Annotated in this window: 51 protein-coding genes (1 of these 51 cut by a window edge); 28 read left to right on the forward strand and 23 right to left on the reverse strand. The window is 68.0% G+C overall.

Annotated features, from left to right (window positions below):
* Positions 1-166 precede the first annotated feature (166 nt).
* Positions 167-676: a hypothetical protein gene (locus G3I17_RS09720; protein WP_164595632.1), complete on the reverse strand. Its 510-nt coding sequence runs from the start codon at positions 674-676 to the stop codon at positions 167-169.
* Between the two features lie 296 nt (positions 677-972).
* On the opposite strand from G3I17_RS09720, the gene G3I17_RS09725 reads away from it, so the two are divergent.
* Positions 973-1,644, forward strand: coding sequence for a DUF1707 domain-containing protein (locus G3I17_RS09725; RefSeq protein ID WP_164595633.1), 672 nt, complete (start codon positions 973-975; stop codon positions 1,642-1,644).
* Here the strand turns inward: G3I17_RS09725 and G3I17_RS09730 are convergent.
* On the reverse strand, positions 1,641-3,326 hold the full coding sequence (locus G3I17_RS09730) for a phospholipid carrier-dependent glycosyltransferase (RefSeq protein WP_164595634.1): 1,686 nt from the start codon (positions 3,324-3,326) through the stop codon (positions 1,641-1,643). The genes G3I17_RS09725 and G3I17_RS09730 overlap by 4 nt on opposite strands.
* 147 nt (positions 3,327-3,473) lie before the next feature.
* On the opposite strand from G3I17_RS09730, the gene rsmI reads away from it, so the two are divergent.
* From rsmI to G3I17_RS09750, 4 genes are all read left to right on the forward strand, one after another.
* Positions 3,474-4,334 carry a 16S rRNA (cytidine(1402)-2'-O)-methyltransferase gene (rsmI, locus tag G3I17_RS09735; RefSeq protein WP_203590029.1) on the forward strand — a complete coding sequence of 287 codons (861 nt, stop codon included), beginning with the start codon at positions 3,474-3,476 and terminating at the stop codon, positions 4,332-4,334.
* Between the two features lie 22 nt (positions 4,335-4,356).
* Positions 4,357-5,928 carry a methionine--tRNA ligase gene (gene metG / locus G3I17_RS09740; RefSeq protein ID WP_164595636.1) on the forward strand — a complete coding sequence of 524 codons (1,572 nt, stop codon included), beginning with the start codon at positions 4,357-4,359 and terminating at the stop codon, positions 5,926-5,928.
* Positions 5,929-6,011: 83 nt separating this feature from the next.
* Positions 6,012-7,442, forward strand: coding sequence for an ATP-binding protein (locus G3I17_RS09745; RefSeq protein WP_164595637.1), 1,431 nt, complete (start codon positions 6,012-6,014; stop codon positions 7,440-7,442).
* A 77-nt stretch (positions 7,443-7,519) separates the two neighbouring features.
* Entirely contained in the window at positions 7,520-7,894 is a 375-nt protein-coding gene (locus tag G3I17_RS09750; RefSeq protein ID WP_164595638.1) for a hypothetical protein, read from the forward strand.
* A 47-nt stretch (positions 7,895-7,941) separates the two neighbouring features.
* Here G3I17_RS09750 and G3I17_RS09755 read toward each other — a convergent pair whose 3' ends face one another.
* Complete coding sequence (locus G3I17_RS09755) at positions 7,942-8,364, reverse strand: hypothetical protein (RefSeq protein ID WP_164595639.1); 423 nt, start codon at positions 8,362-8,364, stop codon at positions 7,942-7,944.
* 768 nt (positions 8,365-9,132) lie between these two features.
* Between G3I17_RS09755 and G3I17_RS09760 the strand changes: the two genes are divergently transcribed.
* From G3I17_RS09760 to G3I17_RS09810, 11 genes are all read left to right on the forward strand, one after another.
* On the forward strand, positions 9,133-12,927 hold the full coding sequence (locus G3I17_RS09760) for a WD40 repeat domain-containing protein (protein WP_203589985.1): 3,795 nt from the start codon (positions 9,133-9,135) through the stop codon (positions 12,925-12,927).
* 147 nt (positions 12,928-13,074) lie between these two features.
* Entirely contained in the window at positions 13,075-13,986 is a 912-nt protein-coding gene (locus G3I17_RS09765) for an NADP-dependent oxidoreductase (protein WP_164595641.1), read from the forward strand.
* An 85-nt stretch (positions 13,987-14,071) separates the two neighbouring features.
* The gene (locus tag G3I17_RS09770) at positions 14,072-14,497 is read left to right on the forward strand and encodes an SRPBCC domain-containing protein (RefSeq protein ID WP_164595642.1); all 426 of its coding nucleotides are present in this window, start codon (positions 14,072-14,074) and stop codon (positions 14,495-14,497) included.
* Positions 14,498-14,545: 48 nt separating this feature from the next.
* Positions 14,546-16,807, forward strand: coding sequence for a hypothetical protein (locus G3I17_RS09775; RefSeq protein WP_164595643.1), 2,262 nt, complete (start codon positions 14,546-14,548; stop codon positions 16,805-16,807).
* 202 nt (positions 16,808-17,009) lie between these two features.
* Positions 17,010-17,813 carry a TatD family hydrolase gene (locus G3I17_RS09780; protein WP_239062402.1) on the forward strand — a complete coding sequence of 268 codons (804 nt, stop codon included), beginning with the start codon at positions 17,010-17,012 and terminating at the stop codon, positions 17,811-17,813.
* Positions 17,807-18,709, forward strand: a complete 903-nt coding sequence (locus G3I17_RS09785) for an ornithine cyclodeaminase family protein (RefSeq protein WP_164595645.1) — start codon at positions 17,807-17,809, stop codon at positions 18,707-18,709. Before G3I17_RS09780 ends, G3I17_RS09785 begins: the two co-directional genes overlap by 7 nt.
* A gap of 13 nt (positions 18,710-18,722) precedes the next feature.
* Positions 18,723-19,337: a nitroreductase family protein gene (locus tag G3I17_RS09790; protein WP_164595646.1), complete on the forward strand. Its 615-nt coding sequence runs from the start codon at positions 18,723-18,725 to the stop codon at positions 19,335-19,337.
* Between the two features lie 219 nt (positions 19,338-19,556).
* Positions 19,557-20,675, forward strand: coding sequence for a resuscitation-promoting factor (locus tag G3I17_RS42050; RefSeq protein ID WP_164595647.1), 1,119 nt, complete (start codon positions 19,557-19,559; stop codon positions 20,673-20,675).
* 87 nt (positions 20,676-20,762) lie between these two features.
* Positions 20,763-21,581: a 16S rRNA (adenine(1518)-N(6)/adenine(1519)-N(6))-dimethyltransferase RsmA gene (gene rsmA / locus G3I17_RS09800; protein WP_343238254.1), complete on the forward strand. Its 819-nt coding sequence runs from the start codon at positions 20,763-20,765 to the stop codon at positions 21,579-21,581.
* Between the two features lie 9 nt (positions 21,582-21,590).
* Positions 21,591-22,517 (forward strand): 4-(cytidine 5'-diphospho)-2-C-methyl-D-erythritol kinase, encoded by a 927-nt coding sequence (locus G3I17_RS09805; protein ID WP_164595649.1) that lies wholly within the window; start codon positions 21,591-21,593, stop codon positions 22,515-22,517.
* Positions 22,518-22,554: 37 nt separating this feature from the next.
* Complete coding sequence (locus tag G3I17_RS09810) at positions 22,555-23,499, forward strand: pyridoxal-phosphate dependent enzyme (RefSeq protein ID WP_164595650.1); 945 nt, start codon at positions 22,555-22,557, stop codon at positions 23,497-23,499.
* A gap of 88 nt (positions 23,500-23,587) precedes the next feature.
* Here the strand turns inward: G3I17_RS09810 and G3I17_RS09815 are convergent, their stop codons facing one another.
* Complete coding sequence (locus G3I17_RS09815; RefSeq protein ID WP_164595651.1) at positions 23,588-25,942, reverse strand: tetratricopeptide repeat protein; 2,355 nt, start codon at positions 25,940-25,942, stop codon at positions 23,588-23,590.
* Between the two features lie 171 nt (positions 25,943-26,113).
* Between G3I17_RS09815 and G3I17_RS09820 the strand changes: the two genes are divergently transcribed.
* Positions 26,114-28,012, forward strand: a complete 1,899-nt coding sequence (locus G3I17_RS09820) for a TetM/TetW/TetO/TetS family tetracycline resistance ribosomal protection protein (RefSeq protein ID WP_164595652.1) — start codon at positions 26,114-26,116, stop codon at positions 28,010-28,012.
* Between the two features lie 46 nt (positions 28,013-28,058).
* Positions 28,059-29,879, forward strand: a complete 1,821-nt coding sequence (locus tag G3I17_RS09825; RefSeq protein WP_164595653.1) for an ABC-F family ATP-binding cassette domain-containing protein — start codon at positions 28,059-28,061, stop codon at positions 29,877-29,879.
* A 435-nt stretch (positions 29,880-30,314) separates the two neighbouring features.
* Here G3I17_RS09825 and G3I17_RS40615 read toward each other — a convergent pair whose 3' ends face one another.
* Positions 30,315-30,812 (reverse strand): MarR family transcriptional regulator, encoded by a 498-nt coding sequence (locus tag G3I17_RS40615; RefSeq protein WP_164595654.1) that lies wholly within the window; start codon positions 30,810-30,812, stop codon positions 30,315-30,317.
* A gap of 94 nt (positions 30,813-30,906) precedes the next feature.
* Between G3I17_RS40615 and G3I17_RS40620 the strand changes: the two genes are divergently transcribed.
* Both G3I17_RS40620 and G3I17_RS09840 read left to right on the forward strand, forming a co-directional pair.
* Positions 30,907-31,704, forward strand: a complete 798-nt coding sequence (locus tag G3I17_RS40620; RefSeq protein ID WP_164595655.1) for a methyltransferase domain-containing protein — start codon at positions 30,907-30,909, stop codon at positions 31,702-31,704.
* A complete protein-coding gene (locus G3I17_RS09840) occupies positions 31,704-32,051 on the forward strand; it encodes a VOC family protein (RefSeq protein WP_164595656.1) in 348 nt (115 codons plus the stop codon). Before G3I17_RS40620 ends, G3I17_RS09840 begins: the two co-directional genes overlap by 1 nt.
* 69 nt (positions 32,052-32,120) lie before the next feature.
* Here the strand turns inward: G3I17_RS09840 and G3I17_RS09845 are convergent, their stop codons facing one another.
* From G3I17_RS09845 to G3I17_RS09870, 6 genes are all read right to left on the reverse strand, one after another.
* Positions 32,121-34,580 (reverse strand): FtsX-like permease family protein, encoded by a 2,460-nt coding sequence (locus tag G3I17_RS09845; RefSeq protein ID WP_164595657.1) that lies wholly within the window; start codon positions 34,578-34,580, stop codon positions 32,121-32,123.
* 3 nt (positions 34,581-34,583) lie between these two features.
* Entirely contained in the window at positions 34,584-35,378 is a 795-nt protein-coding gene (locus G3I17_RS09850) for an ABC transporter ATP-binding protein (RefSeq protein ID WP_164595658.1), read from the reverse strand.
* Positions 35,379-35,500: 122 nt separating this feature from the next.
* A complete protein-coding gene (locus tag G3I17_RS09855) occupies positions 35,501-36,175 on the reverse strand; it encodes a response regulator transcription factor (protein ID WP_164595659.1) in 675 nt (224 codons plus the stop codon).
* Positions 36,172-37,374 (reverse strand): sensor histidine kinase, encoded by a 1,203-nt coding sequence (locus G3I17_RS09860; protein WP_164595660.1) that lies wholly within the window; start codon positions 37,372-37,374, stop codon positions 36,172-36,174. Before G3I17_RS09860 ends, G3I17_RS09855 begins: the two co-directional genes overlap by 4 nt.
* Positions 37,375-37,516: 142 nt before the next feature.
* A complete protein-coding gene (locus G3I17_RS09865; protein WP_203590032.1) occupies positions 37,517-38,119 on the reverse strand; it encodes a TetR/AcrR family transcriptional regulator in 603 nt (200 codons plus the stop codon).
* 200 nt (positions 38,120-38,319) lie between these two features.
* On the reverse strand, positions 38,320-39,309 hold the full coding sequence (locus G3I17_RS09870) for an acyl-CoA desaturase (protein ID WP_164595662.1): 990 nt from the start codon (positions 39,307-39,309) through the stop codon (positions 38,320-38,322).
* A 277-nt stretch (positions 39,310-39,586) separates the two neighbouring features.
* Between G3I17_RS09870 and G3I17_RS09875 the strand changes: the two genes are divergently transcribed.
* The gene (locus G3I17_RS09875) at positions 39,587-39,844 is read left to right on the forward strand and encodes a hypothetical protein (RefSeq protein WP_164595663.1); all 258 of its coding nucleotides are present in this window, start codon (positions 39,587-39,589) and stop codon (positions 39,842-39,844) included.
* A gap of 216 nt (positions 39,845-40,060) precedes the next feature.
* Positions 40,061-40,588, forward strand: a complete 528-nt coding sequence (locus G3I17_RS09880) for a DUF6326 family protein (protein WP_203589988.1) — start codon at positions 40,061-40,063, stop codon at positions 40,586-40,588.
* Positions 40,589-40,622: 34 nt separating this feature from the next.
* Here G3I17_RS09880 and G3I17_RS09885 read toward each other — a convergent pair whose 3' ends face one another.
* Complete coding sequence (locus tag G3I17_RS09885; RefSeq protein WP_164595664.1) at positions 40,623-41,255, reverse strand: DinB family protein; 633 nt, start codon at positions 41,253-41,255, stop codon at positions 40,623-40,625.
* 32 nt (positions 41,256-41,287) lie between these two features.
* Here G3I17_RS09885 and G3I17_RS09890 point away from each other — a divergent pair, with 32 nt between their 5' ends.
* Complete coding sequence (locus G3I17_RS09890; RefSeq protein WP_164595665.1) at positions 41,288-42,187, forward strand: aminoglycoside phosphotransferase family protein; 900 nt, start codon at positions 41,288-41,290, stop codon at positions 42,185-42,187.
* Between the two features lie 37 nt (positions 42,188-42,224).
* Here the strand turns inward: G3I17_RS09890 and G3I17_RS09895 are convergent, their stop codons facing one another.
* Entirely contained in the window at positions 42,225-42,572 is a 348-nt protein-coding gene (locus G3I17_RS09895) for a VOC family protein (RefSeq protein WP_164595666.1), read from the reverse strand.
* Positions 42,573-42,605: 33 nt separating this feature from the next.
* On the reverse strand, positions 42,606-42,860 hold the full coding sequence (locus G3I17_RS09900; RefSeq protein WP_164595667.1) for a hypothetical protein: 255 nt from the start codon (positions 42,858-42,860) through the stop codon (positions 42,606-42,608).
* Between the two features lie 76 nt (positions 42,861-42,936).
* Between G3I17_RS09900 and G3I17_RS09905 the strand changes: the two genes are divergently transcribed.
* From G3I17_RS09905 to G3I17_RS09925, 5 genes are all read left to right on the forward strand, one after another.
* The gene (locus G3I17_RS09905; protein ID WP_164595668.1) at positions 42,937-43,161 is read left to right on the forward strand and encodes a hypothetical protein; all 225 of its coding nucleotides are present in this window, start codon (positions 42,937-42,939) and stop codon (positions 43,159-43,161) included.
* Between the two features lie 125 nt (positions 43,162-43,286).
* A complete protein-coding gene (locus tag G3I17_RS09910) occupies positions 43,287-44,585 on the forward strand; it encodes a hypothetical protein (protein ID WP_203589989.1) in 1,299 nt (432 codons plus the stop codon).
* An 87-nt stretch (positions 44,586-44,672) separates the two neighbouring features.
* Positions 44,673-46,163, forward strand: coding sequence for a bifunctional UDP-N-acetylglucosamine diphosphorylase/glucosamine-1-phosphate N-acetyltransferase GlmU (glmU, locus tag G3I17_RS09915; RefSeq protein ID WP_164595669.1), 1,491 nt, complete (start codon positions 44,673-44,675; stop codon positions 46,161-46,163).
* Between the two features lie 14 nt (positions 46,164-46,177).
* Positions 46,178-47,158: a ribose-phosphate diphosphokinase gene (locus G3I17_RS09920; RefSeq protein ID WP_164595670.1), complete on the forward strand. Its 981-nt coding sequence runs from the start codon at positions 46,178-46,180 to the stop codon at positions 47,156-47,158.
* Between the two features lie 4 nt (positions 47,159-47,162).
* Positions 47,163-47,927, forward strand: a complete 765-nt coding sequence (locus G3I17_RS09925; protein WP_164595671.1) for an NAD(P)-dependent oxidoreductase — start codon at positions 47,163-47,165, stop codon at positions 47,925-47,927.
* On the opposite strand, the gene G3I17_RS09930 is transcribed toward G3I17_RS09925, so the two are convergent.
* The 9 genes from G3I17_RS09930 to G3I17_RS09970 form a co-directional block, all read right to left on the reverse strand.
* Positions 47,917-48,579, reverse strand: coding sequence for a PhzF family phenazine biosynthesis protein (locus G3I17_RS09930; protein ID WP_164595672.1), 663 nt, complete (start codon positions 48,577-48,579; stop codon positions 47,917-47,919). The genes G3I17_RS09925 and G3I17_RS09930 overlap by 11 nt on opposite strands.
* 42 nt (positions 48,580-48,621) lie before the next feature.
* The gene (locus G3I17_RS09935) at positions 48,622-49,485 is read right to left on the reverse strand and encodes a cobalamin-binding protein (RefSeq protein WP_203589990.1); all 864 of its coding nucleotides are present in this window, start codon (positions 49,483-49,485) and stop codon (positions 48,622-48,624) included.
* Positions 49,486-49,614: 129 nt separating this feature from the next.
* Positions 49,615-50,253, reverse strand: a complete 639-nt coding sequence (locus G3I17_RS09940; protein WP_164595673.1) for a choice-of-anchor M domain-containing protein — start codon at positions 50,251-50,253, stop codon at positions 49,615-49,617.
* The gene (locus tag G3I17_RS09945) at positions 50,250-50,894 is read right to left on the reverse strand and encodes a choice-of-anchor M domain-containing protein (RefSeq protein ID WP_164595674.1); all 645 of its coding nucleotides are present in this window, start codon (positions 50,892-50,894) and stop codon (positions 50,250-50,252) included. The genes G3I17_RS09940 and G3I17_RS09945 overlap by 4 nt, the downstream gene beginning before the upstream one ends.
* A complete protein-coding gene (locus G3I17_RS09950) occupies positions 50,881-51,774 on the reverse strand; it encodes an anchored repeat-type ABC transporter permease subunit (protein ID WP_164595675.1) in 894 nt (297 codons plus the stop codon). Before G3I17_RS09950 ends, G3I17_RS09945 begins: the two co-directional genes overlap by 14 nt.
* Positions 51,771-52,517, reverse strand: a complete 747-nt coding sequence (locus tag G3I17_RS09955) for an anchored repeat-type ABC transporter ATP-binding subunit (protein ID WP_164595676.1) — start codon at positions 52,515-52,517, stop codon at positions 51,771-51,773. Before G3I17_RS09955 ends, G3I17_RS09950 begins: the two co-directional genes overlap by 4 nt.
* On the reverse strand, positions 52,514-53,290 hold the full coding sequence (locus G3I17_RS09960) for a choice-of-anchor M domain-containing protein (RefSeq protein WP_239062387.1): 777 nt from the start codon (positions 53,288-53,290) through the stop codon (positions 52,514-52,516). Before G3I17_RS09960 ends, G3I17_RS09955 begins: the two co-directional genes overlap by 4 nt.
* Positions 53,291-53,316: 26 nt before the next feature.
* On the reverse strand, positions 53,317-54,846 hold the full coding sequence (locus tag G3I17_RS09965; RefSeq protein ID WP_164595678.1) for an anchored repeat ABC transporter, substrate-binding protein: 1,530 nt from the start codon (positions 54,844-54,846) through the stop codon (positions 53,317-53,319).
* A 14-nt stretch (positions 54,847-54,860) separates the two neighbouring features.
* On the reverse strand, positions 54,861-56,944 hold the 3' portion of the coding sequence (locus G3I17_RS09970; protein WP_164595679.1) for a choice-of-anchor M domain-containing protein. 100 nt of this gene lie beyond the right edge of the window; the window shows 2,084 of its 2,184 coding nt (coding positions 101-2,184); its start codon lies beyond the right edge, outside the window — the gene reads right to left on this strand; it ends in the stop codon at positions 54,861-54,863.

The following is a 56,944-nucleotide window of genomic DNA, read 5'->3' on the forward strand; positions in this document are numbered from 1 at the left end:
GTCGCCCAAGAACTCAACGCCCGACCACGCAAAACACTCGACTGGGACACCCCAGCCGAGCGCTTGCGTGATCTACTCACCACCTAGAAACCAAGGCGGTGTTGCAACGACCCCTTGAAACCGCCCAGGCTGGGGGCATCAGTTTTCCGCGCGGTTCGGTCGCGACTCAGTCCGGCGACTCGGCGCTGGGCCGATCAGCCGAGCGGTGTTCTTTGAGGAGTTCCCCGAGCCACTGCTGCAGGGCTTTCAGGTCCCTGGCTGCGGTTTGGGGGATGACCAGTTCTTTGACCCGTACGTCCTTCGGGAGGATCGGGAAGGTGCGGGTGCCGAGTCCGCTGCGGAGTGGGCCGATGAGTCCCACTTCGGACCAGCGGATGGACCTCTTGCGGCCGATGCGTAGTCCGGACTCGTCGACCGTCAACGACGGGTAGCGGGTCGCGAGCCGTGAGGTGGACCAGGCCGTCACGACAGCGGCGATCAGGACGATGAAGAGGGCGAAGAGCGGCCGGGCATCGCCCACTCCCCAGCCCCCGCTCAGCGAGATCGCCTGGGTCACGATAACGATGAGCCAGATGATCCCCAGCTCCCGCAGCACGGCCCGGGGCCGGATCGAGAACACCACCCGCCCGTCGCGCTGCAGCTCGTTCGCCCACGCGTCCGGCGAGCGATCACCCATCACCGTCACGACAAACCCCCAGTCTCCGCACCCTGTTCGCGCTAACAGTAGGTGGTACCGGGCGAGCTACTCACCGCTTGCCGCTGGTGCGCTGCTCCTTCAGGAGTTCTTCGAGCCAGCGGGTGAGGGCCGGGACGCTTTTGACGGCTCCCCGGGAGACGCAGGGTGCTGATCCTGACGGGATCCACCGAGGTCGGGGGATTCCCCGGTGGGGCCCTGGGGATTGGGGTTCTGACCCTGGGATCGGGGGTAATCGCATTCCGGCGGACCTGGTGTGGGGGATATCGTTCGGGGTTATGGACAACCTGCCCGAGCGCCAGAATCCGCAGGCTCATCTGCGGGCCTCCGATACCGATCGTGACCAGGTCGTCGAGGTGCTGCGGGACGCGTTGATGACCGGGCGGCTGACGCAGGACGAGCACTCGGAGCGGCTGGAGCAGACGCTGCAGGCAAGGACGCTCGGCGAGCTCGAACCGATCACCCAGGACCTCGCCGTACCGGGGCAGCCGTTCCAGCCGGTGGCCGCGGCGGCGCCGTCGAACAGCCCGGTACCGATCGAGGAGCCGGCCAACCCGGCCGACAGTTTCGACACGATGATCGGCATCTTCGGCGGCGGCGAACGGCAGGGCCGCTGGCGGGTGAAGCGGCGGACCAACGCGTTCTGCCTGTTCGGTGGCTACGACCTGGACATGACGGATGCCGTCTTCGAGGGCCGCGAGGTGACGATCTGGGCGTTCGCGATCTTCGGCGGGATCGACATCACCGTCCCGGACAGCGTCACGGTCCGCAACGAGGGCGTCGGCATCTTCGGCGGTTTCGCCGCCCGCGGTGGCGAGTCCCCTGACCCGAACGCCCCGGTCGTCATCGTCAAGGGCCTCGCCCTCTTCGGCGGCGTCGGCGGCCAGGTCAGCTCCAAGCGGCACAAGAAGCGCTTCCGTCACCAAGGCGGCCACGGGCAGCTGCACTAGATCCAGGACTTGAACCACATTCGGTTGAGCCAGTCCGGATGCGGTAGCACCTTGTCGGTCAGGATCGGCCAGATGTAGGCGAAGTTGAGGACGACCAGTACGACGAAGGCGCCGACGACCGCGCTGCCGACCAGCCGGCGCGGGGTGGAGGCCTGGAGTGCTTGTCTGGCCGGGCCGAGGATCTTGCCGAGCACCATCGACAGCGCCATCACGGTGAACGGGATCATCGTGACGGCGTAGAAGAAGAAGATCGGCCGGTCGTCGAAGAAGAACCACGGGATCCAGCAGGTCAGGTACCCGACCACCGGTACGCCGAACCGCCAGTCGCGCTGGGCGATCCAGAAGACCAGCGCGGCGATCAGCGCGAGCACCCCGGCCCACCACAGCAGCGGCGTACCGACGGCGGAGATCACCGAGAGACAGTTCGTCCCGGGCCGCGCGGTGCAGCCGCTGGTACCGGGCTTGATGTCGTTGACCGCGTCGAAACCGATCGGGCGGGCGATGATCGGCCAGCCGGCCGGGTGCGAGGAGTACGGGTGGGTGGCCTTCTTGATGTAGTCGCCGGTGTGGAAGTCCAGAACTTCCTGGTGGTAGTGGATCAGCGACCGGAAGTCGTCCGGTACCACCTTCATCACGCCGTGTGCCGGGTTCTTCGACGCATAGTCGTGGTCGTAGGCGTTGTCGTGCAGCAGCCAGCCGGTCCAGGTCGCGGTGTAGGTGATGCCGGCGACGAGCACGATGCTGACGAACGCGGGCAGGCCGTCGACGAAGACCGACTTGATGAACGGGTGCCGGGCGCCGAGCGCGCGGCGGGCGCCGAAGTCCCAGGCGAAGACGAGGATGCCGAAACCGGCCATCACCCAGACGGCCGACCACTTGGTGCCGAGCGCGAGGCCGAAGCAGATGCCGGCCGTGATCCGCCACGGACGGATGAGTAGCCAGCGGCCGATCTTGCGGCCCTCACCGCGGTGCTCGAGGGAGTCCGCGTGCCGGCGGCGGGTCCAGTCGCGGTCGGCGACCAGGCAGGAGACCGCGGCGACCAGCCAGAAGGCCAGGAAGATGTCGAGCAGCGCGACCCGGGACATCACGAAGTGCAGGCCGTCGACGGCGAGCAGCAGACCGGCGATGCAGCCGATCAGGGTCGAGCGCGACATCCGCCGGACGGTCCGGATCACCAGCAGCACGGTCAGCGTGCCGAACAGGGCCGGCATGAACCGCCAGCCGAAGGTGTTCATCCCGAACAGTTGCTCGCCGGCCGCGATCATCCACTTGCCGACCTCGGGGTGCACGGTCAGGCTCGGGGTGCTCTTGAAGACATCCAGGTTGCCGGCCAGGATCGCCTTGTCGGCGGCCCCCTCGGGCTGGTCGATGAACTGCCGGGCGTAGCCGAACTTGAGCAGCGAGAACGCGTCCTTGGCGTAGTACGTCTCGTCGAAGACGAACTTCACCGGGTTGCCGAGGTTCCAGAACCGCAGGATCGCCGCGAACGCGGTGATCGCGAGGGTGGCGATCCAGCCCCCCTCGAAATCCCGCGGCATCGGCGGGTACAGCCGCTCCTTGAGCGGCGGCAGCCGTCTCCCGAGAACGTCCCGCCCGAGCGTCTCACGCGCGTCGGCATCCGCCCCGGTCACCTCGACAGGCTTCGCGGTGTCGTCCTCGATCACGGCAGTCACGTCGGCCATCGTACGGAGAATGCGGTAGCACCGCCTCCCGAGGCGTACCGAACGACAGGAAGTAGTCCTCAGAATCCGGGTCAGGACCACCTCGCAGGCGGGGACAGCTCCTCCGAGGCGCACTACTTCCTGTCCCTGTGTACGGCGGCTGCGATGATGGCGGGTGTGACCGGGCGATTGGTGTTGGTGGGGACTCCTATTGGGGACTTTTCGGATGCGTCGGCCCGGCTGCGGAAAGTGCTGGCGGAAGTCGACGTGGTGGCCGCGGAGGACACCCGGAGGCTGAAGCGGCTGACCAGTGAGCTGGCGATCGTGGTCAGCGGGCGCGTCGTCAGCTTCTTCGAGGGGAACGAGCGGCAGCGGACCGATGAGCTGGTCGCCGTGCTGCTCGAGGGCCAGACGGTGGCGGTGGTGACCGATGCGGGGATGCCGAGCGTGTCGGATCCTGGGTACCGGCTGGTGGCTGCCGCCATTGAGGCCGGCATCGACGTCACCGCAGTACCGGGGCCTTCTGCTGTGTTGACCGCGCTGGCGTTGAGTGGGCTGCCGGTGGATCGGTTCACGTTCGAGGGGTTCTTGCCGCGGAAGTCGGGCGAGCGGACCAAGCGGTTCCAAGAGCTCGCCCGGGAGCAGCGCACGATGATCTTCTTCGAGGCGCCGCACCGGCTGGCCGCCTCGCTCCAGGACCTGGCCGACGCGCTCGGCAAGGATCGCCGTACTGCGGTCTGCCGCGAGCTCACCAAGACGTATGAAGAGGTCAAGCGGGGCACCGCCGCCGAGCTGGCCGAGTGGGCCGTCGACGGGGTCCGGGGCGAGATCACCATCGTGGTTGCCGGCGCCGACCCGTCCGCCCGCGAGCTCGGCCCGGAAGAGCTGGCCGCCGAGGTGGCAGCCGACGAGGAGGCCGGCACACCACGCAAGCAGGCCATCTCGGATGTCGCCAAGCGGTTCGGAGTACCGAAGCGGACCGTGTACGACGCCGTACTCGCGGCGAGAGGCCCTGGTAAGACCAGCTAGCCCGGCGCACTACCCTTTATCCATGTCCGAGAAGGCCTTTTACGTCACCACCCCGATCTACTACGTCACGGCTCCGCCGCACATCGGCAGCGCCTACACGACGGTGGCCGGGGACGTCCTGACCCGTTGGCACGCCCAGCGCGGCGAGCGCAAGTGGTACCTGACGGGTACCGACGAGCACGGCGAGAAGGTGATGCGCAGCGCTCAGGCGCAGGGTATGACCCCGCAGGAGTGGACGGACAAGCTGGTCGAGGAGGCCTGGAAGCCGGCCTGGGTCGACGTCGACATCGACTACGACGACTTCATCCGGACCACCGAGAAGCGGCACACCGAGCGGGTCCGCGACTTCTGGCAGACGCTGTACGACAAGGGCGACGTCTACAAGGGCGAGTACGAGGGCCTGTACTGCGTCGGCTGTGAGGAGTTCAAGCTCCCCGCCGACATCAAGACCGACGAGGACGGCACCCAGCGGTGCATGATCCACGGCACCGAGCTGGAGACGGTCTCGGAGACCAACTACTTCTTCCGGCTCTCCGCGTACGCCGACAAGCTGATCGAGCTGTACGACTCGCAGCCGGACTTCGTCGCGCCGTCGAGCGCGCGCAACGAGGTCATCTCGTTCGTGAAGCAGGGCCTGCAGGACCTGTCGATCACCCGGTCGACCTTCGACTGGGGCATCCCGGTCCCGTGGGACGAGGACCACGTCCTCTACGTCTGGATCGACGCGCTGCTCAACTACGTCACCGCCGCGGGCTACGGCACCGACCCGGAGCGGTTCGAGGAGCTCTGGCCGGTCGACGTCCACCTGGTCGGCAAGGACATCCTGCGCTTCCACGCGGTGATCTGGCCGGCCATGCTGATGGCCGCGGGCGTCGCGGTACCGAAGCAGGTCTTCGCGCACGGCTGGCTGCTCGTCGGCGGCGAGAAGATGAGCAAGTCGAAGCTGACCGCGATCGCACCGAAGGAGATCACCGACCACTTCGGCTCGGACGCCTTCCGGTACTACTTCCTGCGCACGATCCAGTTCGGCTCCGACGGCTCCTTCTCCTGGGAGCACCTGAACGCCGTCTACACCTCCGAGCTCGCCAACGGCCTGGGTAACCTGGCCAGCCGGATCGCGGCGATGGTGAACAAGTACTTCGACGGCGAGCTGCCCGAGCCCACCGACCACGGCCCGGCCGAGCAGGCCCTGGCCGACAAGGTCGCCGAGGTGGTCGCTGCCGCCGAGAAGGCGATCGACAGCTTGGCCTTCCACGACGCGCTGGCCGCGATCAACGACCTGGTCGGCGCGGTCAACGGTTACGTCTCCGAGCAGGAGCCGTGGAAGGTCGCGAAGGACGAGTCCCAGCAGGCCCGCCTCGCCACCATCCTCTACACCTCGGCCGAGGTACTGCGCGCTGTCGCCGTCCTGCACAACCCGACGATGCCCAAGACAGCCGCCAAACTCTGGACCCTCCTCGGCGCCGAACCCAAACTCGGCCCCCTGAAGGACCAGCGAGTCCAGGAGGCCGGCACCTGGGGCCAACTCCCCGCCGGCTCGGTCCTCGTCAAGGGCGACGCCCTCTTCCCCCGCCTGGCAGACCCAGAAGCCTGAGTCGCTAGATAGTTACATTCCAGATAGTATCTGTGATGATACTGTCTTGAACGTAAGTCTTGGGTGATGGGTGGAGGGTGACCGTGGATCGGTTCATCGGGCGTGATCGCGAACTCGGGGTGCTCCGCGAGGCTCTCGATCAGGTTCGGACAGCCGACGGCGCGGTGCAGCCTGGGCGGTGCATTCTGATCCGTGGCCGTCGCCGGGTCGGCAAATCGAGTCTGGTCGAGGAGTTTCTCCGGCAGTCGGATGCGCCCTCGATGTTCTTCACCGCCTCCGGTCGCTCGGCCGAGAGCGAGCTGATCGAGCTGGCTGACGTGATCGCCGACTCGGACCTTCCGGGGCGAGAGCTCTTCGCCGAGGAGATGCCGAACCAATGGTCGGCTGCGCTCCGGCTGCTGGCCGAGTTGCTGCCCGACGATCAGCCGAGCGTGCTGGTGATCGACGAGGTGCCGTATCTGATGGACCGAGTCGATGCTTTCGAGGGCGTCCTCCAGCGGACCTGGGATCGATTGCTCAGTCGCAAGCCTGTCTTGCTGATCCTGGTCGGCTCCGACCTGTCGATGATGGAGGCGCTGAACAGTTACGAGCGGCCGTTCCACCAGCGTGGCCGGGAAATGGTCGTCGGGCCGCTCACCCCCGCCGACCTCGCCGAGATGCTCGGTCTCGAGCCGGCTGCTGCCTTCGATGCGGCGCTGATCACCGGAGGGCTGCCGCTGATCTGCCGCGAGTGGCGGCGCGGCGCCTCGATCGCAGAGTTTCTCCGGAAGTCCCTGGGGGATCCGACTTCGGCACTGCTGGTTTCGGCCGAGCGGTCGCTGGCCGCAGAGTTCCCGCCGCAGGCGATGAGTGGGGAGATCCTTCGGGCCGTCGGGAGTGGCGAGCGGACTTTCAGCAACATCGCCAGAGCCGCCGGCGGGCTGGCGCACACGAGTCTGACCAGAGCGATGCAGGTCCTGATCGACAAACGAGTGGTGGCGACCGAGCTCCCGGTGTCGCTGCGTCCGTCCAAGGAACGCCGGTACCGGGTTGCCGATCCGTACTTGCGGTTCTGGCTGAAGTTCCTGGATCCGCACATGGCCGAGATCGAGCGGCTGCGCGGAGATCTCACGCTGGTGCGGATCAAGGAGCAGTGGTCCAGCTGGCGGGGCAGGGCGGTGGAGCCGCTGATCCGTGAGTCGATCGCGCGGATACTCCCGGTGGGTGACCTCCCGGCAGCTCCGGTGGTCGGTGGTTACTGGACCCGCAGCAACGACGTCGAGATCGACCTGGTCGGTGCCGATCGTGAGCCGGTGGCGAAGAAGCTGCTGTTCCTGGGGTCGATCAAGTGGCTGGAGAACAGCCGGTTCGACGACCACGACCTGGCCGCTTTGCAGAAGCATCGTGCGGCTCTGACCGACGATCCACTTCCCTTGGTCGCGGTTTCCCGCACCGGAGTGAGCTGCTCGGGACTCGATGCGGTTCTCGGCCCGGCGGACCTGCTGGCCGGCTGGTCGGCCAACGGCGACGCTTAGACCCTGGTCGAAGATTCTTTCCGGGCTAGTCCGGTCGCTGCTACCTTCCAGCGACTCGACTCTGGAGGAAATCCGTCATGAAGCTTCCCAGTAAGATTATCACCGGCTGTCTCGTAGCCGGCGCAGTCGCCACTCTCGTCGCGGCCGGGCCGGCACAGGCCAACGGCCCGGCTCAAGCGAAGGCTCCGGCTCAGGCTGGTGGGCGGGCCATCGGGCAGTACACGTACTCCGGTGGTGGGAACAAGGCTGTCATCACGCACCCGACGCTCGACCGGTGCTATGACGTCGCGCTGGTCTCGCCGAGCTCGGCGAACACGACCACCAACGGCACCGATGCCAACGCCAACCTCTATGGCAGCGATGACTGCTCAGGCGACCCGACTGCCTTCGCCCCTGGCCGCAATGCCCAGGGCTTCGAACACCGCTCGGTGAAGTTCGTCCTCGTCGGCTAGCACCGACGGATCGCGCCGCCCGCGTCAGCCGGGCGGCGCGACCTGGGTCACTGGCAGACTTGGATGCCAGGGATCCAGTAGGAGTAGCCGGTGTTGATGTTGGCGTCCGCGGCGAACCCCTCCGGCCGCCCCGAACCACCTTCCCAGACGACGTAGTCCCACAGATTCGTCGTGCCGTAGTAGCCGGTGACGGACTGGCCGACCTTCTGGCAAACGATCCGGATCCCGGTCCAGGCAGGTACGGACGCGGCGCTGATCGGGCACCCGGTGGATGCGCAGGAGCGCAGATTCGCGCCGCTGCCGCCCGTCGTCGCCCAGTACCAGCTTGCGTGCGCCGGGGCGATCGCGATCGCCGTCAGCGCGATCGCCGAGCTGGTGATCGCGGTGAGGCGGCGGACGAGCCGGGCCTTCGGCTTGCCGCCCGTCGTGGTTGGCACCGCCCGGACTCGACCTCGGAGAAACGGTTTCATCACTTGCTCCTTACCTCGGTGATTGACGTTTTCAGCGTTGGCCGATGGACGTCAGCGAGGAAGGGGGGCCGCCCGGGCCGTCCGACGACGTACGGGTTCGGCTTGTCGGCCGTACGGCGCCGTACACCCGCTCAGATCCAGGAGATCCGCCCAGGTGCAGCGCCGGACCAGTGGGCCGGGACGAAGACCCGCTGTTCCTGCTGGCAGCGTCCTCGGCAGGTGGGACAAACGCTTGCAAGGCAGCCGAAACTGCTCCAGTGGCCGTAAGACTCGGGTGCCTCTCGCCGGACCTCGATCATCCTGGACTTGCAGTGCAGGCACCTCGGAGTCCCGGTGTCGACCGCTGGGATAGTTCGACGTGCTCGCGGGCGGTACGTGCCACTGACCACGCATCGGCCCGGCGACCAACCCGGCGACCGTCGGCGACTTAGCCGCCGGCGGAGTGCTGTGACGAAGCGTCCGCGGCGGGTGGCGGCGGATCGGCCGGACAGTTCGGTTCTCATCATCGTCTGCTCTCCATGGCCTGGTGCTGGGTGTCGCGGCCAGACTTCGGGCTGCGGTGACGCTGTGAAAGCAGGCAGACAGCATTCGTACAAGGCCGTACGCGCTGACGTACAGACCCGTCCGGAAGCTTCGGGTAGCGTCCTGACTACTCAGTGTTGGAGCGGTGCTCGAGGGGGAGCCATGAACCAACAAGTAGTGGGGTGGGAACCGCCGTCACCTGAACGCATCAGCACGAGGGCTGATTTCACCCGCGAACTGCGTCTGTTGAGGGACCAGTCGGGCCTGAGCGTGCGCGACCTGTCGAGCCGTCTGGGTCAGCACCGCACGCACGGGACCAGCGCCGGTTGGCTGGCCGGCCGGAACATCCCGTCCGTCGCGTCACTCGATCTGTTCGTCGGATTGTTGCGGGCCTGCGGTGTGGCTGACGAGCTACGCATCGACGCCTGGCTGACAGCGTGGCGGCTGGTGAACCGTACGCCGGGTCGCCGCGACGGGGCCGAGCCCTATCGGGGCCTGGCCAGTTTCCAGCCGTCCGACGCGGACTGGTACTTCGGCAGGGAGATGCTGACCGAACGCGTGGTCAACCAGATCACCCGGCTGCACGCAGGCGGCGGTGGCCTGCAGATCGTGGTCGGTGCCTCAGGTGCCGGGAAGTCGTCGATGCTGCGAGCCGGGGTGGTGCCGGCGTTGACGAGCAGGCGAGCTCCCGGTCGTCCGGGCTGGTCGGTGGTGCTGATGACCCCGGGTGAGCAGCCTGTCGAGACCCTCGGCGCGGTGCTGGCCGGCGATGAGGGAGTGCTGAGTGCGGAGGGCGACGATCGGCTGCTCATCGTCGTGGACCAGTTCGAGGAGTTGTTCACCGCTTGTCCGGATGAGGGTGCCCGGCTCTCCTTCATCCAGGCGCTGGCCGCGGCCGCTCATGAACCGCCCTCGCGGGCCGCCGACCGAACCGGGCGAGGTGGCCCGGCAACCGTTGTTCTGATCGGACTGCGGGCGGACTTCTACCCGCACGCGCTGAGATATCCAGAGCTGGCGCAACTCCTTCAGGATGCGCAGTTCGTCGTCGGGCCGTTGGGGCCGGACGATCTGCGCCGGGCGATCGTCGAGCCTGCCCACAAGGCGAACGTAGGCATCGATGACGGCCTGGTCGAGTTGCTGCTGCGCGATATCGCCCCAGAGACGGGACGGCAACCCGGGCAGGCTTCCCCACCAGGCGCTCTTCCGCTGCTCTCGCATGCGTTGCTGGCCACCTGGCGGCGCTCGCCACGGGGTCAGATGACGGTGGGCGGCTATCTCACCAGCGGCGGTATCGCCGGTGCGGTGGCCCGAACAGCCGACGAAGCCTACGAGGAGCTGTCGCCACTGCAGCAGGACGTCGCGCGGCGGATCTTCGTGCGTCTGGTCAACTTGGGCGAGGACACAGCTGATACCCGCCGCAAGGTGGCCAGGTCGGAACTGTTGGCGAGCGGGGACCGGCAGGTCGAACTGGTCGTCGAGCAGTTCGTCGAACGCAGACTGCTGACGGCCGACGCCGGCACCATCGAGATCAGCCACGAGGCGTTGCTGGATGCGTGGCCGCTCCTGCACGGCTGGATCGACTCCGACCGGGAGGGTTTGCGGCACCGGCGCCGGCTGGCCGACGCGGCCGCGAACTGGCGTGACCTCGGCCGCGAGCCGGCTGCTCTGTACGGCGGCAGCCGGCTCGATGCGGTCCGTGGCTGGGTCACCGAGGTAGGGCGCGATCTCAGCCCGCAGGAACGCGAGTATCTCGAGGCCAGCCTGCAGAAGGAGCAGTTCGAACGGACGGTGGCCCGGCGCCGGACAAGACGCCTGCTCCGGCTGGTCGCGGCGCTGACCGTCTTGTCGCTGGTCGCGGGCGGTTTGGCCGGGTACTCCTACTGGAAGCGCAACTCGGTCAACCACGAGCGTGATCTCGCCGTCTCCCGGCAGGTGGCCATCACGGCCAATCGGCTGCAGGCGACGGATCCAGGGCTTGCCGCCAGGCTGTCCCTGGCGGCTTACCGGATCGCGCCGACCCTGGAGGCCCGGTCCAGCCTCATCGACTCAACCGGTGGACCGCCGGTCACCCGGATCGTCCGCCCGGCCCGCGGACCCCAGAACGTCACGGTGACACCTGACGGCCGGACGCTGATCGGTGCCGGCGCAGGGCCGAGCGACACCGCCGTACTGCTCTGGGACATCAGCGATCCGCGGCATCCGGTCAGGCTCGGTGAACCGTTGACAGATCACTCGAAGGAGGTCTTCGCGCTGGCCGTCAGCCCGGATGGCCGGCTGCTCGCCACCGGTGGCCGGGACCACACGATCCAGCTGTGGAACATCTCGGATCCGGCTGCTCCGGTCAGGCTCGGCATGCTGCCCGGCGGGACGGAGGGAACTGTCTACTCGCTCGCGTTCAGCCCTGATGGTCAGGTGCTGGCCGCGGGGAACTCCGACCGCACCGTTCGACTGTGGAAGGTCACGGACAAAGGTCCGATGGGGGCGCCTGGCGTCCTCGCGAAGGCGTTGGACTCCGTGAACTCCGTGGCGTTCAGCGGCGACGGGAGGCTGCTGGTCGCCGTCGATACCGCAGGGCTGATGCAGGTGTGGGAACTCGGACCAGGCCGCGACCCCAGAGCGGTCGCGCGAGTACGGACCGGTACTACGAAACTTACCGCTGTCGCGTTCGCGCCTGGTCGGAAGGTGGTGGTCATTGGTGGCCTGAAGGGGCTCCTGAAGCTTTACGACTTGAGCCGCCCCGGCCAGCCGGTGCCGGTGGCCACTTCGATCACCCCGCCGGGCAACTGGGTCAATTCGATCGCCTTCAGCCCTGACGGGAAGCTGCTCGGGATCGGGAGTTCGGACGATGTGGCGCAGGTCTGGGGGTTCCCGGCCGGAGATCTCGTGGCAACGTTGCCCCACACCGAGCCGGTCTCCACGGTCCGGTTCCTGCACTCCGGGCGAACCTTGGTGACCAGCGGCTCCGACGGGACTGCCCGGCTGTGGACCATTCCGGGTCCGGTGATGACCGGAGCCAAGGAGACCGTGGCCAGTGCGGCCATCGCCTCGGACGGTCGGCGGCTGATGGCGGCAGGCGGTGGCATCTCTCTGTGGGACGTATCGGATCCGGGGGCTCCGCTTGCCATTGCCGCCGGACTGACCGCGGCGGACATCGGCGAGACCGTAGGCGGCGCGGCGGCCCTTCGCCCGGACGGCAAACTGCTCGCGGCGGGAACGACGGGTACCAGCGTCTTCCTCTGGACCCTGGACGACTGGCGGAAACCGGTCCGGCTGAAGTCACGGCTGACCGGGCCGGGCGCCATTGTCGAGTCACTCGTATTCAGCCCGGACGGCAAACTGCTGGCCGCCGGAAGCGACGACGGAAAAGTGTGGCTCTGGGACCTCGGCGATCCCCGTCGCCCGCTGGCACTCGGCGTGGCCCCCGGATCGGGCACCAGTAACTACGTATACATGGTTGCCTTTAGCCCGGACGGCCGGACCCTGGCCGCAGTGACGGCCGACGGAGTGGTCCAACTGTGGGACATGTCCGACTCGCGCCGGATCCACACCATAACCACCTTCAAAGGATCTGCCGATCTGTTGTACTCAGTCGGATTCAGCCTGGACAGCAAGGTGCTGGCCACCGGCAGCGCCGACGGAACGGTCAGTCTGTGGAGTGTCGCGGACGCTTCGAAGGCTGTCCGGTTCGGAGCACCTCTGACCGGTCCTGACGGGACCGTCTCCTCGGTGGTGTTCGGGCCGGACGGCCGCACGCTTGCTGCGACGACGAGAGGCGGGCAGGTCTGGTTCTGGGATGTCGCGGATCCCGGCAAGCCTCGTGCGGTGGCGATCCTCTCGGCCTCGACTGCGGCGGTATGGGCGGTTGCGTTCAGCCCTGACGGCCATACCGTCGCGACGGGCGGAACAGATCGCACGGTCCGCCTGTGGGAGACAGATCCCGAGCAAGCCGCGGCGTTGGTCTGCTCCACCGGTGGCGACGGGATCACTCAGGAGGAGTGGCGCAAGTACGCGCCGGGGGTCGCCTATCGCTCAGTCTGCTGACGTCGTCGGCTAACTGGCGGCGGAGTGGAAGACTGCGGCGGCGTCGCCTCGGGAGGTGACTTCCAGACGGCGGGGAATATCCGGCCAGCCATGATGATTGAACTCTAAGTCACTTACTTGACGCTTCAACTCATTAGGAGTGGTGCTATGCGAGCGGTTGTCTTCGAAGAGTTCGGTGGACCAGAGGTTCTGCAGGCCAAGGACATCAAGGAGCCGCAGGCCGGCCCGGGCGAGGTCCGGGTCGCGGTCAAGGCAGCCGCCGTCAACCCGATGGACTTCAAAGTCCGGTACGGCTGGTTCGAGAGCATGATGCCCACCACCTTCCCCGCCGTGCCCGGCGCCGAGGTGGCCGGTGTGGTCGACGAGATCGGTGAGGGCGTGACCGAGTTCGCCGTCGGCGACGAGGTCGTCGGCTGGTCGCAGGGCGGCTCGTACGCCGAGCACGCGCTGGTCGGCATCGTCGCGAAGAAGCCCGCGAACGTCTCGTGGGAGCAGGCCGTCGCCGTCCCGATCGCCGGTGAGACCGCTGCCCGCGTACTGCGTGAGCTCGGCGTCAAGGAAGGCGAGACCGTGTTGCTGCACGGCGCCGCCGGTGGTGTCGGCTCCGTCGGCGTCCAGCTCGCGGTCGCGCTCGGCGCCACCGTGATCGGTACGGCCTCCGAGGCCAACCACGAGTACCTCCGCTCGCTCGGCGCGATCCCGGTCGCGTACGGCGAGGGCCTGGTCGACCGGGTCAAGGCGGTCGCTCCGCAGGGTGTGGACGCCGTCTTCGACGCGGCCGGCAAGGGCGGGCTGCAGGAGTCGATCGAGCTCCGCGGTGGTACCGACCGGATCGTCACCATCGCCGACATGGCCGCCGGTGAGCTCGGCGTGGCCGTCTCCGGCGCCGCCGTCGCGGACGACGTGAAGAAGAACGGCCTGGCCGAGCAGCTCCAGCTCGCCGCCGACGGCAAGCTGAAGCTGGCCGTGGCCAAGACCTTCACCCTCGAGGACGCCCGCACCGCGCAGGAGATCAGCGAGGCCGGCCACAACCGCGGCAAGCTCGTCATCGTCCCCTGATCGTCCGGTGACGCCTTTCTACAAGACCGTACGGCGGCGACGTCGTACGGTCTTGGGAGAAGCCCACCGATGGGAGTTGGACACCATGGCCGATTACGTGGCCACAGCGGAGACCGAGATCAGTGCGTCGCCCGAGCGGGTCTGGGATGTACTGACCGACCCTGAGCAGATCAAGAAGTTCATGTTCGGGGCCGAGGTGGAGACCGACTGGCAGCCGGGGAGTCCGATCACCTGGCAGGGCGAGTACGAGGGCAAGAAGTACACCGACAAGGGCGAGATCCTCGCGGTCGAGAAGGCGCGGCTGCTCAAGGTGACGCACTACAGCCCGCTGGGCGGCCAGCCCGACGTGCCGGAGAACTACCACACGCTCACCTACGAGCTGTCGGGTGACGACACCACGCGCCTGCGGCTGAGCCAGGACAACAACGGCAGCCAGGACGAGGCCGACCACTCGGCCGGCATGTGGGAGATGCTCGTCAAGGGCGTGAAAGAGGCAGCCGAAAGTAACTAGAACCAGAGGACCCGTCATCATTGCCGGATGACGGGGACGATTCCGACAGTGACCACTCGATTACGGCCCGGCATCGGGCTGCTCGGGTGGTGGCTGCTGGTGCCGGTCAGCGCGGTGCTGCTGCTGGTCCGGATCGGCGACTCGACCGGCGAGAGCATCCGCTGGATGCTCGTCTGGCTGATCGCCGTTCTACTGCCCGGCACGCTGCTGTGGCGAGCCCTGGCCGGCGGTCGTTCGCTGACCCAGGACCTCGGCTTCGGCGCAGTCCTCGGCCTCGCCTGGCAACTGGCAGTCTGGGCAGCCTGTACTGCGCTCGGCGTCCCACTCCTCCAATGGGCCTTCGTCGCCGGGCTCCTATTGCTCTTCGCAGTGACCAAGTCGCTCCGGCCGCACCTCGGCTGGCGGGGCACCAGCCCAGCGCCGCCTCGCTGGTGGCACGTACTACTCGTCTCCAGCCTGCTGCTCGCGATGGTCCGGACCGTGGTCGTCCTGCTGCGACCCGTCCCGCTGCCGCCGATCCCCGCGACTCGCCACCAGGACATCTGGTACCAACTCGGGCTGGTCCAGCAGCTACTGCACGACGTCACGCCCGCGGACCCGTGGGTGCTGGGTGAGCCACTGATCTATCACTGGTTCGCGACCGCCTCGATGGCGAGCGGGTCGGTGATGGCCGACGTCCGCCCGCCGCAGGTGCTCATCCACCAATGGCCGCTGACCATGCTGCTCACGCTGGTCCTGGTCGGGTGGGCTGCGGGGGAGTTGCTCAGCGAGCGCAAGTGGGCGGCCCCGCTCGCCGGTCTGCTCGCCGGAGTCCTGCCGGGCGCGATTCAGTTGGTCGACACCCCCACGGCCAACATGTCGGCGGCGCAAGTCGTGCAGGGGCCGACTGGAACGATGGCCGCCGTCGTGATGCTGGGGCTGGTCGGGCCGACTGTGCTGATCTTGCGACGGCAGGCCGGTCGGGGTGTCTGGACTGCGATGGTCCTGATGCTCGCGCTGGCGACCGGGACGAAACCGACCTTGCTCCCGATCATGGTGGTCGGCTGTCTCTTCGCCGCCGGTTTCGCGTGGGTGTCCGAGCGGCGGGCGCCGTGGCGGATGGCCACGCTGGCCGGGGTCGCGGCGGCCTTTCTGTTGGCGTCGTCGTTCGCGCTGACCGGTAGTACAGGTGGCAGCCGGTTCCAGTTCCTCGCGGCGCTCCGGGTCCAGCCGTACTACCAGGCCGTCACCGGGGACAAGTCGTACCCGGCCACGGGCAACTGGGTGCTGCCGTCGGTCGAGCATGGCGACGGCCGGATGATCCTGTTCGCGATCGTGCTGGTGACCTATTACTTGTTGGTCGACGCGCCCCGGTTGCTCACGTTGCTCGGGGTGAGGATGTCGCCGGTCCGCCGCGACCCGGCGTACTGGTGGATCGGTGGCTGTGTTCTCGCGGGCACCGGGGTGACGCTCGTCTTCTCGCACACGGGCTATTCGGAGTACCACTTCCTCGGCGCGGTGCTCGCGCTCGGGATGGTCGGGGTGGTTGCCGTCGGCGCCAATCTGGCTGGGCAGGCGCGGGCTCGGGACCTCGTCGTCGTGGCTGTGGCCGGGCTGGCCACGGCGGTCGCGCTCTATCTCTTCTGGCCGACTGACACCGAGACGCACACCGTGGCCCGAGCGGCGGCTGGGCTGCTGGCGCCGTTCGGGGTGCTGGCCGTGGTCGGGGCGATCGTGATCCTCGGGATCAACGGGACCCGGCAGGCCGCTTCGGTCGCAGTACAGGTGATCGTCCTGACGGTGGCGGCCGGCCTGCCGGTGCAGTTCATCGTGATCGGGGATGCGCTGCGCGACGCGACCAAGCCGTTGCCGCCGCCGAACATCGAGTACCGGACGTATCTGACCAAAGAAGAGCAGAGCGCGATGCTCTGGCTGAGCACGCACCTCGAGCCCAATGATGTGGCCGTCAGCAACGTCTTCTGCATGCCAGGCCCGTACCGGCCGGGCTGCCCCGACGACGCGTACTGGATGTCAGGGCTGAGCGGGGTGCAGCTGTGGATGGGTGGCTGGGCGTATGCGCCGGCCAACCTGGCCGCCACCGAGCACAAGCGCAGCTTCCTGCTCCAGCAGTCGCCGTGGCCCGATCGCGTGCTGGACAGCCGGATCGCGGTCGAGAAGCCGTCCGAACAACACCTCGCGAAGCTGTCCGGCGACGTCGGCATCACCTTGATCATCGGCGACCTGCGCGCCGGCCCGGTCTCCCCAAAGCTGGACCAGCTCGCCACGCTCATCTACCGCAACCAGGACATTCGCATCTACCGCCTCCGCTAAAGCCCTTACGTCCGAAGAACTCGAGGGACGTGGTACCCACTTCTTCGGACATAAGAAGAATGGGGGCGGGGTGATCAGTACTCTGGACCCCATGTCATCCGACGGTGTGGAGGTCGATCGCCCGACGCGGGAACGCGCTGCCATCGGGGAGGACGGCCGGTCGCGGGACCGCAGCCGGCCCGCGGTGCCGGATCCGCTGCCGATGAGCGTGGTCGACGCGCACTGCCATCTGGACATCGCCGACGGCGAGGACGGCAACTGGCTGGCCGCGGCCGAGGCGATCAAGCTGGCCGGGTCGGTCGGCGTCACCCGGATCGTCCAGGTCGGCTGCGACCTGCCCGGGGCTGTCTGGGCAGTAGACGCCGCCGAGCAGTACCCGAACCTGATCGCCGGCATCGCCCTGCACCCGAACGAGGCGCCGAAGCTTGCCGCAGCCGGTGAGCTCGACAGCGCGCTGGCCGAGATCGAGCGGCTGGCGACTTCTTCGGAGAAGGTCCGGGTGATCGGCGAGACCGGGCTCGACTACTTCCGCACCGGCGAGGACGGCCGGGCCGCGCAGCACGCGTCGTTCGCGGCGCACATCGAGCTGGCCAAGCGGCTCGACAAAACGCTGATGATCCACGACCGGGACGCGCACGACGACATCCTGGCCATCCTGGACCGCGAAGGCGTGCCGGACCGGGTGGTGATGCACTGCTTCTCCGGCGACACCGAGTTCGCCCGCGAGTGCGTCAACCGCGGCGCCTTCCTGAGCTTCGCCGGGGTCGTGACGTTCAAGAACGCGCAGTCGCTGCGGGACGCGCTCGCCGTGACGCCGCTGGACCGCATCCTGGTGGAGACGGACGCGCCGTACCTGACGCCGTCGCCGCATCGCGGCCAGCCCAACGCGTCGTACCTGATCCCGCACACGGTCCGGAAGATGGCCGGCGTGCTGAACATCTCGGTCGCCGAGCTGTGCCAGGCGCTGTCCGACAACTCCAACCGCGCCTTCGGTGGTTCGTGGTAACCGTTCTCACCGACTCCGACATCGCCGAGCGGCTTGATCCGCGCTCGGCGGTCAGCTGGATGCGTGAGGCCTTGCTCGCCGCCCATCGGGGTGACCTGCACTCGCCGCCGCGGGTCAGTACCGGTTTGGGCGACGGGCGGCTGGTGTTCACGACCGGTGCGCTGGCGGGGGAGTGGTACGGGTATCGCTCGTACGACTCCTTCGACTCGGCGCCCGGCGCGCAGGTGGTGGTCGTCCACGACCGGCGGACCGGCATCGTGCGAGGCGTTGCTGTCGGCAACGAGCTCGGCCCGCGGCGGGTGGGTGCGATCGGCGCGGTGGCGGTCGACGCCCTCGCTCCGGCTGGTGCGTCGACGCTCGGCATCGTGGGGACCGGCGTACAGGCGTGGAACCAGTTGTGGGCGATCTCGGTGGTCCGTGAACTGACCGAGGTGACCGTCTTCAGTCGCGACCCGGTACGCCGGAATGCCTTTGCCGCAAGGGTTTCCACTGAGTTGGGGCTGCCCGCGGTCGCCGCTCCGTCGGCTCGCGAGACGGTCGAGGGGAAAGCGCTGGTGGTGCTCGCGACGAACAGTCCGGTGCCGGTGATCGACGCCTCCTGGGTCGCGCCGGGGAGCTACCTGAGCACGCTCGGGCCGAAGCAGTTCGGGCGCGCCGAGTTCGGGCCGGACTTGGTCGCCCGCGCAGATGTTGCGGTGACCGACTCGCTGGCCCAGACCGCGGCGTACGACCCGCCCTTCATCCTGACCGGAACCGTGCAACACGACCGGCTGACGAGTCTGGGCGCAGTACTGGCCGGGGATGCGCCCGCTCCGGCGGCGGGTCAGACGGTGGTGTTCTGCTCGGTCGGGCTGGCGGGGACCGAGACGTACCTGCTGGCCAAGCTGCTGGGCTGATAGACAGGGCCTCATGGAGTTCAGTGAGGTCGTCCGGCGCCGGCGCATGGTCCGCAACTACGACCCGGACCGGCCGGTACCGGACGAGATCCGCGAGCGGATCCTGGAAAACGGTCTCCGGGCGCCGTCGGGCGGGTTCACCCAGGGCTGGGCGTTCCTGACCCTCGAAGGCGACGATCGCGAGCGGTACTGGCGGATCGCGGCCGAGGATCCGGACGAGAAGTATGTGGAGTGGATCACAGGGTTGCGGCGCGCGCCGCTGCTGGTCTTCGCCTTCGCGCACAAGGACGCGTACCTCGACCGGTACACCGCCCCGGACAAGGGCTGGACCGACCGCGACGAGAAGCACTGGACGGCGCCGTACTGGTACATCGACACCGGGATGGCGGCGCTGCTGATGCTGCAGACGGTGGTCGACGAAGGCTTGGGTGCTTGCCTTTTCGGGCCGCCGGCGGACAAGGTCGCGCGGCTCAAGGAGGAGTTCGGCGTACCGGACGGCTTCGACCCGATCGGGGTCGTCTCGATCGGTTACCGGGCCCCCGACAAGCGCTCGCCATCCCTCAAGCGGGGGCGTCGCAGTACTGCCGAAGTGGTGCACCGCGGGCACTGGGGTCGTCACCAGGGGTGAGCGCCCCGTTACACCTTTTTCCGCCACGCCGACTAGGGGATTGGCGCTTCAGCGACTTGTTCGTTACTGTCTCGTGATGTTGGCCGGGATCGGGGAAGATTCCGGACGGCACGCCCCTCGGCGGTTGACCGTGGTTTCCGGGCCCTGTATCCCGGAATACGCGGCCTCGCGCCAGTGCCGTCGGACCCCGTGCCCGGGTAGCTCTACCTGGGAGCGTTAGTGCGTAAGTCCATCATCGCGGTCGTGGGCGCCACGGCTGTGTTTGCCGTCGTGGGCGGCTCCGTGGCCTATGCGACCAAAAGCAAGACCGTCAGCCTGTCCATCGACGGTCAGGTGCAGAAGGTTCACACCTTCGGCTCGACCGTCGGGGATGCCCTGAAGGCGAAGAAGGTACAGGTCTCCGAGCGTGACCTGGTGGCCCCTTCGCTGGACGCCAAGCTGCAGGACGGACAGGAGATCGCGGTGCAGTACGGCCGCCAGCTCACCGTCGACGCGGATGGCTCGAAGAAGACTTTCTGGACCACGGCGGACAGCCTGAACGAGGCGATGACCGACCTGGGCCTGCGTTTCGAGGGTGCAGTCTTCTCCACCAGCCGGAGCGCCCCGATCGGGCGCGAGGGCCTGGAGCTGACCGTTCGTACCCCCAAGACCCTGCAGATCGTCCGGCTCGGCAAGGCCGTTGCGGTGAAGTCGATGGCGACGACGGTGGGCGAGGCGCTGACCACGGCCAAGATCCCGTACGACGCCGACGACCAGATCGTGCCGGCCACGGCCACCGTGCTGAAGCCGGGCAGTGTGACCAAGGTCGTCGTGATCAAGGTCGACACCCGCACGATCACCGAGCAGCAGGCGATCGCCTTCGGCAAGAAGGAAACCAAGGACGCCAAGCTGACCGAGGGTGAGACCAAGACGACCGCCAAGGGCGTCAAGGGCTCCAAGACGGTCAAGTACGTGGTGACCTACCTGGACGGCAAGCTGTCGAGCAAGAAGCTCGTCTCCAGCGACGTCGTCACGAAGCCCGTCGACGAGCTCGTCACGGTCGGCACCAAGCCGAAGACCGAAGAGCCCACCGGCGACACGCCCCCGGCCACCGGCAACGCCGGCGCCTGGGACCGGATCGCCGCTTGTGAGTCGGGCGGCAACTGGTCAGCCAACACCGGCAACGGGTACTACGGCGGCCTGCAGTTCGGCCACGGCACCTGGGTCGCCTATGGCGGCGATGCGTACGCCAACAACGCCCACCAGGCGTCCAAGGCGCAGCAGATCGCGATCGCCGAAAAGGTGCGCGCGGCCCGCGGTAGCTATGGTGACTGGCCCGTCTGTGGCAAGAAGGCTTGATTCCGGGCCTTCTCTGCGAGACTGGCGCTTGTGACCAGCGCTGATTCATCCACTTCCGCCGGACCGAGACTTCTCGGTCCGGCGGAAGTGCGTTCACTGGCCGCGCAGCTCGGGGTTCGCCCCACCAAGCAGCGCGGCCAGAACTTCGTCATCGACCCGAACACGGTCCGCCGGATCGTCCGCGCCGCGGAGCTGTCTCCTTCCGGTGAGACTGTGCTCGAGGTGGGCCCGGGGCTGGGGTCGCTGACGCTCGCGTTGCTTGCCGAGGGCCACCGAGTCACCGCGGTCGAGATCGACCCGGTACTGGCCGGGGCATTGCCGGCCACGATCGCGGAGTACGCGCCGAACCAGGCCGCCTTGCTGACCGTGGTCGAGGCGGACGCGATGAGCGTCGTACCGGCTCAGATCGGCTCGCCTGACGCGTGTGTGGCCAACCTGCCGTACAACGTCGCAGTACCGGTCCTGCTGCACCTGCTGTCGATCTCGCCGTCGCTGCGGCACGGGCTAGTCATGGTCCAGTCCGAGGTGGCCGACCGGCTCGCGGCACCGCCCGGCTCACGGACGTACGGCATACCGTCCGCCAAGGCCGCCTGGTACGCCGAGGTGCGCCGCGCCGGCCCGATCGGCCGGAACGTCTTCTGGCCGGCCCCCAACGTCGACTCCGGCCTGGTCGCCTTCACCCGCCATGAGCCGCCATCGACGGCGGCGTCTCGCGAGGAAGTCTTCGCCGTGATCGACGCGGCGTTCTCGCAGCGGCGTAAGACCATCCGCTCGGCGCTGGCCCGCTGGATGCCCGATCGCGAACGCCTGGACGCCACCCTCGCCACAGCCGGGGTCGACTCGTCACTGCGCGGCGAGATGTTGGGAATCGAACAGTTCGCCGCGATCGCGGGCGCGGGGCACTAACCTGTGGCCGTGTCTGCTCATCAGGTCACGGTCCGGGCGCCGGCCAAGATCAATCTCGGCCTGTCCGTCGGCCCACCGCGCCCGGACGGCTTCCACCCGCTCGCCACCGTCTACCAGGCCGTTGCCCTGTACGACGATGTGACAGCTAGTTTGCGCGACGACACCGACATCACGGTCGAGGTGCTCGGTGACTTCGCCGACGACGTACCGACCGACGGCACGAACCTTGCTGTGCGGGCCGCGCGGGCGTTGCAGACGGAGTACGACGTCGAGGAAGGCGTCGACCTCGTCATCCGCAAGACCATCCCGGTCGCGGGTGGGATGGCAGGCGGCTCCACGGATGCTGCGGCGACGCTGGTCGCGTGCAACCGGCTGTGGGGGCTGGGCGTGGCGCAGTCCGAACTGGAGCGCATCGCGGCCGACCTGGGCAGCGACGTACCGTTCTGCCTCGTCGGCCACACCGCCCTCGGACGCGGCCGCGGCGAGCAGGTCACCGAGGTGATGTCCCGCGGCACCTTCCACTGGGTCTTCGCCATCGCCGAGGGCGGCCTGTCGACGCCCGCCGTCTTCGCGGAGCTCGACCGCCTACGCCCCCTGCGCCGAGTCGAAGCCCCAGAAGTCCACCCCGAACTCCTCACCGCCCTCCTCTCGGGCCAGCCGGCCGCCCTCGCAGTTGCCCTAAGCAACGACATGCAGGCAGCCGCCCTCTCGCTGCGCCCCGAACTCGCCGACACCCTCCAATTCGGCCTCGACCAGGGCGCCCTCGCCGCCATGATCTCCGGCTCCGGCCCCACCTGCCTCTTCCTGGCCGCCGACAGCCGCCGAGCAGTAGACCTAGCCGTAGAACTAGCCGAATCCGGCCTCTGCCGAATGGTCCGCCAAGCCGAAGGCCCAGTCCCCGGCGCCCGAATCCTCCCAGCCCCCATCTCCCGCTAGCACTGCGGCGGCCCTGTCTGCGTTGTACCGTGGTGCGGTGCGGTTGGACATTGCGAGAATTCTGCTGGCCCGTACTCAGATTGATCCGGTGTTTCGGGACACGCCGCAGTACGAATGTGAGCCGTTGAGTGACGCGCTTGGTTGCCGCCTGTTCCTGAAGGTGGAGACGCTGAATCCCGTCCGCTCCTTCAAAGGTCGCGGAACCGAAACCGTCCTCACCCGGCTGCAGGAAGCGGAGGCCGTCGTCTGTGCCAGTGCGGGAAACCTCGGCCAGGCGCTCGCCTACAGCGGCCGGCGGCGTGGAGTCGGCGTCGCGGTCGTCGCGTCATCCGCAGCCAACCCGCTGAAGCTCGAGCAAATGAAGTCGCTCGGCGCCGAGGTTCTCCTCGTCGACGGGGAAATCGAACTGGCCCTCGAGACTGCCGAGCGCTACGCCACCGAGACTGGCGCCTTCCTGGTCGAAGACAGCAAGGACATCGGTACTTGCGAAGGCGCGGCAACGATCGGCGTCGAGCTCTCGGAACTGCCCGTCGAGCTCGACTCGGTCATGATCTCGCTGGGTGCCGGCGCGATGGCGTCCGGCGTGGGCTTCGCGCTGAAGAGTCTGCGCAAGACCACCGAGATCATCTGCGTCCAACCCGAAAACGCCCCGGCGATGACGCTGGCCCTGCGCGCCGGCCAGCCGATCGACGTCGGTGCTCCCCACACCATCGCTGACGGTGTCGCGGGCCGGACCGTGATCCCCGAGGTACTAGACGACCTCGCTTCAGTCACAGACGACGCGATCCTGGTCACCGAAGCCGCCATCATCGAAGCAATGCGCCTCCTCTACCTGCACGCAGGCCTCGTAGTCGAACCAGCCGCAGCCTTGGGAATCGCTTCAATCCTGGAGAGTCGCGACCGCTTCAACGGCAAGACCATCGCAACCATTCTCTGCGGAAGCAACGTAACCCCCACAGACTTCAACCGTTGGATCCGATAGCCCTCCTGGTTGTCCACAACTACAACCCTCCTGTGGACAACCTGGTATCCACCCGCCCGTTGGTGCACTCAGTGCGGTGGGGCAGCTTCTAGCCGCGGCCTTTGGTGATGTCGGTTGCTTGGGTGCGGCGTTCGGCGGCGGTGGTGTGGTCGCCGGAGGCTTCTAGGGAGTCGGCTAGGTGGGTGAGGATCAGGTAGTGGCGTTGGCCGTCGTCGTAGTGGGTGCTGATGGTCAGGGCCTTGTCCAGGTGGGTGATCGAGGACTCGAGGTTGCCCGACAGGCGGTAGGTGAGGCCTAGTTCGTCCAGGGCTTCGGCGAGGCTCAGTTGGTCGCTCAGTGCCTCGAACTTCGTTGTGGCCTGGTGCAGGTGGTCGAGGGACATCTCGAAGTCGCCGGCCAGCTGATACGCGACGCCCGAACCGAGGAGCGCGATGCCGAGGTGGTGCTGGGCGTCGTACCGGGTGCTGATGGCGATGGCTTCGTCGTACGCCGATCGCTGGGCTTGCGTCCTGCGCAATTTGCCCTGGGAGTTGCCGATGTTGATGTACGCGATCGCCTGGCCGGGCCCATCGTCGAGCTTGCGGTAGATCGTGAGGGACTGCTCACCGGCGTCGATCGCCTGCTGGTAGTCGCCGTTCAGGTCCAGGACATGGCTCAGGTTGGCCAGCGCGAGGGCTTCGCCGACCAGATCGTCCACGCTCTCGAAGAGCTCCCGGCTGCGGTGGAGCTCCGCGATGGAGTCGTCCGGGTGACCCGCCCCGGCCCTCGCCAGGTCGTAGAGGACCAGGCCAAGATCGCTGCGGACGTGCGCTTCGCCCCGCGGGTCCTCCGCCGCGACCTCGAGGGCGGTGCGCTCGATCCGTAGGCAGTCCAGCCAGTGGCCGCGGGTGGCATAGAAGGGGTGCAGGCCGATCACCAGCCGGAGGATCGCCATCGCAGGGACGCCGCCCATCCGCACGGCCTGCGACGTCAGGGCGAGCAGGTGATGCCGCTGCCCGTCGAGCCAGGACAGCGCCGAGCCCATGTCGTCGTACTTCGGTCCGCCGTTGACGATCGGGGGTTGCGCCCGGTACCACGGCAGCCGGCCGGACCTCGGGAACCCCAGCTCGGTCGACTGCCAAGCTGCCGACGCATAGAGATCGAGGACCCTGTTGACGGCCGCAGCCTGTTCCGCCGGGCCGATGCTCGCCTGCGCCCGCTCTCTCGCGTACACCCGCAGCAGATCGTGCAGCCGGTACCGCCGAGGGGCCAGCGACTCCACCAGGTGAAGGTTGCAGAGATCCTCGAGGGCATCCGTGGCCACGTGCTCGTCGCAATCCAGCAGCCTGGCCGCGACCTCGACGGTCAGATCAGGACCATCCGGTACTCCGAACAGCGCGAAGGCGGCCGCAGCACGTTGCTCACGGTCACTCCCACCCGCCGCCAGGTCGTCGATCGAGACGTCGAAGCTGGCGCGGACGCCCAGCTCCTGATCCTCCAGTTGATCCAACCGGCGCCGCTCGTCGCGCAGCAGCCCGGCCAGATGGGTCAGCGGCCACTGGAGTCTGGTGGCCAGCCGACCGGCGGAGATCTTCAGGGCGAGCGGCAGCAGACCGCAGGCCTCGACGATCTCCTGGGCAGCCTCCAACTCCCGGTCCACCCGGGTGGCGCCGACCGTCGCCCGGAGCAGGTCGAGTCCTTCCGCCGCGGACAGCAGGCCGAGTCGCAGGACCTGCGCCGTTGGCATCCCCGCCAGCTCATGGCGGCTCGTGATCAGGACGGCCGACCGGCCGGTACCAGGCAGCAAGGCCTCGACCTGAGCGGCGTCTCGCGCGTTGTCCAGCAGGATCAGCGCTCGACGGCCGGCCAACTGTGACCGCAGCCGCGCTGCCGCCTCGTCCACCTGCACCGGTACGTCGGCGCCGGACAGGCCGAAGGCACGCAGGAGGTAGTTCAAAGCCTCGAGTGGCGACAGCGGATCGGGGCCGTAGCCGTGCAGATCCAGATACGCCTGGCCGTCCGGGTACTCCGCGGCGACCGCGTGCGCAGCCTTCACCGCGATGGTCGTCTTGCCCGCGCCACCCATGCCGGTGATCGCGATGATCGCGACCCCGGTCCCGCTCGTGAGGGCGGTCTGCAGAGTGGCGAGATCCGCCGTACGACCGGTGAAACTCGGGTCGGGCAGCGGGAGTTGCCGCGGTACCGGCGGAGCAGCCGACTCGGCGCTCGGCCTGATGGCCGGTACGGTCTGGCGGCGGGCCGACTCGGCGAAGGCTTTCCGCTCGTCCGCGGTCAGCCCCATCGCATAAGCCAGCGCGTTCACGGTCTCCGAGCGCGGGAACCGGCGAACCCCGCGCTCGAGCGCGCCGATCGCCGCGACGCTCACGCCGGCCTTGCCGGCCAGCTTCTCCTGGGTCAGCCCGGTGGCCTTGCGGTACCGATGGAGCAACGTCGCGAATTCCATCCGCCGTCCTCTCGAAAACTCGGTCGCCAGGGCTTCACCCGAAGGTTATCCTCGACCCGTCAATGGTCCGCGGTACCGCAGAGAAGGAGCTCCAGATGCGCCGAGCGTCGGTCTACGCCATCACTCCTGATCGCTGCGACGCACCCGCGAGGACCTTTGAAGACTCTGACGATGGGCATTCTGGCGCATGTCGACGCCGGTAAGACCAGCCTGACCGAACGCCTGCTGTACGCCGCGGGCGTGATCGACCACGTCGGCCGCGTGGACGACGGCAGTACCCGCACCGACTCGATGGACCTGGAACGCCGGCGGGGGATCACGATCCGCTCGGCCGTCGTCTCGTTCGAGCTCGGCGACCTGACCGTGAACCTGATCGACACCCCGGGCCACTCCGACTTCATCGCCGAGGTCGAGCGCGCGCTGTCCGTGCTGGACGGTGCCGTGCTGGTGATCTCGGCGGTCGAGGGCGTCCAGGTGCAGACCCGGCTGCTGATGCGCACGCTGACCCGGTTGCGCATCCCGACGCTGCTGTTCGTCAACAAGATCGACCGGATGGGCGCCCGGTACGACGAGCTGCTCGCCGACCTCGACCGGCTCCTCACACCCACCGCCGTGCCGATGGGTTCGGTGACCGATCTCGGCACCCGCGCGGCGCAGTACCGGCAGTTTCCCCTGGGGAACAAGGCACTGGGGGAGTTGCTTGCTGAGGGCAATGACAGGTTTCTCGCCCGGTATCTCGACGAGAAACTCGCCCCGCAGGACTATCACCTCGAGCTGGCCGACCAGGTCCGCCGGCCGCGCGTGCATCCCGTGTACTTCGGATCGGCGATGACCGGCGAGGGCGTTCCCGAGTTGATCGAGGGGATCCGCGAGTGGTTGCCACGGGCAACGGAAGCTCGAGAGGACCCCTTGCGCGCTTCGGTGTTCAAGGTGGAACGCGGGCCGGCGGGGGAGAAGATCGCGTCGGCCCGGGTGTTCGCCGGCCGGCTGCACGCGCGGCAGGCGATCGACGTGCACCGTGGCGGAATGCAGTACGAGGTGAAGCCGACGTCGGTGCGGCTGTTCGAGCGCGGGGGGACGCGGTCCGTCGAGAGTGCGGAGGCAGGGCGGATCGTCGCGCTGCGCGGGCTCAAGCAGGTGCAGATCGGTGACCAGCTCGGGACGCCGGCCGGGCAAGGCGGGCACTTCTTCGCGCCGCCCACGCTCGAAACCGTGGTGCATACCCAGGACCGGGTGAAGCTCTTCCAGGCGCTGCAGCAGCTGGCCGAGCAGGATCCGCTGATCCGGGTTCGCAAGGACGCGACGGGGCAGATCTCGGTGAATCTGTACGGGGAAGTGCAGAAAGAGGTGATCGCGTCGCTGCTGGAGGAGGAGTACGGGCTCGCGGTCGCCTTCAGTGAGACGACGCCGATCCATGTCGAGCGTCCGGCCGGGATCGGTACTGCGATCCGCGAGATCGGTGATCCCCGCAACCTGTGGTGCGCGGGGGTCGGCTTCCGCGTCTCGCCGGCCTCGGTCGGTACCGGCATCGACTACCGGCTGGAGGTGGAGCTCGGCGGGTTGCCGCGGGCGTTCCACACCGCGATCGAGGAGACGACTCGCGCTGCCTTGCAGCATGGTCTGTCCGGCTGGGAGGTGGTCGACTGCCGGGTGGATCTGATCCGCACGCAATACTCCTCGCCGGTGACCGTCGCCGGGGACTTCCGCAAACTGGTGCCGCTGGTGTTGATACAGGCGCTCCAGGAGGCGGGCACGAGGGTGCACGAGCCGGTCGACAGCTTCGAGTTGGAGCTTCCACCGGACGCGGTCTCGTCGGTGATCGCCAAGCTCGTCGAGGCCGGCGCGACCTTGGAGTCAACGGAGATCAGGACCGAACGTGCGGTTCTCACCGGGCTGATCCCGGTCGGCCGGGTGTACGCCTTCGAGGCTCAACTCCCCGGTCTCACGCATGGTGAAGGGATCCTGCTGACCACCTTCAGCGGCTACCATCCCGTCCCGACGGCCGCCGGCGCCACCGACGAGGCCCCGGAGAAGGCCGCCGGGGACAAGAAGGTAGAGGTCATCAAGTAACCAGCTGACTTTGGCGGGTGCCGGGGTGGACTAGGCTTAAGTCGATATGGCCGCCACTCCTGCACCTAACCTTGTCAATCTGGAAGCTGTCACCAAGGGCTTCGGGACCCGCACCCTGCTCGATGGGGTGACCCTCGGCATCGGCCGGGGTGAGCGGATCGGGGTGGTGGGGCGGAACGGCGACGGGAAGTCCACGTTGCTGCGCTTGCTCGCCCGGGAAGAGACGGCCGACGCCGGGCGGATCACGCACAACCGCGATCTTCGGCTGGGGTTCCTCGGCCAGGTCGACAGCCTCGATCCGGAGTTGACCGTCGCGCACGCGGTACTGGGCGACGTCGAGACCTATACCTGGGCCGCCGATCCGCGCGCACGCGACGTGATGGAGCAGCTACTCGGTGGCGTCGACCACGAAGCGCTGATCGGCACCCTCAGTGGTGGTGAGCGCCGGCGCGCGTCGCTGGCGCACCTGCTGATGACCGAGGTCGACCTGCTGATCCTCGACGAGCCCACCAACCACCTCGACATCGAGGCGGTCAACTGGCTCGCGCAGCACGTCGTCGACCGGGCCGGCGCCCTCATCGTCGTCACCCACGACCGGTGGTTCCTCGACGAGGTCTGCAACGAGACCTGGGAGGTCCAGGGCGGCAAGGTCAACTCGTACGACGGCGGCTACGCGTCGTACGTGCTGGCCAAGGCCGAGCGGTCCCGCAACGAGGCCGTCGTCGAGGGCAAGCGGCAGAACCTGGTCAAGAAGGAGCTCGCCTGGCTGCGCCGGGGAGCGCCCGCGCGGACGGCGAAGCCGAAGTTCCGGATCGACGCCGCCAACGCCCTGATCGAGAACGAGCCGGAGCCTCGCGACAAGCTCGCCCTGGCCAAGCTCGCCACCTCGCGACTCGGCAAGGACGTCTTCGACGCGGAGGACGTCACCCTGAGCTTCGGCGACCGGGTGATGCTTGACCACGTCACCTTCCGGATCGGCCCCGCCGACCGGATCGGCCTGCTCGGCCCGAACGGTGCCGGCAAGACCACGTTCCTCAAGGTGCTCACCGGCCTGCTCCCGCCGGACACCGGCAAGGTCAAGCAGGGCAAGACGGTCAAGATCGCCAACCTCTCGCAGACGCTGGAGGATCTCGACGGCACGGTGACGGTGCTCGCGCACATCACCGGCATCCGCCGGGTCGCGGCCCTGGCCGCCGGCGTCGGCGAGATGAACTCGTCCCAGCTGCTGGAGCGGTTCGGCTTCACCGGCGACAAGCTGACCACCCGGATCAACGACCTGTCCGGTGGCGAGCGTCGCCGGCTGCAGCTGCTCCGGATCCTGCTCGACGAGCCGAACGTGCTGATCCTCGACGAGCCCACCAACGACCTGGACGTCGAGACGCTGACCGTGCTCGAGGACTTCCTCGACAACTGGCCGGGCGTCGTCGTGATCGTCACCCACGACCGGTACTTCCTCGAGCGGGTCAGCGACATGGTCTACACGATCCTGGGCGACGGAACCGTCCGGCACCTGCCCCGCGGCGTCGATCAGTACCTCGAAGAGCTCAAAGCCGGCCCGGTACGCCGTGCCGTCTCGTCTTCCGCCGGCAGTGCGCCGACACCGGCGGCACTGGCCAACGGACAGATCTCGGGCACCGAGCCCGTCGTGGACGCGGCTGCGGCCAGGGCGGCGAAGAAGGAGCTCAACCGGATCGAGCGGCAGCTGTCCAAGCTGAAGTTCAACGAGGGGAAGCTGCACGACCAGCTGGCCGCGAACGCCAGCAACTACCCACGGCTGGCCGAGCTGGACACCGAGCTGCGCAAGCTCGCCGAAGAACGCGCCGGGCTGGAAACCGCCTGGCTCGAAGCGGCCGAACGCACGGAATAACCGCTGCGGCGGGCGGTGCCAGACAATCCAGCCGGCCGGCGAAATGTATACATGATCAAATCTTTCGGGACCTGAGTCGCGGCACACCCTCCAATCCCCTGTGATTAGGAGGGTATGCCGCGTCTGCGGGCGAGCGGGCCCCAACCGGCCGGGTTGTCCGAGCCCCGAGCCCCGGACACCACCAACCGGCTTCGGCGAACCACCTCTTGCCGCCGAAGTCACCGATCTCGTGAACGTTCTGTAGTCGCTTGGCCACCAACAGTCAGGAGACTAGTTGGACCGGTCACTCAGTGTCGATAGTCGTGGACTACAGCAATCTCTCGATCTCGTTGCAACTAGCAACGATCGGTGCACACATAAAGTGACGGGTCGTCTTTTCGGATTATTCCGGCACAATTCCCGTGAGTAACTTCGAGCCCGCGCAGAAATGCGGTATCAGTGGTTTTCCTGGTCGAACGGGCCGACCAGTTCGCGCAGTACGCGGGCGATCTTGGCCTGGTCGCGCTCACTGATTGAGCCGAGCAGGGCGCGCTCGTGGGCGAGCAGATCGGCCATCGCGGCGTCGACCGAGTCGCGGCCGGTGTCGGTGAGCTGGACGATCACGCCACGGCGGTCGGCCGGATCGGGCAGTCGCTCGACCAGCCCGCGCGCGGTCAGCCGGTCCACCCGGTTCGTCATCGTGCCCGACGTCACCAGGGTCTCCTTGAGCAACCGGCCGGGGGAGAGCTGGTACGGCTCGCCGGCCCGCCGCAATGCGGCCAGTACGTCGAACTCCCAGGACTCCAGGCCATGCGTCTCGAACGCCTGGCTACGGGCGCGATCGAGATGCCGGGCCAGCCTGCTGACCCGCGACAGCACCTCCATCGGCGCCACGTCGAGATCGGGCCGCTCGCGACGCCAGGCCTCGATCAGCCGGTCGACCTCGTCTCTCATATTCCGAGACTATGCCATCAAGACTCTTGACATCAAGAGAACCCGTAGGCGTAAAGTTTCTCGACGTCAAGACATCTCACCGGAAGGCCAACCGATGCGCACGTCTCCGGTCTGGAACCCCCAGCAATACAACAAGTACGCCGACGAGCGCGGCCGCCCCTTCGCCGACCTCGTCGGCCGGATCCGGGCCGACGCGCCTGTCACCGTGGTCGATCTCGGCTGCGGTCCTGGCAACCTGACCGTCACTCTGCTCGACCGCTGGCCGGACGCCGCCGTCCAGGGCATCGACAGTTCGCCGCAGATGATCGAGACGGCCCAGCCGCTGGCCGGCGAGCGACTGAGCTTCGAGGTGGGGGATCTGCGGGAGTGGACAGCGGAGGCGGAGTCGGTCGATGTGATCGTCACCAACGCAACGCTGCAGTGGATTCCCGAGCAGCTCGAGTTGCTTCCCGGGTTCGTGCGGGCGTTGAAGCCGGGCGGATGGCTGGCGATTCAGATTCCGGGGAACGGGAATGCGCCGTCGCACGCGATCCTTCGGGAGCTGGCGGCAACCGAGCCGTACGCCGGGTACGCGAAGGACAAGTCGCTGCGGGCGGACGTACCAGGGCCGGCGGAGTACGTCGAGGCGCTGAGTGCCGAGGGGTGCAGGGTCGACGCGTGGGAGACGACGTACAACCATCTTCTGCAAGGCGAGAATGCGGTGCTGGAGTGGGTCAAGGGGACGGGCGCGCGGCCGGTGCTGCAGTCCTTGCCCGATGAGCTGCGCGTACGGTTCGAGGCGGAGTACGGGGCTCGTTTGAACGAGGCCTATCCGCGGCGGGAGTTCGGCACGCTGCTGCCGTTCCGCCGGATCTTCGCCGTTGCCCAGAAGAGCGCCCAGAAGGGGAACTAATGCGACTCGATCATGTGCAGGTGTCCTGCCCGCCCGGTGGCGAGGAGGTGGCGCGGGCGTTCTACCGCGACGCGCTCGGGATGACCGAGCTGGAGAAGCCGCCGCTGCTCGCGGTCCGCGGTGGCTGCTGGTTCAAGGACGGTGCCGCCGAGGTGCACGTCGGCGTCGAGGAAGACTTCAGCCCGGCGTTGAAAGCGCATCCCGCGCTGGCCGTCGACGACCTCGACGCACTGGCGGAAACCCTCCAGGCCAAGGGCTATCCGGTCAACTGGGACAACGACACGATCCCGGGCCGCCGCCGCTTCCACACCGCCGACGGCCACGGAAACCGAGTCGAGATCGTCTGACCCAAAGCGCTTACGTCCGAAGAAGTGAAGGCGACGTCCCTCCGGTTCTTCGGACGCAAGCGTTGGGTGCTACTCGGTGGCGAGTGCTCCGGCCGGTGCGACCTTCGCGGCGCGCCGGGCCGGGAGGATCGACGCGAGCAGACCGGCCACGGCTGCGACCAGGGCGATCGTCAGCAGCAGACCACCCGGTACGGCGTACTCGACGGGTCCGTCGATCTGGCCGCCCATCAGCGCCTCCGTGCCGGACCAGCCGTAGATCAGGCCCAGCCCGATCCCCAGCCCGGCCGCGACGAGTGCCATCAGCAACGACTCGACCGCGAGCATGCCGCGTAGTTGCCGCCTGGTCAGCCCCATCGCCCGGAGCAGCGCGTTCTCCCGCGTCCGCTCCAGCACCGACAGGCTGAGCGTGTTGCCGACGCCGACCAGCGCGATCAGTACCGAGACCCCGAGCAGCCCGACCGCGACGAGCAGCAGGATGTCGAACACCTTGGTGTAGAAGCTCCGCTCGGGCAGCCCGCCGGAGATGCTCAGGTTCTTCACCGTGGGCAGCGACTGCTTGAGCTCGTCCATCACCTTGGGGCCGTCGGCCTTCGGGTCGGAGGCCAGCCAGAAGCCGGTCACCGCGGCCTTCGGCGCCAGCCTCTGCAGATCGGTCTGGGTGACCGTGAACGGGTCCAGACCCTGGGCCGCGACGACCTTGAACGCGACCTTCTCCTTGCCCGAAACGATGGTGACGGTCCCGCCGTCCTCGACGTTGAGCGAGTACCTCGTGTTGCGGTCGAGCAGCGCCGTACCGGGCTGGAGCTGGCCGGCCAGCGTCGGGTTGTGGATGACCGAGGACGCCGAGGCTTTGTCGATGCCGGTGATCGCCAGCGTGTTCTCGCCCGACTTCACCGTCGCCGTCCGGACCGGTACGACCTGGGTGATGCCCTTGATGCTCTGGAGTTGGTTGGCCGCGGTGGCCGGCAGCTTCTCGTCGGTCACCTGGACCGTCACGTCGACCGGGTACTCCTTGTCCATCGTGACGTCGAACGTCTTGCGGACCGAGGCGATCCCGACACAGGTCAGGCTGATCAGCGTGACGCCGATGAGCAGCGCCGACGTGGTCGCCGCGGTCCGCCGCGGGTTGCGGACGGCGTTGGCGACGGCGATCCGCGCGGGAACCCCTCCGGCCCGCGCGGGCAACGCCCCCAGCACCCTGACCAGCGCGGGCACCAGCAGGGAGCCGATCGACAGGATCCCGATGAAGGAGATCACGCCGCCGGCGACGCCGATGATCACCTGATGCGACCTCGCGCCCTGAGCGAGCAGGCCGCCACCTGCGGCCAGTAGCAGGAAACCGACGATCAGGCGAACGATGCCGGCCTTGGACTTGGCGACCGGAGCCGCCTCGGGCCGGAGAGCTGCCAGCGGAGCGACCCGGGTCGCCCGCCGAGCCGGTACTACGGCAGCCAGGATCGTCGCGACCGTACCGAGCAGGAGCGGGAGGAAGACCGAGGCCAGGTCGAGGTGCAGGTCGACCGGCGGGATGCCCCAGTCGAAGGACCGGGCCAGCGTCAGGGCGATCGCGGACAGTGCGACGCCGAAGACCACACCGATGCTGGAGGCAACCAAGCCGACCACGGTGGCCTCGGCCAGTACGGAGGAGAAGACCTGCCGGCGGGATGCGCCGACGCAGCGCAGCAGCGCCATCTCGCGGGTCCGCTGGGCGATCACGATGGTGAAGGTGTTGCCGATCACCAGGCAGGCGACGAACAGCGCGATCACGGCGAACATGCCGAACACGCCACCGAGTACGTCGATACCGTTGGTGATCTGCTTGACCTGGTAGTCGATCCAGCCCTCACCGGTGTAGACCATGAGGCCCTGGTTGACCGCCCCGGTGACGGCGGCGGCCAGCGCGGCCTGGCTCACGCCCGGGTTGGCAGCGACCTTGAGCTGGTTGATGTAGCCCTGCGGCTCGATCGCCTTCACTGTCTCGGCAGTGGCGACCGCGTTCGCGCCACCGATCGAGGTGCTGTCGTCGAGCAGACCGACCACCGTCAGCATCCAGGGCTTGCCGTCCCAGGTGCTGAACTTGACCTGCTGGCCGAGCGGGATCTTGTACTTCTCGGCCAGCTTGGCCGGTAGCGCGACCTCATTCTTTGCCTCCGGCAACTTTCCGGAGGTCGTGGTCGGGCCGGCGATCTTCGAGGTGTCGTAGCGGGCGTCGATGCCCAGGCTCTCCGGCCGGACCTGACCGGGCCACTGCACCTGCAGGTACGCCGACGTGTCGGTCACCATCGAGGCGACCTGTGGCAGTTTCTTCACGGCCGCCGCGTCACTGGCGGCGAGGGACTCACGGCTGGACTCGACCACCGCGTCGACCCCGGCGTTCTGCTTGCCGATGGTCTCGTCGATGCCGTGGGTGGCCGACGAGTGCGCGGTCATCGCCAGGGTGCCGAAGCCGACACCCAGCACGATCGCCAGACAGGCGGCGACCAGGCGGCCCAGGTGGGCGCGCAGGGAGGAGAGAATCGAGCGTCGCACGGGTCAGGCCCCCAGCTGCCGCAGGGCGCCGAGGACGGTCTCCGGGGTCGGGTCGATCAACTCGCCGGCGAGCTTGCCGTCGGCAAGCATCACGACGCGGTCGGCGTACGACGCCGCGAGCGGGTCGTGGGTGACCATCACGACCGTCTGACCGAACTCGCGGACCGAGCGGCGCAGGAAGCCGAGCACCTCGGCGCCGGAGCGCGAGTCCAGGTTGCCGGTCGGCTCGTCGGCGAAGACCACCTCGGGCCGGCCGACCAGAGCGCGGGCGACGGCGACGCGCTGCTGCTGACCGCCGGACAGCTCCGACGGGCGGTGCGTGAGGCGGTCCTGCAGACCGAGGACGTCGATCAGCGTAGTCATCCACTGTTGGTCGGGCTTGCGACCGCCGAGCTCCAGCGGGAGCAGGATGTTGTCCTTGGCCGAGAGCATCGGCAGCAGGTTGAACGACTGGAAGACGAAGCCGATCCGGTCGCGGCGGATCTTCGTCAGCGCGGCGTCCGGCAGCTGGGTCAGCTCGGTCTCGCCGAGCAGCACCTGACCCGAGGTCGGGGTGTCCAGGCCGGCCAGGCAGTGCATCAGGGTCGACTTGCCGGAACCCGACGGACCCATGATCGCGGTGAACCGGCCCACCCCGAAGTCGACGGAGACACCGTCGAGCGCGGCCACCGCGGTGTCACCGTGGCCGTAGACCTTGCGAAGCTCGTGTGCGCGGATGGCAGTCCGGTCGGCGGTGTCCTGCGGCAAACGCCCGAGCGGCAGGGTACTGGCCGTCAGGTCGCCGGTCTGGATGGTCATCGTTCTCCTCGAAAGGCCGGGGGCGAGACGCTCTCACCCACGTTCCAAGAAGTTACCGACGATCAATCCCCGAAGAGTCGGACCAGGGAATGGACTCCGCGTACGACCAGAGTCGTACTACTTCACCTCGGCGCTTTGACGATGCCGGTCTCGTAGCCGAGGACTACCAGGGCCACTCGGTCGCGCAGGCCGGTCTTGGCCAGGATGCGGCCGATGTGGGTCTTGACCGTTGCCTCGGACAACGTGAAGAGGGTGGCGATCTCGGTGTTCGACAGGCCCCGGGCGACCTCACCCAGTACTTCGCGCTCGCGCGCGGTCAGGATGTCCAGGTCGGGGCGTTCGCGCTCCTCGTCGGGCAGCGAGCCGGCGAAGTGCTCGAGCAGCCGGCGCGTAGTACTGGGGGAGACGACCGCGTCGCCGGTATGCACCTGACGGATCGCGTTCAGCAGGTCCGCGGGTGGAGTGTTCTTGAGCAGGAAGCCGGCCGCGCCGGCCTTGATCGCGGCGAACGCGTACTCGTCCAGGTCGAAGGTGGTCAGCACGATCACTCTGGGGGCCTGCGGCAACGACTGTAGTTGCCGCGTCGCCTCGACCCCGTCCAGCCGGGGCATCCGGACGTCCATCAGAACGACATCGCTGGCGGTCACCTGGAGCTTCTCCAGCGCCTCGCCGCCGTCACCGGCCTGACCGACCACCCGCATGTCCGGCTGCGAGTCCACCAGCATGGTGAATCCCGCACGCACGAGCTCCTGGTCATCCACCAAGAACACGCGAATGACGCTTTCGTCGGTCGTCACTGGGCTACTCCTCCGTTGGGCAGGTTGTACGGCAGCTTGGCGATCACCTCGTAACCACCGCCCGCCTTCGGTCCGGCGTTCACCGTACCGCCGGAGATGGACGCGCGTTGCCGCATCCCGACCAGACCATGCCCCGGGTCGCTGCTCGGCGCGACGCCGGCGCCGCGGCCGTCGTCGGTGACCACCACGGTCAGCATCTCGCGCCCGAAGTCGAGATGGACGGACGTCCGCGCTCCCGGCCCGGCGTGTTTCAGCGTGTTGGTGAGCCCTTCCTGCACGATCCGGTACGCCGTCAGGCCCAGCAGCGCGGGCAGATCGCGCGGGGTGCCGGTGACGTCGTAGTCGACGGTGAGCCCGGCTTGACGCACGTTCTCGATCAGCTCGGGCAGCGACGAGATACCGGGTTGGGGGCGCGGCTGGTCCGGATCGAGCTCCTGCTGGGCGTCCTGTTTGAGCAGGCCGAGCATCTTGCGCATCTCGGTCAGCGAGGCGCGCCCGGTGTCGCCGATCGTGGCCAGCGCCTTCTTGGCCTGCTCGGGCGACGCGTCCGCGGCGTACAGGCCGCCGTCTGCCTGGACGATCATGATCGACAGGCCATGGGCGACGACGTCGTGGATCTCGCGGGCGATCCGGGTCCGCTCGGCCGAGACGGCGAGCTTGGACTCGCGATCGCGGTCGTGCTCGGCCTGGATCGCGCGTTCTTCCAGCTGAGCGACGTACAGGCCTCTGGTCCGGCGGCGTTCGCCGATGGCCCAGACGCCGAACACCAGCGCGCCGAGCGCGACCATCATGGTGATCTGCTGACGCCAGTCGGAGCCGCTCCAGTACCGGGCGGTCGCCATCAGCACGCCGAGGCCGCCGATGCCGAGGGCGATCCGGCTGTACTTGACCTCGCCGTACACCGAGATCGCGTGGAGCGCGATCAGCAGGCCCACGTTGCCGGGCTGCAGCTCGACGCCGCCCAGCCACTGCAGGACGGCGACGGCGGAGACGGTGAAGAAGACGAGCTCGGGATGGCTGCGGCGCCAGATCAGCGGCACCAGCATGCCGAGTCCGAGGGCGCCCGCCATGCTCGCCTGGGCGAGTCCGAGCAGGCCGAGGACGAGGGTGAGTCCGCCCGCGAGCAGCAGGTCGAACGCCCTGCTGCGCGGGCTGACCTGTCGCCGGGGCGCCAGGATCCCGGACATGGTCCCCGTCATGCGGGCCAGATTACGGTGAAATCAGCACGGTTTGGTCATGCCAGGGGCGGATGTCGGCGTCCTACTGTGGTCTCAGCCCGTTCGCCGGGCGCGGTGGTTCGCAGTACGGGGTGCTGGGCGCGGCGGTTGGTGGTACAGGGCCTTATTTGTGCGGACGGGTGGAGAGCGTGGGTTTCGCTTCGAGGCCGGATAGGCCGTTCCAGGCGAGGTTGACCAGGTGCGCGGCGACGTCGGGCTTCTTCGGGCGGCGGACGTCGAGCCACCACTGACCGGTCAGCGCGACCATGCCGACCAGCATCTGCGCGTACATCGGGGCGAACTTCGGGTCCAGGCCGCGGCGCTTGAACTCCTCGGCCAGGATGTGCTCGACCCTGGTGCCGACGTCGCTCAGGATCGAGATGAACGAGCCGGTCGACGAGCCGACGGGGGAGTCGCGGACCAGGATCCGGAAGCCGTCGGAGGAGCTCTCGATGTAGTCCAGCAGCGCGAGCGCCGCCTGCTCGACCAGCTCATGGGCGCGGCCGGCGGTCAGACTTGCCGTCACGGTGTCGAGCAGCTTGCGGACCTCGCGATCCACCACCACGGCGTACAGGCCCTCTTTGCCGCCGAAGTGTTCGTATACGACCGGCTTGGAGACCTCGGCGCGGGCCGCGATCTCCTCGACGGAGGTTGCTTCGTAGCCCTTCTCGGCGAACAGGCCACGGGCGATGACGATCAGCTGCTCGCGTCGCTCGGCACTGGTCATCCGGACCCGGGTCGTGCGGCGCGGCTTCGGTTCAGTCACTGAGGGCGTGCCTCCTCGTCCCCTTCGTGCTGCGCGGCACGCACCGAGGCACCGCACCGGGCACCTGCTCGCGACTGAAGGGGACGAGGAGGCACGCCCTAAGGATCACGTCAGCATCATGCCGTAGATCGGGGGTACGAGGTGGGAGATTTACGGCCCGCTCAGGCTGCCGCTCGGTCGGCGGCGGTCACCCGCCGCGCTTCGAGGCGTTCCTTGACCGGCCAGCGCACGTCGCTGACCCAGCCCATCTTCTCGAAGAACCAGATGGTCCGCGCGGACGTGTCGAGCTGACCTTTGAGTACGCCGTGGCGGGCGCAGGTCGGGTCGGAGTGATGCAGGTTGTGCCAGGACTCGCCCTGGCTGAGGATCGCCAGCCACCAGACGTTGCCGGACTTGTCGCGGGACTTGAACGGGCGGGACCCGATCGTGTGGCAGATCGAGTTGATCGACCAGGTGACGTGGTGCAGCAGGGCGATCCGGACCAGGCTGGCCCAGAAGAACGCGGTCAGCGCGCCCTCGATCGACCAGGACCACAGACCGCCGATGACGGCCGGCGCGAACAGACTCGCCAGGACCAGGAACGGGAACATCCGGGACACCTTGACGATGTCGCGGTCCTTCAGGAGATCCGGCGCGTACTGCCGCTGCGGGGTCTGCTCGGCGTCGAACAGCCAGCCGATGTGGGCGTGCCAGAAGCCCTTGGTGAGTGCTTTGAGGCTGGTGCCGTAGCGCCACGGGCTGTGCGGGTCGCCCTCACGATCGGAGAACTTGTGGTGCTTGCGGTGGTCGGCCACCCAGCGGACCACAGGCCCTTCGATCGCAAGTGAGCCGGCGATCGCCAGCGCGTACTTGAGCGGCCGGTTCGGCTTGAAGGACTTGTGCGTGAAGTACCGGTGGAAACCGATCGAGATGCCGTGACCGGAGACCGTGTAGAACACGACCGCGATCACGATGTCGCGCCAGCCGAGGAACCCGCCCCAGGCGATCGGTATCGCCGCCAGCACGGCCAGGAAGGGGATCCCGATGAACAGCGCGAGCGCGAGCTGTTCCCACGCGCCCTTGCGCTCGCCACCGCGGGTCCCGTGGTCGGTGTCGAACTCGCCAGCCTGCCGGGCGCCGGTGGGCGCCTCCGGAGCCGCAACTGGAGTCATGATTTTCCCTCGTGGTGGAGGACGGCTTTACCTACGCAACCGTAACCTACGGGTTCGTAGGTTAGGAACCCCTTCGCGTGTCACCTTGCCCACCCATGGCAGACTGTTCCGGCGTACCAGCGATCCCCCGTGGGGTAATCGGCAGCCCGCGAGACTTTGAATCTCGAAGATCTGGATCGAAACCAGGCGGGGGAGCAACGCACGGCCCCCAGGCCAGAACCTTTGGCCTGGGGGCTTCCGTCTTGCCCCACCCGTACTCGTGTCGCGGGCTGGTGCGTTGAGCCCACCTGAACCACTGGTGATGTGCCGCCTTGGGTATCTGACTCGCGTCGCGTCGGTCGGGCTGGTGCGTTGCCCCATCGGAGCGGCAAGCGTCGGGTACGCGAACGAGCCCGGCAAGTCCGACGACCTGACCGCAGCCGGACCCGATGCCGTCATCACCAACACCTCCGAACTCACCGAGGCGATCCGCGCCCGATCGCGCTACGCGTGGGCTGAACGGCAGACGGGAAGACGCAGGGTGGAGTTGCGCTAGGCGCTGGTGCTCAGCAGCTCGGCCAGCGGCAACCTGACGTCAGCAGGGTAGAGACCAAGGTCGTCGAACTCGTCAGCCCCTGCCCAGGTCCATCTGTCCAGCGTAGGCACAGCGCGGCAGCGGCGGATCAGCCGAAAGCACGAGAGAGAGACCATGCCATCGGCCAGGCGAACTCCAGCCTCCTGGCCGATATGCCCGCCGCCGGGCTCAGCGATCGTGGACCCACCGATCCTCACCACAACGACGGAGCCCATGATGAGAACACGTCAACCCACCACCACACTGGAAGACCAGCCGATCCCGGTGAGAGCCAAGCTCGCCGCAGCGTGGACAAGCTTCATGTTCCTGTACGCCTACATGGACATTCTCAACTTCTTCACGCCCGGCGTCATCGAAGACATCCTCGACGGCAGGGTCTTCGAGTTCGACCTCTCCCAGACCTTTTCGACCACGGCGCTGACCCTCATAGCCATCCCGATCTTCATGGTCGTGCTGTCGATGACGCTGCCCGCCCGCGCGAACCGCACCATGAACCTCATCGTGGCCTCGGTCTACGTCCCCGTCACGGCATTCAACGTGGCGGGCGAGTCCTGGCTGTACTTCTACGGCCTTGGCGTCGCATTGGAATTGATCCTTCTCGCCCTCATCCTGCGGTACGCCTGGACCTGGCCTCGCACCGCACCGTCGGCGACCATGGCGACCAGCCCGGACCGTGAAACCGTTCGCGCCCAGCAGCAAGCGTGAAGCCCGTTCAGGGCCGGACTTGCTAACGGATTTGCTAACAAACGGTGTGGATCGGGGTGGACGACCAAGCGCACGGCGGGCCGGTCGCGCGCTGGTGCGTTGAGCCCACCCGAACCACTTGCGATGTGGCGCCTTGGGTGTCTGACTCGCGTCGCGTTGGTCGGGCTGGTGCGTTGCCTATCGGAGCGGTCTGGCTGTCGATCAGTTCTCGGATGATGTCGGCGTGGCCGGCGTGCTGGGAGGTTTCGGCGGTCATTCTGATCAGCAGGACCGCCAGCGTTGTTTCCTGGTGGCCTAGCGCCCAGTGGGCCACGTGGCCTGGGGTGTTCAGGTCTAGTTCGGTGATGGTGAGGTCGGAATGGGTGCAGGCCTGCCGGTAGACGCCGGTGATGTAGTCGGTTGATTCGTCCGGCGTAGCCCACATATCGATCTCGGTGTAGGGGTCGTCGCGGAACCACGATGGGCGTTCGAGCGGTGGGCGGCCGAATGCATCGCCGAGGTAGCCGTATTCCAAGCCCGCCAAGTGTTTGACCAGACCGAGCAGGTTTGTGCCGGTCGGAGTCAGCGGGCGGCGGCGGTCGTACTCCGGTAGGCCGTCCAGCTTGGCGAGCAGTACTGCCCGGCTGCTCTGTAGGACTCGCAGCAGTTCGGCTTTGAGATCGACCATCGTCGGACCCTACCGAGCGCGATGATGGGGCGATGGTCGAGGTTCCCGTGGCGTTCGTGAGGGAGATCCTCGAGCGGGAGGGGGACGCGGGGAGGGCGTGGCTCGAGGCGCTGCCGGGGCTGGTCGATCGGGCGCTGGTGAGGTGGGGGCTCACGCTGTCGGGGCGGGCGATGCATGGTGCGGTGGGGGTTGTCGTGCCGGTACGTCGCGCTGATGGAAGTACTGCTGTCTTGAAGGTTTCATTTCCCCACCCTGGAAACCTTGCTGAACCGCGGGCGCTGGCTGCATGGGCGGGGCGTGGTGCGGTGCGGCTGGTCGAGTACGACGCTCAGGTGTTCGCGATGGTGTTGGAGAAGGCGAGCGGCTACTCGTTGCGTGAGTTGCCCGATGCTGTCGAGCGGATGGTGGTCGCGGGGCGGCTGAATCGGCGGCTGGCGGTGTTGGCGCCGGAGGGATTTCCGTCGCTGAAGGATGTTGCTGGCGATTGGGCGAGGGAGATCGACTCGCGGTATCAGCGAGTACGGACGCCGCTGGCGGATCGGCTTGTCGGGCGCGCGCTGGAGAGCTGTCGTGAGCTGGCGGCGGACCAGCCGAACTTGCTAGTGCATGGCGACCTGAACTTCAGCAACATCCTCAGAAGCAGTCGCGAACCGTGGCTGGCGATCGATCCGAAGGGTTGGGCCGGCGATCCCGCCTACGACGCTGTCAACCTGCTCCGCGAGCACTGGCACACCATGGCCGCGCCCGCGGATCTGGTGAAGACCTTGTCGTACCAGCTGGCCGCCTTCGCCGAGGCCGCCGAAATGGAGCGGGAGCGAGTCATCCGCTGGGTGCAGGCCTGCGCGGTCAAGGACGCACTTTGGAGCGCGGAGTTCGGCGAGCCCACCGAACGAGCAACAGCGAACGAAACCGTCGCGGGCATCACTACCTGACCCAACAAGACGAGCGAACGCCGGTACCTGGAGAGACTCAACCGTTGCGGACGAAGCCGAGTTCGTTGCCGTCGGGGTCTGCGATGGTGAATTTGCGGGTGCCGTAGGGGGTGTCGAAGAGGGGCTCGATGATGGTGGCTTGGTCTTTGAGTTGGTGCCATAGGGCGTCGGGGTCGTCGATGGTGAAGTTGAAGCGGGCGCCCCGGCCTGGTGCCTCCATGACGGCGAAGGTGGCGCCGGAGTGGGTGACGAAGTGGGCGTAATTGGGTGCGTCCGGGGGCCAGTAGGACTCCACCTCGAAGCCGAGGACCGTCGTGTACCACTCGACGGCGGCGTGTAGGTCACTCACGTTCGCGCGAACATGCTCAAGCCTCGTTCCAGCCATGCCCAGAGCGTGGCACAGTCGCCGGGTCGATCGTCAGTCGTCGTCGATATCGCGGAAGGCGTCCACAGCTCGTTCGCGGAGCATGTCGAGTTGGACGGTGAGGATGCCGATGACCTCCTCGACGTTCATTCCCTCGGTCTCGCGGAAGGCCCAGCTCGGATGGCCCTCGGCATCCAGGCACTTGACCAGTACTACGCCCTCCAGGGCGGTCCAGCCCGGCAGCAGCGGCGGGACTCTGAACGCGTCGCCCAGGACCTGGGCGAGAGGCTGGCCGTACTCAGTCGACATGCTCCGAATTCTGTCAGGAGAACCCGCCTCAGGGGCAGACTCGTACTCTCGCAGTTCCAGGCATCGGAGGTAGTTGATGACAACCGGAGAACCGGTTCGGGTCGAGGTCGACGGTCAACTGTTCGACGTACGCGTCGACCGACCTGGGCACTACCACTTCGATTGGGTCTCCGGGCCGAATGCGGGCTACGGCTTCAGCTCGGCGACATCTGACGCATCGCCTCTGACCCCGGCTGCCCAGGAGGAGTCGATCCGGTCCTTCCTCAAGCAGGTTGACCCCGTCACCGGGTACATCGAATAGCCGGTGCCGACCGACAGGACATAGTCGGGAAGGGCCGGGCCCGTCACGCTCAGGTGGGCTGCCGGGGCGTGAGTTTTGGGGACTATGTCCTGTCGGTCGGGACAGAGTTGGTAGGAGCGCAGGCGGTGCGTGACGATGTGGGGGTGCGTGGGTTGCGAGGGGCTTTGACGCCGTTGGCCGGGGCGTTGGTGGTGGGCGGTGCGTTGTGGCTGGCGATCACGCCGGCGGCGAGCACTGTGCGGTTGACCAGTGAGGCGACGCGGGGTGTGACGCTCCAGACCATGCGCCCGAGCCCGACCAGCGATGTGGATCCCACGCTGGCCAACGCGGTCGATGCGAGCCTGGCGCGGCGCGGCGTGGCCATCAGGACCAACAACCTCGCGATGTTCCTGCAGGATGTCGCGCCGGCCCTCAGGGCGAGGCAGACGCAGCAGTTCCTCAACCTCAGGGCCGTCGGGGTGAGCGTGACCTACCGCCGCGCCGAGCCTTGGCAGAACCTGCGCGGGCAGACCGGCACCTTCCGCGTCAGCATGCGGTACGTCCTGCACGGCAGCAGGCTCGACCAGGCGGCAACGGACGTCGGCTACACCTATGCCTTCCGCAAGGGCCGCCTCTGGATGACCTCTGACCGCGCCCTCGACCAGGCGATCGGCTCCAACCGCCAGCCCTGGGACTTCGGCCCCATCGCCGTGCTCCGACGACCCAACATCGTCGTCATCGTCAACCAGGGCCAGCTCGCCAAAGCTCGAAGTCTCGCGGACGAGACGGTGGCGGCGGCCAAGCGCGTGCGGAAGACCTGGCCCGGCCAGCTACAGATCGTCCCGTATGTCGTCGCGCTGCGCGAGCCGCAAGTACTGACCGAGATCCCGCCAACCCTCCCCGGCGCCGAGCCCGCCCAGGTGCGAGCCATGGTCAGCCCCGCGATCGGGTCGATCCAACCGGCGGGCGGCTGGGTCGTGATCCGGCAGACCACAATGTCTCCGGCCCAGCTGAACCACGTCCTCCTGCATCTCCTACCGGTCAGACTCGGCGACGGCGCCCCCAGGTGGCTGGCCGAGGGAATGGCCCAGTACGCCGAGATCCAGGCGCTCCCAGCCGCCGAGCGAGCCGCGAAGCGCCGCGAGCTGACCAAGCAGGAGCTGACCCAGCTGACCCGGCTCCCCGCCGACGAAGCCTTCGTGGCAGACCCCAGCGTGGAGGGTGCCAGCGTGGGGGGCGCCGGCGCGAAACGCGCCAGGGATGCCCTCAGCTTGCGGGCCGTGGAGCAGTTGATCGCCAAGGCCGGAGTGAAACAGGTCACTGAGTACTACCGTCAAGTGGCCCGCCGCGGCTACAACGACGCTGCCAGGGACCGTCTGATGCAGGAGTACACCGGCTTCACCCAGGCGCGGCTGGTGGAGTCCGTGCGAGGGTCCTCGAGTTGAGCAAGTAGTCTGACGAAGGCACCGTTTCGAGTGTCCGTTGACAAGTCAGCCCAGCCGAACTCGCCGGGAACTCGAGGAGAAGACCGCGTGACCTCCCACCGTCCTGCCTCCGTCATCATCATGGCCGCCGGGCAGGGGACCAGGATGAAATCCGCCACCCCCAAGGTCCTGCACGAGATCGGCGGGCGCAGTCTCGTCGGTCACGCTGTGGTCACCGCCCGTGCGCTGGCCCCGGAACACCTCGTCGTCGTGGTCGGTACCGGCCGTGAGCTCGTCGAGGCCCACCTGGCCGAGATCGACCCCGGAGTCCGTACCGCCGTCCAGGAGCAGCAGCTGGGCACCGGCGACGCGGTCCGCTCGGGCCTCGCCGCAGTACCGGCCGACTTCGACGGCACCGTCATCGTCACGTCGGGTGACGTCCCGTTGCTCGAGGCGGAGACGCTGAAGGAGCTCGTCGCCGAGCACGAGCGGCGCGGCAACGCGATCACCGTGCTGACCGCGCGGGTGCCGGACCCGACCGGCTACGGCCGGATCATCCCCGGTGACGACGGCAGCGTGGCGGGCATCGTCGAGCACAAGGACGCGACGCCGCAGCAGCGCGAGATCGACGAGATCAACGCCGGCATCTACGCGTTCGACGCGGCCACGCTGCGCGACGGGCTGACCCGGATCACCACCGACAACGCCCAGGGCGAGCTGTACCTGACCGACGTACTGGCGATCGCGAAGAGCGACGGCAAGCGGGTCGGCGCGTATGTCACCGAGGACGCGATGCAGACCGAGGGCGTGAACGACCGTGTCCAGCTGGCCACCCTGCGCGCCGAGCTCAACCGCCGCACGCTCGACACCCTGATGCGGGCCGGCGTCACCGTGGTCGACCCGAACACCACCTGGGTCGACTCCACCGTCACCCTCGACCGCGACGTCACCCTGCTGCCGAACACGCAGCTGCACGGCGCCACCAAGGTCGCCACCGGCGCCACGATCGGCCCGGACACCACGCTGACCGACATCGAGGTCGGCGAGGGCGCGTCGATCATCCGCACCCACGGCTCTGGCGCGATCATCGGCGCCCACGCGACCGTCGGCCCGTTCGCCTACCTGCGGCCCGGGACGACCCTGGGCGTCAAGGGCAAGATCGGCACCTTCGTGGAGACCAAGAACGCCGCGATCGCGGACGGCGCGAAGGTCCCGCACCTCACCTACGCCGGTGACGCGACGATCGGCGAGGGCGCGAACATCGGCGCCGGCACGATCTTCGCCAACTACGACGGCGTCAACAAGTTCCACTCCACGATCGGCAAGTACTCGTTCGTCGGCAGCAATTCGGTACTGATCGCGCCGGCCGACATCGGTGACGGCGCCTACATCGCGGCCGGCAGCGCGATCGACTCCCCGGTCGGCCCGGGCGAGATCGCGGTCGCCCGCGGCCGGCAGCGCAACATCAAGGGCTGGGTCGCGCGCAAGCGGGCCGGTACGAAGACGGCGAAGGCTGCCGAGGAAGCGCTGGGCGCGGCCGGTGCTGGTTCAGCTGCTGCGCCGACCGGTTCACAGCGCGACACTGGCGACAAGGCGTAACGGGAGGCTTGGCCATGAGCGGGATGAAACGGACCACCGAGAAGAACCTGATGGTGTTCTCAGGACGGGCGCACCCCGCCCTGGCGGAGTCGGTCGCCGAGGAGCTCGGGGCGGGTCTGGTGCCGACTTCGGCGTACGACTTCGCCAACGGCGAGATCTACGTCCGGTACGAGGAGTCGGTCCGGGGCAGCGACGCGTTCGTGATCCAGAGCCACACTGCTCCGATCAACCAGTGGATCATGGAGCAGCTGATCATGATCGACGCGCTGAAGCGGGCGTCGGCCAAGCGGATCACCGTCGTGCTGCCGTTCTACGGCTACGCCCGGCAGGACAAGAAGCACCGCGGTCGCGAGCCGATCTCGGCCCGGCTGATGGCCGACCTGTTCAAGACGGCCGGCGCGAACCGGCTGATCTGCGTCGACCTGCACACCTCACAGATCCAGGGCTTCTTCGACGGCCCGGTGGACCATCTGATGGCGCTGCCGATCCTGAGCGACTACGTGCGGGAGAAGTACGGCGATCAGCAGCTGGCCGTGGTCTCCCCGGACGCCGGCCGGATCAAGGTCGCCGAGCAGTGGTCGGCCCGGCTGAACAACGCGCCGCTGGCCTTCATCCACAAGACCCGCGACATCGACCGGCCGAACGAGACGGTTGCCAACCGCGTCGTCGGTGAGGTCAAGGGCCGGGTCTGCATCCTGGTCGACGACATGATCGACACCGGCGGCACCATCTGCAAGGCCGCCGACGCCCTGATGGCCGACGGCGCCGCCGGCGTGGTGATCGCCGCGACGCACGCGATCTTGTCCGGCCCGGCGGTCGACCGGCTGAAGAACTGCCAGGCCAGCGAGGTGATCGTCACCAACACGCTGCCGATCGCCAAGGAGAGCGAGTTCGACAAGCTCACCACGCTCACGATCGCGCCGCTGATCAGCCAAGCCATCCGCGAGGTCTTCGAGGACGGCTCGGTGACCAAGCTCTTCGACGGTCGCGCCTGACACGATGCGGATCGCCGTCTTCCACCCCGGCGCGATGGGCTCACAACTAGCCCACCAATTGGTTGCCGCAGGCCACGAAGTGCGCTGGTCGCCTGAGGGTCGCAGCCCGGCCTCGGTCGAGCGCGCCGAGGTGGCAGGATTGATCGGTACTACGTTCGCTGACGCGATCGCGTCAGCCGAGGTCGTCGTCTGCTCATGCGCGCCGCAGGGCGCGATCGACATCGCCCGGGAGGTGGGGGCGGCGGGGTTCGCCGGGATCTACATCGAGGCCAACCCGCTCTCACCCAAGTCCCTGCAGGCAGCCCAAGACGCCTTGCCTGAGGCAACCTTTGTCGACGCGGGAGTGATCGGTCCGCCGCCAACCGGTGGGTCGAGCCCGACGCACCTGATGCTCTCCGGCTCAGCCGCTGCAGTGGCGGCCGACTTGTGGGACGGAACGGCGGTCACGCCCATGGTGGTGGGCGACCAGGTAGGTGCTGCGTCGGCTGCGAAATCTGCCTATGCCCTTTACAACAAGGGGAAAGCGGCCCTCGCAGTACTGGCCTTCCAGCTGGCCGAGAAGCATGGAGTGACGGAGGCTCTGACGGCCCAACAGGTTCGCGCCGACGCCGGCTCGCTGAAGGATCCCGGACTCCCGGAAAGCCTGCGAAGCGTGGCCTGGCGCTGGGGCCCCGAGTTCGACGAGCTGGCCAAGACCCTCGACGCCGCCGGCCTCGAAGGAGACGCCGCCCGCGCCCTCCGCGAGGTGTGGACCAAGCTCAGTCGATGACGACGCGGCCGCCGACTTCGGCGTACGACGGCGGGCCGGGTTGGGCGAGGACGAGCGAGCCGTTGCCATGCTTGATGGTGAGCCGGCGGCCGAGGGCCGCGGCCAGGCGCATCGACGCGGACCCGCAGGCCTCGTCCTCCTCGATCCCGAAGCGGCGCCCGAAGACGCGGACCCGGACGATCCCGGCTGCCTCGTCTTCCCAGGCCCAGAGCTGGGTCGCGTCCTGCTCCGGTACGAGCGGGCCGGTGAGCTTGTCGACCGCCTCGGCCGACTCCAGCTTCTCGTGCCACCACGGCGGCGCGGAGGCGAGCGGGCCGCGGACCCAGACGTCGTCACCGTCCTGCCAGGTCGTCACCTCGCCGGCCGCGACGCGCAGTACGTCGGGAGCCTTGCCCAGCTCGCGGTTGAGCACCCAGGCGGCACCGACCGCGGGGTGACCGGCGAACGGCAGCTCAGTCGCCGGGGTGAAGATCTGGAACGCCGCCCGCTCGACATCGTCGAAGAAGATCGTCTCCGCGTACCCGAGCTCAGCGGCGAATTTCTGCCGCTCGGCGTGGTCGGGGATGGCTGCACCGTCGAGCACCACACCCAGCTGGTTCCCGAAGTTCCCGGCCGGATCGGTGAACACCCGCACCACCTGCACGTCAGTCATACCGCCAGTTAACCAGGCCGCACTCAGCTAACCAGGCTGCACTCAGCGGAGGCGGCGGGCCACCGACTGGTCTACCGGGCCGTTGTGCAGCAGGCCGGCCAGGGCTTCGACGCCGTCCACGAGTCGGGGGCCTGGTCGCGCGAAACAGCCGTTCGCGTCGACGGCCCAGACCGGTACTGCGGGTGGGAGCGTGCCGCTATCGAGCAACTCCTGCGTGAGGTCGCTCGCGGCGTCCAGGTCGAACCCACAGGGCGCCGACACGATCACCTCGGGGCGGGCCGCCTCGATCGCGGGCCAGGTGGTTCGTACCGAGCGGAGGCCGGCCGTGCCGAGCACGCTCACGCCACCGGCGTACTCGATCATCTCCGGGATCCAGTGGCCGGGGGCGAACGGCGGGTCGGTCCACTCGAGCAGCATCACTCGCGTATTGCCCTGGATCCGGACCTTCGCCAGGCGTTTGCGCAGGTCCTCGACGAAGCGGCCGGCGGGCTGGCCGATGGCGTCGCCGATCAGCTCGATCGAGTCGAACACCTCGTCGAGGTCGTGCGGATCGGTGGTCACCACCTGCGCCTCGCAGCCGAGGTAGGACAGCGCCTCTTCGACATCGTCGAGGTCGATCGCGCAGACGGCGCAGAGGTCCTGGGTGATGACGAGGTCAGGGGCGACATCGCGGAGGGCGTCGCGGTCGAGCTTGTAGAGGTCCTCACCCGCGGCGACTCGCTCGCGCACGGCGGTGTCGATCTGGACCGGGGTGAGACCTTCGGGAAGATTGGTGGTGGAGACGATCCGCCGCTCGCGCGCCTCGATCGGGTAGTCGCACTCGAAGGTCACCCCGAGCACGTCGTCACCGCCCCCGAGAGCGAAACAGATCTCGGTGGCCGACGGCAGCAGAGAGACGATCCTCATGCGAAGACCCTACGACGTAATCGCTCGAGGGTCGGCGTCTGAGGGGTTGACCTCTTAGACGGTGGGTTGCCCCGTCGGAAGCTCGCGGGGCAACCCACCCTTTGAGGGGTTACCCCCTCAAAGGTCGAGCTATGGCTGGACGGTGAAGGTGTAGGTCTTCTGGCCGGTGGTCACTGCGGCGCCGGCGGCCGTAGTACCGGTGGCTTCGAAGACGACCGTGTAGGTGCCGGATGCTTCGAAGGCCCAGTTGGCGTGGGCGTGGGTGTTGATGGCGATCGCCCTGGTGTCCGGCAGGCCGTTGCCGCTGTCGAACCAGACCGTCGGGGTACCGAGTGAGCTGGTGGTGTAGACGCTCACTTGGGCCGGTCCGCTGACCGAGATCAGCTTCACGTTGAGGGTGTTGCCCTGCAGCGCGCCGCTCGGCACGCCCTCGGTGTTGAAGCCCGGCCAGACGATGTTGCTCACCTGCGTCTGCGGCAGGATCCACACCGCTGAGCCCGGCGTACCGAGGAACGAGTACGCCGACCCCGACGGCACTGTCGTCTTACTGGCCGATACAGCATTCAGTACTACGTCCGCCGGGTTCCGGTCGACGTTCGGCGTGACCGTGCCATCGCGCAGGTCGAGCGTGAGGGCCGAACCCGTCCAGTCGACGTCTACTGCGTCGACATGCCCAGCGGAGATGGTGGTGAGGGCGTGGGCGGGCAGTACCTGGAGCATCGTGATCAGCGCGGCCGTGGCGGCGCCTGTGAGCACCCGGGCCTTCACTGGTTCACCTTGAAGGTGTAGGTCGCGATAGCCGAGACCGTCTGGTTCGTGGCGGCCAGCGTTCCGCACACCCTGACCTTCACCTTGTACGTACCAGCCGCCTCGAACGCCCAGTTGGCGTGCAGGTGACCGCCCGCCGACGTGTTGATCCGGTCCGGCAGCCCGTTGCCGCTGTCGACCAGTACGGTCGGCGCACCGAAGGCGTCGGTGGTGAAGACGCTCAGGTCGGCCGGGCCGGTGACGCCGATGACGTCGACCTTCAACGCGTCGTCCTTGAAGACACCGGGCTCGATCTCCTCGGCGCCGATCCCGGGCCAGAGCAGGTCGGGGTCCTGTACCTGGGGCAGCACCCAGGCGCGGGCGCCCGGAGTACCGAGGAAGCTGTACTGCGGGTCGGCGGGTACTGCGATCTCCGAGCCGGGCTTGGCGACCAGGTTGACCTCGGAGGGCGCATACTCGACGCCGTGCTCCTCGTCGTGGATGTGCAGGTTGAAGGCGCCGTCCTCGAAGGCGATGCCGACGACGTCGACGTGCCCCTGGTCGAGCACCACCTTCGGGGTGGCGGCGTCGGCCGGCAGGGCCAGGCCGGACAACGCGAGTGCTGCCACGGCGGGCAACGCAACGCGGTTAACTATGCGCATGACTTTCCTTTCGTGCATGGACGGGATTCACAACCGCTGCAGCTGAGCTGCGGCGGTGGCTGAGTAGGCCGTGCCGGGGCGCGAACACCCAGCAGGCGATGAAGACGGCGGTCGCCGTCAGCACGATCAACCCGCCGGCGGCGAGGTTGAGCGCGTACGAGAGATAGAGCCCGGCCAGCCCGGAGAAGGCGCCGATCAGCGGGGCGATCAGCATCATCCGGCCGATCCGGTCCGTCAGCAGCCGGGCGCAGGCGGCCGGCGTGATCAGCAGCGCCAGTACCAGGATGTTGCCGACCGCCTGGATCGAGATGACGATCGCGATCGTCACCATCGCGTAGAGCGCCATGTCCAGCCAGAAGATCGGCAGCCCGACCGAGCGGGCCGTCTCCCGGTCGAGGCCGACGGTGACGAACTCCTTGTGCAGCCCACCGCTGATCAGCAGCAGGACGGCGCCGGCGATCGCCACCGTGACGACGTCACCGTTGCTGATCCCGAGGACCGACCCGAACAGGAACGACTCCAGCGATCCGCCGTACCCGGGTGCGGTGCTCATCACGACGATGCCGAGGCCGAACGCGGCCGCGAAGAACACGCCGATCACGGTGTCTTCCTTGAGCCGGCGGTTCTGCGAGACGACCGCTATCGAGAACGCGGTGATCAGCCCTGCGACGATGCCGCCGACCACCAGGCTGGTGTGCAGGACGAAGGCGATCGCGATCCCGGGGAAGACCGCGTGCGCCACCGCGTCGCCGATGAATGCCATCCCGCGGAGCGCGACGTGGCTGCCGATCACGCCGCAGACGACGCCGGACATCAGTACGACGAGGAACGCGCGCTGCATGAACACGTGTTGCCACGGCTCGGTGAAGAACTCGATCATCGGGTCACCCCGAGGTTGTGCAGCAGTTGCTCGGAGCGAGCGACTCCGAAGGCGCGTAACCAGATGGCTGGATCCCGGAGCTCTTCGGGCGGTCCGTCGGCGACGACGGTCTCGTTGAGCAGGCAGAGCCGGCTGCAGGTGTCCGCGGCGGCCGGGAGGTCGTGCGTGGTCATCAGGATCGCGGTGCCTTCGCTGGTCAAGGTGCGGAACAGCCGGGTGAGAATCTCCTGCGTCGATACGTCGAGCCCGGTGAACGGCTCATCCAGCAACAGCAGACTCGGCCGCAGCGCGAGCGCCCTGGCCACCAGCACGCGCTGCCGCTGCCCACCGGACAGTTCCCCGATCGGCCTTTTGTGCAGGGTGGTCAGATCCACCCGCTCCAGCGCCTCGTCCACAGCTGCCCGGTCGGCAACGCCCGGCCGCCGTAGCCACCCGATCCGATGGGTTCGCCCGGTCATCGCCGCAGTACGGACATCAACCGGGTAGTCCCAGACGAACTCGTGCCGCTGCGGCACATACCCGATGCTTCCCCGCGCTTCCCGCGGTGTTCTGCCGTCGATCGAGATGACGCCGTCATTGATCGGCAGCAGCCCGAGGAGTGATCGGAGGAGGGTGGTCTTGCCTGCGCCGTTGGGCCCGATCAGCCCGACGTGTTCTTTGGCGTCGACCTTCAGATCCACGTCGTGCAGCACCAGCCGCCCGCCGAGCTCGACGGCCACTCCTTCTACTTGCAGCACGCTCATGCGGTGGCCTTCTTCCGGCGCACGACGAAGAGGACGCTTGCCACGACGACGAGTAGGACAACTCCGCCGCCGAGCCACAGCCAGCTGGTCCCGGTACTGGTACTGGTCGACTGCTCGGGCTGCGACTCTGCTTCCGCGACGGTTGTTGATTTGAAGGCTTCTTGGGGGTTGCCAGGGCCCGCGTGGAGGCGGAGCGGGCGGCGGTCGGTGACGGTGGTGCCGTCGGTGAGTTTGGCGGTCATGGTGATGTCGAGGAGGTAGGTGCCGGGCGCGGAGAAGGTCCAGTTGCCGTGGACGTGGGTGTTGACGTCGATACCGGTCTCTTGCGGGAACGGTTTGCGGCTGTCGAAGACCGGCGCCGGCTTGCCGAAGTCCGAGTTGAGGAAGAGCGTGAAGGCGCCAGGGCCGTCGACGCCGTTGAGCGACCAGGTCACCTCGCGGTCGACCCGCGTTGCGACCTCGGTGTCCTGCGTGTTCCAGCCCGGCCAGACGACGCCGGCCTGCTGCACCTGCGGGATCACCCAGACCTTCGCGCCCGCCGTGCCGAGGAAGGAGTAGGCGGGATCGGCCGGCACCGACACCTCCGCCTTGTCCGTCGCCTGGACGACGACGTTCTCCAACGGCCGCCAGACCACCGGATCGCCGGTGTCGTCGCGCAACTGGATCGTCCACTTGCCGTCCACGAACCGCGGCCCGAGATCGACATGCCCGTCCGCGATCACCACCTGGGCTGTCGGCGGCGCCGGTGCGACCACCGCCGGAGCAATTGCCATTGGCAACAAAAGGGCGTGCAGGAGTGTCATCTCGGTTCCCCCAGGCAGAGCAGCAGTTCGTCGGCGTTGTGCCGCATCATCGCGACGTAGGACCGGGCGTGCTCGTCGAACGAGTCCCCGTAGATCGAGCAGACCCGGACGCCGGCGTCGTGGGCGACCTGGGTCAGGACGGAGGCGCGCTGGGCCAGGTTCGGCTCGGTGAAGACGGCCGGCACCTTCAGGTTGCGGATCGTCTCGGACAGCTTGCGCACCTGGTCGACGCTCGGCTCCTGCGCCGGATTCGGTACGACGAAGCCCGCCACCTTCATCCCGTACGCCGACGCCAGGTAGCCGAACGCGTCATGGGTGGTGATCAGCTGGCGCCGGTCGGCCGGGATCTTCGCCAGCTGCGACCGTACGTACTCGTCCAGCTCGTCGAGTTCGCGCAGGTACTTGGCCGCGTTGTCCTGGTACGTCTGCTTGCCCTCGGGATCCGCGCCGATCAACGTGTCGCGCATCAACTGCACATAAGCCTTGGCGTTGGCGACGTCCTCCCACAGATGCGGGTCGATCTCGCCGTGCACGTGCTTGCCGAGCACCGCTTGCGGGAGTTGGTGGATCTGCGCTCCCGCCTGGCCGAGAAAGCTGAACCGCGGATCGTCAGGCACCGTCTCGAGCGCCTTGCCCGGTACGTCGACGACGACCCGCCCGGCCGGTACTGCGGATTGCGCTGCGCCGACGCGCTGCGCATCGGAGTACGCGTAGACCTGGCCGGTGTCGAGGTCGACGGTGAGGTCGGTATGGCCGCCGTCGAGAACGGTCGCCTTGCCGCCGTCGGCCGGTTTGACCTGGTGGGGTTCGACTCCGACGGCGAAGGTGAAGGTGCCCTTGCCGAGTGGTTGCAGGGGTTTGCCGGTGCCGGTATCGAGCTTGCCTTCGAGGGTGAGGTGGTAGACGCCGGGTTTGGTGAAGGCCCAGTTGAGGTGCGTGTGGGCGGCGGGCGGCAGCGTCGTACTGTCGGCCGGGTGGCCCGAGTCGAAGTAGATATCGGGCTGGCCGAGTGATTCGGTGAGGTAGGCGATGAGCTTGCCCGGACCGTCGATCTTGGTGGCGGTGAGCTGGACGGACGACGTCCGGGTGGCGCCGCGCGCCTTGCCCGACCCGCGGACGCGGAGTCCGAGCCAGAGCACGTCGAGACCGATGTCCTCGACGAGCGGGATCACGTGCGCGCCGTACGACTCGGCCGCCTCGGCGAGCGAGACGTTCGGGGTGTCCTTGGGGGCGTTGGCATCGATCGTCTTGATCAACGCTTGCGGCTCGAGCAACAGGTGATTGGTGAACGTGACGTCGGCCTTCGCGACCCGCTTGGCGTCCGCGGGCGTCGGCTCGTACGAGTGCGGATCCCCGCCGGCCGGCACGAGAGAGCTGGCAGCCACGCGATCCCCACCGACCTGCTGCACGAGGTCAGCCAAGATCTCGGTCGTGGTGACGACGTTGACCTTGCCGCTGGCGCCGGTCGAGGTTCCTGCACATCCGCTGGCTGCCAGTACTGCGAGCGCGACCGCCGCGGCGGTCACCCGCCTTCCGCGCCTCACGCGTCACCCCGCCGCCGACGAGTAGCAACCAGCGTCACAACCCCGATCACAACCAGAGTCGCCCCCGCGCCGATCCAGGCGGGCCCGATCTCCGCCCCCGTCGAAGCCAACTTGCAGCCACTACCTGCCGCCGCGCCTGACTGGGCTGCGCCTGATTGAGCTGCGCCTGACAGAGCTGCGCCTGACAGAGCTGCGCCTGACTGGGCTGCGCTTGAGAGAGGGGCGGCGGCGAGCAGCACATTCGCTGCCTGCGTCGGCTTCTCGCTGCCTGAGTCGGTGGTGGCGGTGCTCCGCCACACACCATCCAGCGTTTTCGGGCTGTCTGATCCGTGGGCTGAGCGGGGAGCCCAGGCGATCGGGCGACTTGGTGTGTCGGGGCGGTCCGGTCCTGCGGCGTCCGTGTTGTGCGCGGCGGCTGGGTGGGCGCCGCCGGGGGCGTTGGAGGTGGGCGCTACTACGAAGGTGAGGGTGGAGGTGGTGGTGGAAGTCGCGCCGGTGGTGAGGGTGGCGGTGTGGGTGAAGCTCGCGCGGTAGGTGCCTGGCTTGGTGAAGGACCAGTTGCCGTGGGCGTGGGTGCCGAGGGGGATCTTGTAGGTGTCGGGGACGCCGTCGCCGCTGTTGAAGATGATCTTGGGCTGGCCGAACGAGTCGAACTCGAAGACGGCGATATTGCCGGGGCCGGTGACTCGGTCCAGGCGCCAGGCGACGGCGGTGGAGAGTTGGCTGGCGGTCAGTTCCTCGGTGTTCCAGCCGAGCCAGACGACGCCGTCCTTCTGGGTCTGGGGGATCTGCCAGAGGGGGGAGCCGGCGGGGCCGAGGAAGGCGAACGCGCCGCCAGGGGCGCGGGTGGCTGAGGCGGCGGTCAGGCGGATGGTCACCTTGGCGGGGTCACGCCAGACGGGGGCGCCGGGTTTGGTGCCGTCCTTGACCCGGGAGATCAGCTTCCCGTTCCCCAGCCGTACTGCGTAGTCGGCGTGGCCGGTCGAGAGGGTGACTGCCGCTGGGTTGTTGGTCCCCGGCGGGTTGGGTGAGTTGGTGGTGCCGGGGGAGTTGGTGGTGCCCGGCGAGTTGGTTGAGCCGGGTGCGGTCGTGGAGGTGCCGGTCGGGTTGGCGGGGTTCGCCGACGGGGTTGCGGTGCTGGTCGTGATGCAGGGCGGGAGATTGCCCGAGGTGTTGCCGGTCTGGTTGTTGTTCGGCGGGGCATCACTGGAGTTGTCATCCGCATCGCCGCCAGAAGAAGTGCGGGGTGGGTTCGCGAGTGAGGTGGGGGTTGAGCGGGGACCGCTCGGGGTGGGGGTTGTGCGGGGCGGGGGTGGCGGGACGTGCGTTGGCGCCGGGGGCGTGGTGGGCGGGTTGGTGGCAGTCGGGGGCGGTGTGGGGTTAGTCGGTGGGACGGTTGGACTGGTTGGTGAGGTTGTCGGGGTCGCGGTCGGCGGTGTTGTTGGCGGTGTGCCAGGGGGAGTGGTTGGCGGAGTCGTGGGTGGGGTGGTTGGCGGGGTGTAGGGGCCGACTACGAAGGTGTAGGTGATGGGGCCTGTGGTGAGGGGGGTGCCTGCGGTGGTGGTGGCGGTGGCTTGGAAGGTGAGGTGGTAGGTGCCTAGCTGGGTGAAGGCCCAGTTGGCGTGGACGTGGCGGCCTACTGGTTGGTGGAGGACCCGGATCGAGGGGTCGGCTGCGCTGAAGAGGCGTTGGGCCGCGCCGGTGAACTCGTCGTAGTTGAAGAAGACCTCGACGTTCCCCGGGCCGGACGAGTCGAGCAGGGTCAGGTCGACGGCATCACCGGCGAGGACGCCCGGGGTGATCGTTTCGGTGTCCCAGCCGGGCCAGATCAGCTCGGGGTCCTGGGATTCGGGGGCGATCCAGACCGGGTCGCCGGGGTTGCCGAGGAACGCGAAGGCCGGCAGATCGGGGAGTTCCACCCGGGCCGATGCCTTGTCCTCGAGGTTGAAGATCAGCCCGGCAGGGTCCGCCTCGCGGTACTCACCGAGCCCGATCCGCGTGCTCAGCCGCAGCGCCGATCCGTCGTACGTCGTGTGCAGGGCGTCGGTGTGGACCGCCCGCAGCACCTCCGGCGGCGGCC

This window comes from Streptomyces sp. SID13031 (assembly GCF_010548305.1).
Taxonomy (GTDB): domain Bacteria; phylum Actinomycetota; class Actinomycetes; order Propionibacteriales; family Kribbellaceae; genus Kribbella.

What these genes read in the sequence shown, in the direction of transcription:
- G3I17_RS09770 (WP_164595642.1), top strand. Translation starts at nt 14,072, where the DNA reads ATGGCCGATTACGTGGCCACAGCGGAGACCGAGATCAGTGCGTCGCCC.
- G3I17_RS09750 (WP_164595638.1), top strand. Translation starts at nt 7,520, where the DNA reads ATGAAGCTTCCCAGTAAGATTATCACCGGCTGTCTCGTAGCCGGCGCA.
- G3I17_RS09825 (WP_164595653.1), top strand. Translation starts at nt 28,059, where the DNA reads ATGGCCGCCACTCCTGCACCTAACCTTGTCAATCTGGAAGCTGTCACC.
- G3I17_RS09790 (WP_164595646.1), top strand. Translation starts at nt 18,723, where the DNA reads ATGGAGTTCAGTGAGGTCGTCCGGCGCCGGCGCATGGTCCGCAACTAC.
- metG (WP_164595636.1), top strand. Translation starts at nt 4,357, where the DNA reads ATGTCCGAGAAGGCCTTTTACGTCACCACCCCGATCTACTACGTCACG.
- G3I17_RS09905 (WP_164595668.1), top strand. Translation starts at nt 42,937, where the DNA reads ATGACAACCGGAGAACCGGTTCGGGTCGAGGTCGACGGTCAACTGTTC.
- G3I17_RS09890 (WP_164595665.1), top strand. Translation starts at nt 41,288, where the DNA reads ATGGTCGAGGTTCCCGTGGCGTTCGTGAGGGAGATCCTCGAGCGGGAG.
- G3I17_RS09820 (WP_164595652.1), top strand. Translation starts at nt 26,114, where the DNA reads ATGGGCATTCTGGCGCATGTCGACGCCGGTAAGACCAGCCTGACCGAA.
- G3I17_RS09765 (WP_164595641.1), top strand. Translation starts at nt 13,075, where the DNA reads ATGCGAGCGGTTGTCTTCGAAGAGTTCGGTGGACCAGAGGTTCTGCAG.
- G3I17_RS09945 (WP_164595674.1), bottom strand. Translation starts at nt 50,894, where the DNA reads ATGCGCATAGTTAACCGCGTTGCGTTGCCCGCCGTGGCAGCACTCGCG.
- G3I17_RS09955 (WP_164595676.1), bottom strand. Translation starts at nt 52,517, where the DNA reads ATGAGCGTGCTGCAAGTAGAAGGAGTGGCCGTCGAGCTCGGCGGGCGG.
- G3I17_RS09870 (WP_164595662.1), bottom strand. Translation starts at nt 39,309, where the DNA reads ATGACTCCAGTTGCGGCTCCGGAGGCGCCCACCGGCGCCCGGCAGGCT.
- rsmI (WP_203590029.1), top strand. Translation starts at nt 3,474, where the DNA reads ATGGCGGGTGTGACCGGGCGATTGGTGTTGGTGGGGACTCCTATTGGG.
- G3I17_RS09925 (WP_164595671.1), top strand. Translation starts at nt 47,163, where the DNA reads ATGCGGATCGCCGTCTTCCACCCCGGCGCGATGGGCTCACAACTAGCC.
- G3I17_RS09885 (WP_164595664.1), bottom strand. Translation starts at nt 41,255, where the DNA reads ATGGTCGATCTCAAAGCCGAACTGCTGCGAGTCCTACAGAGCAGCCGG.
- G3I17_RS09730 (WP_164595634.1), bottom strand. Translation starts at nt 3,326, where the DNA reads ATGGCCGACGTGACTGCCGTGATCGAGGACGACACCGCGAAGCCTGTC.
- G3I17_RS09840 (WP_164595656.1), top strand. Translation starts at nt 31,704, where the DNA reads ATGCGACTCGATCATGTGCAGGTGTCCTGCCCGCCCGGTGGCGAGGAG.
- G3I17_RS09780 (WP_239062402.1), top strand. Translation starts at nt 17,010, where the DNA reads ATGAGCGTGGTCGACGCGCACTGCCATCTGGACATCGCCGACGGCGAG.
- G3I17_RS09930 (WP_164595672.1), bottom strand. Translation starts at nt 48,579, where the DNA reads ATGACTGACGTGCAGGTGGTGCGGGTGTTCACCGATCCGGCCGGGAAC.
- G3I17_RS09860 (WP_164595660.1), bottom strand. Translation starts at nt 37,374, where the DNA reads ATGACGGGGACCATGTCCGGGATCCTGGCGCCCCGGCGACAGGTCAGC.
- G3I17_RS09850 (WP_164595658.1), bottom strand. Translation starts at nt 35,378, where the DNA reads ATGACCATCCAGACCGGCGACCTGACGGCCAGTACCCTGCCGCTCGGG.
- G3I17_RS09720 (WP_164595632.1), bottom strand. Translation starts at nt 676, where the DNA reads ATGGGTGATCGCTCGCCGGACGCGTGGGCGAACGAGCTGCAGCGCGAC.
- G3I17_RS09815 (WP_164595651.1), bottom strand. Translation starts at nt 25,942, where the DNA reads ATGGAATTCGCGACGTTGCTCCATCGGTACCGCAAGGCCACCGGGCTG.
- G3I17_RS09895 (WP_164595666.1), bottom strand. Translation starts at nt 42,572, where the DNA reads ATGGCTGGAACGAGGCTTGAGCATGTTCGCGCGAACGTGAGTGACCTA.
- G3I17_RS09950 (WP_164595675.1), bottom strand. Translation starts at nt 51,774, where the DNA reads ATGATCGAGTTCTTCACCGAGCCGTGGCAACACGTGTTCATGCAGCGC.
- G3I17_RS40615 (WP_164595654.1), bottom strand. Translation starts at nt 30,812, where the DNA reads ATGAGAGACGAGGTCGACCGGCTGATCGAGGCCTGGCGTCGCGAGCGG.
- G3I17_RS09725 (WP_164595633.1), top strand. Translation starts at nt 973, where the DNA reads ATGGACAACCTGCCCGAGCGCCAGAATCCGCAGGCTCATCTGCGGGCC.
- G3I17_RS09865 (WP_203590032.1), bottom strand. Translation starts at nt 38,119, where the DNA reads ATGACCAGTGCCGAGCGACGCGAGCAGCTGATCGTCATCGCCCGTGGC.
- G3I17_RS09960 (WP_239062387.1), bottom strand. Translation starts at nt 53,290, where the DNA reads ATGGCAATTGCTCCGGCGGTGGTCGCACCGGCGCCGCCGACAGCCCAG.
- G3I17_RS09900 (WP_164595667.1), bottom strand. Translation starts at nt 42,860, where the DNA reads ATGTCGACTGAGTACGGCCAGCCTCTCGCCCAGGTCCTGGGCGACGCG.
- G3I17_RS09920 (WP_164595670.1), top strand. Translation starts at nt 46,178, where the DNA reads ATGAGCGGGATGAAACGGACCACCGAGAAGAACCTGATGGTGTTCTCA.
- G3I17_RS09755 (WP_164595639.1), bottom strand. Translation starts at nt 8,364, where the DNA reads ATGAAACCGTTTCTCCGAGGTCGAGTCCGGGCGGTGCCAACCACGACG.
- G3I17_RS09935 (WP_203589990.1), bottom strand. Translation starts at nt 49,485, where the DNA reads ATGAGGATCGTCTCTCTGCTGCCGTCGGCCACCGAGATCTGTTTCGCT.
- G3I17_RS40620 (WP_164595655.1), top strand. Translation starts at nt 30,907, where the DNA reads ATGCGCACGTCTCCGGTCTGGAACCCCCAGCAATACAACAAGTACGCC.